Source organism: Caulobacter sp. 17J80-11 (genome assembly GCF_014349105.1).
Taxonomy (GTDB): Bacteria; Pseudomonadota; Alphaproteobacteria; order Caulobacterales; family Caulobacteraceae; genus 17J80-11.
Genome location: NZ_JACSJI010000006.1, coordinates 57,672 through 115,342 on the forward strand (window position 1 = coordinate 57,672; position 57,671 = coordinate 115,342).

At 71.1% G+C, this 57,671-nt stretch carries 42 protein-coding genes, 1 tRNA gene and 1 riboswitch (2 of these 44 cut by a window edge); of the genes, 24 read left to right on the forward strand and 19 right to left on the reverse strand.

Annotation, left to right across the window (positions count from 1 at the left end; all coding sequences use genetic code 11):
* Both H8B08_RS08070 and H8B08_RS08075 read left to right on the forward strand, forming a co-directional pair.
* A protein-coding gene (locus H8B08_RS08070; protein WP_187449705.1) for a M10 family metallopeptidase crosses the window boundary here: on the forward strand, positions 1–1,802 show its end. It extends 2,014 nt beyond the left edge of the window; the window shows 1,802 of its 3,816 coding nt (coding positions 2,015–3,816); its start codon lies beyond the left edge, outside the window; it ends in the stop codon at positions 1,800–1,802.
* 115 nt (positions 1,803–1,917) lie between these two features.
* Positions 1,918–9,321: a hypothetical protein gene (locus tag H8B08_RS08075; protein WP_187449706.1), complete on the forward strand. Its 7,404-nt coding sequence runs from the start codon at positions 1,918–1,920 to the stop codon at positions 9,319–9,321.
* Positions 9,322–9,345: 24 nt separating this feature from the next.
* Here the strand turns inward: H8B08_RS08075 and H8B08_RS08080 are convergent, their stop codons facing one another.
* Positions 9,346–9,687, reverse strand: a complete 342-nt coding sequence (locus H8B08_RS08080; protein WP_187449707.1) for a hypothetical protein — start codon at positions 9,685–9,687, stop codon at positions 9,346–9,348.
* Positions 9,688–9,840: 153 nt separating this feature from the next.
* Between H8B08_RS08080 and H8B08_RS19460 the strand changes: the two genes are divergently transcribed.
* Both H8B08_RS19460 and H8B08_RS08150 read left to right on the forward strand, forming a co-directional pair.
* Positions 9,841–16,914 carry a pre-peptidase C-terminal domain-containing protein gene (locus tag H8B08_RS19460; protein WP_304516282.1) on the forward strand — a complete coding sequence of 2,358 codons (7,074 nt, stop codon included), beginning with the start codon at positions 9,841–9,843 and terminating at the stop codon, positions 16,912–16,914.
* A gap of 157 nt (positions 16,915–17,071) precedes the next feature.
* Positions 17,072–20,158: a M10 family metallopeptidase C-terminal domain-containing protein gene (locus tag H8B08_RS08150; protein ID WP_187449708.1), complete on the forward strand. Its 3,087-nt coding sequence runs from the start codon at positions 17,072–17,074 to the stop codon at positions 20,156–20,158.
* A gap of 126 nt (positions 20,159–20,284) precedes the next feature.
* Here the strand turns inward: H8B08_RS08150 and H8B08_RS08155 are convergent, their stop codons facing one another.
* Positions 20,285–21,391, reverse strand: coding sequence for a 2OG-Fe(II) oxygenase (locus H8B08_RS08155; protein WP_255500734.1), 1,107 nt, complete (start codon positions 21,389–21,391; stop codon positions 20,285–20,287).
* Positions 21,392–21,863: 472 nt separating this feature from the next.
* Positions 21,864–23,024: a PHB depolymerase family esterase gene (locus H8B08_RS08160; RefSeq protein WP_187449710.1), complete on the reverse strand. Its 1,161-nt coding sequence runs from the start codon at positions 23,022–23,024 to the stop codon at positions 21,864–21,866.
* Between the two features lie 210 nt (positions 23,025–23,234).
* On the opposite strand from H8B08_RS08160, the gene H8B08_RS08165 reads away from it, so the two are divergent.
* The 3 genes from H8B08_RS08165 (at position 23,235) to H8B08_RS08175 (ending at position 27,328) form a co-directional block, all read left to right on the forward strand.
* A complete protein-coding gene (locus H8B08_RS08165; RefSeq protein ID WP_187449711.1) occupies positions 23,235–23,780 on the forward strand; it encodes a hemerythrin domain-containing protein in 546 nt (181 codons plus the stop codon).
* Between the two features lie 171 nt (positions 23,781–23,951).
* Positions 23,952–26,105: a catalase gene (locus H8B08_RS08170; protein WP_187449712.1), complete on the forward strand. Its 2,154-nt coding sequence runs from the start codon at positions 23,952–23,954 to the stop codon at positions 26,103–26,105.
* Between the two features lie 335 nt (positions 26,106–26,440).
* Positions 26,441–27,328, forward strand: a complete 888-nt coding sequence (locus H8B08_RS08175) for an SIMPL domain-containing protein (protein ID WP_255500735.1) — start codon at positions 26,441–26,443, stop codon at positions 27,326–27,328.
* Positions 27,329–27,335: 7 nt separating this feature from the next.
* On the opposite strand, the gene metB is transcribed toward H8B08_RS08175, so the two are convergent.
* Positions 27,336–29,522: a cystathionine gamma-synthase gene (gene metB / locus H8B08_RS19185; RefSeq protein WP_187449713.1), complete on the reverse strand. Its 2,187-nt coding sequence runs from the start codon at positions 29,520–29,522 to the stop codon at positions 27,336–27,338.
* An 86-nt stretch (positions 29,523–29,608) separates the two neighbouring features.
* A riboswitch (SAM riboswitch) is annotated at positions 29,609–29,715 on the reverse strand.
* A gap of 253 nt (positions 29,716–29,968) precedes the next feature.
* Here metB and H8B08_RS08185 point away from each other — a divergent pair.
* Positions 29,969–31,681 carry a homoserine dehydrogenase gene (locus H8B08_RS08185; protein WP_187449714.1) on the forward strand — a complete coding sequence of 571 codons (1,713 nt, stop codon included), beginning with the start codon at positions 29,969–29,971 and terminating at the stop codon, positions 31,679–31,681.
* Here H8B08_RS08185 and H8B08_RS08190 read toward each other — a convergent pair.
* Together H8B08_RS08190 and H8B08_RS08195 are read right to left on the reverse strand one after the other, a co-directional pair.
* Complete coding sequence (locus H8B08_RS08190) at positions 31,641–32,843, reverse strand: Xaa-Pro peptidase family protein (RefSeq protein WP_187449715.1); 1,203 nt, start codon at positions 32,841–32,843, stop codon at positions 31,641–31,643. The genes H8B08_RS08185 and H8B08_RS08190 overlap by 41 nt on opposite strands.
* Positions 32,844–32,883: 40 nt before the next feature.
* Positions 32,884–34,599 (reverse strand): GMC oxidoreductase, encoded by a 1,716-nt coding sequence (locus tag H8B08_RS08195; protein WP_187449716.1) that lies wholly within the window; start codon positions 34,597–34,599, stop codon positions 32,884–32,886.
* Between the two features lie 125 nt (positions 34,600–34,724).
* Between H8B08_RS08195 and H8B08_RS08200 the strand changes: the two genes are divergently transcribed.
* A complete protein-coding gene (locus tag H8B08_RS08200) occupies positions 34,725–35,162 on the forward strand; it encodes a DUF1353 domain-containing protein (protein ID WP_187449717.1) in 438 nt (145 codons plus the stop codon).
* Here H8B08_RS08200 and H8B08_RS08205 read toward each other — a convergent pair.
* The 4 genes from H8B08_RS08205 to H8B08_RS08220 all read right to left on the reverse strand — a co-directional run bounded on the left by H8B08_RS08205 (position 35,159) and on the right by H8B08_RS08220 (position 37,437).
* Positions 35,159–35,476 carry a hypothetical protein gene (locus tag H8B08_RS08205; protein WP_187449718.1) on the reverse strand — a complete coding sequence of 106 codons (318 nt, stop codon included), beginning with the start codon at positions 35,474–35,476 and terminating at the stop codon, positions 35,159–35,161. The two genes, H8B08_RS08200 and H8B08_RS08205, sit on opposite strands and share 4 nt — an antisense overlap.
* Before the next feature lie 70 nt (positions 35,477–35,546).
* Complete coding sequence (locus H8B08_RS08210; RefSeq protein WP_187449719.1) at positions 35,547–36,605, reverse strand: S1C family serine protease; 1,059 nt, start codon at positions 36,603–36,605, stop codon at positions 35,547–35,549.
* A 71-nt stretch (positions 36,606–36,676) separates the two neighbouring features.
* Positions 36,677–37,150 carry a hypothetical protein gene (locus H8B08_RS08215; protein ID WP_187449720.1) on the reverse strand — a complete coding sequence of 158 codons (474 nt, stop codon included), beginning with the start codon at positions 37,148–37,150 and terminating at the stop codon, positions 36,677–36,679.
* Between the two features lie 83 nt (positions 37,151–37,233).
* Positions 37,234–37,437 carry a hypothetical protein gene (locus tag H8B08_RS08220; RefSeq protein WP_187449721.1) on the reverse strand — a complete coding sequence of 68 codons (204 nt, stop codon included), beginning with the start codon at positions 37,435–37,437 and terminating at the stop codon, positions 37,234–37,236.
* Positions 37,438–37,622: 185 nt separating this feature from the next.
* Between H8B08_RS08220 and H8B08_RS08225 the strand changes: the two genes are divergently transcribed.
* From H8B08_RS08225 to H8B08_RS08235, 3 genes are read left to right on the forward strand one after another with little or no spacing between them, the layout of a single operon-like run.
* A complete protein-coding gene (locus tag H8B08_RS08225; protein WP_163259919.1) occupies positions 37,623–37,817 on the forward strand; it encodes a hypothetical protein in 195 nt (64 codons plus the stop codon).
* A 9-nt stretch (positions 37,818–37,826) separates the two neighbouring features.
* On the forward strand, positions 37,827–38,261 hold the full coding sequence (locus H8B08_RS08230; protein ID WP_187449722.1) for an META domain-containing protein: 435 nt from the start codon (positions 37,827–37,829) through the stop codon (positions 38,259–38,261).
* A gap of 24 nt (positions 38,262–38,285) precedes the next feature.
* Positions 38,286–38,735 carry a pyridoxamine 5'-phosphate oxidase family protein gene (locus H8B08_RS08235; protein WP_187449723.1) on the forward strand — a complete coding sequence of 150 codons (450 nt, stop codon included), beginning with the start codon at positions 38,286–38,288 and terminating at the stop codon, positions 38,733–38,735.
* A gap of 58 nt (positions 38,736–38,793) precedes the next feature.
* Here the strand turns inward: H8B08_RS08235 and H8B08_RS08240 are convergent.
* Positions 38,794–38,868: transfer RNA gene (locus tag H8B08_RS08240), tRNA-Val, on the reverse strand.
* 57 nt (positions 38,869–38,925) lie between these two features.
* Positions 38,926–39,609: a phosphoglycolate phosphatase gene (gene gph, locus H8B08_RS08245; RefSeq protein ID WP_187449724.1), complete on the reverse strand. Its 684-nt coding sequence runs from the start codon at positions 39,607–39,609 to the stop codon at positions 38,926–38,928.
* 73 nt (positions 39,610–39,682) lie between these two features.
* On the opposite strand from gph, the gene glmU reads away from it, so the two are divergent.
* The 8 genes from glmU (at position 39,683) to H8B08_RS08285 (ending at position 48,947) form a co-directional block, all read left to right on the forward strand.
* Positions 39,683–41,029 carry a bifunctional UDP-N-acetylglucosamine diphosphorylase/glucosamine-1-phosphate N-acetyltransferase GlmU gene (glmU, locus tag H8B08_RS08250; RefSeq protein WP_187449725.1) on the forward strand — a complete coding sequence of 449 codons (1,347 nt, stop codon included), beginning with the start codon at positions 39,683–39,685 and terminating at the stop codon, positions 41,027–41,029.
* Positions 41,026–41,718: a ribose-5-phosphate isomerase RpiA gene (gene rpiA, locus H8B08_RS08255; protein ID WP_187449726.1), complete on the forward strand. Its 693-nt coding sequence runs from the start codon at positions 41,026–41,028 to the stop codon at positions 41,716–41,718. Before glmU ends, rpiA begins: the two co-directional genes overlap by 4 nt.
* Positions 41,719–41,761: 43 nt before the next feature.
* Positions 41,762–43,150 carry a glutathione-disulfide reductase gene (gene gor / locus H8B08_RS08260; protein ID WP_187449727.1) on the forward strand — a complete coding sequence of 463 codons (1,389 nt, stop codon included), beginning with the start codon at positions 41,762–41,764 and terminating at the stop codon, positions 43,148–43,150.
* Positions 43,151–43,200: 50 nt separating this feature from the next.
* Positions 43,201–44,406, forward strand: coding sequence for an O-antigen ligase family protein (locus H8B08_RS08265; protein ID WP_187449728.1), 1,206 nt, complete (start codon positions 43,201–43,203; stop codon positions 44,404–44,406).
* A gap of 59 nt (positions 44,407–44,465) precedes the next feature.
* A complete protein-coding gene (locus H8B08_RS08270) occupies positions 44,466–45,839 on the forward strand; it encodes a class II 3-deoxy-7-phosphoheptulonate synthase (protein WP_187449729.1) in 1,374 nt (457 codons plus the stop codon).
* Positions 45,836–46,399 carry a prephenate dehydratase domain-containing protein gene (locus H8B08_RS08275; protein ID WP_187449730.1) on the forward strand — a complete coding sequence of 188 codons (564 nt, stop codon included), beginning with the start codon at positions 45,836–45,838 and terminating at the stop codon, positions 46,397–46,399. Before H8B08_RS08270 ends, H8B08_RS08275 begins: the two co-directional genes overlap by 4 nt.
* Positions 46,400–46,731: 332 nt before the next feature.
* Positions 46,732–47,520: a chorismate mutase gene (locus tag H8B08_RS08280; protein WP_187449731.1), complete on the forward strand. Its 789-nt coding sequence runs from the start codon at positions 46,732–46,734 to the stop codon at positions 47,518–47,520.
* 98 nt (positions 47,521–47,618) lie between these two features.
* Entirely contained in the window at positions 47,619–48,947 is a 1,329-nt protein-coding gene (locus H8B08_RS08285) for an MATE family efflux transporter (protein WP_255500736.1), read from the forward strand.
* 33 nt (positions 48,948–48,980) lie between these two features.
* Here the strand turns inward: H8B08_RS08285 and H8B08_RS08290 are convergent, their stop codons facing one another.
* Positions 48,981–49,886, reverse strand: coding sequence for a cobalamin biosynthesis protein CbiG (locus H8B08_RS08290; RefSeq protein WP_187449833.1), 906 nt, complete (start codon positions 49,884–49,886; stop codon positions 48,981–48,983).
* 168 nt (positions 49,887–50,054) lie between these two features.
* On the opposite strand from H8B08_RS08290, the gene H8B08_RS08295 reads away from it, so the two are divergent.
* Positions 50,055–50,975 (forward strand): Gfo/Idh/MocA family protein, encoded by a 921-nt coding sequence (locus H8B08_RS08295; RefSeq protein WP_187449733.1) that lies wholly within the window; start codon positions 50,055–50,057, stop codon positions 50,973–50,975.
* A 20-nt stretch (positions 50,976–50,995) separates the two neighbouring features.
* Positions 50,996–52,129: a DegT/DnrJ/EryC1/StrS aminotransferase family protein gene (locus H8B08_RS08300; protein ID WP_187449734.1), complete on the forward strand. Its 1,134-nt coding sequence runs from the start codon at positions 50,996–50,998 to the stop codon at positions 52,127–52,129.
* 3 nt (positions 52,130–52,132) lie between these two features.
* Here the strand turns inward: H8B08_RS08300 and H8B08_RS08305 are convergent, their stop codons facing one another.
* From H8B08_RS08305 to H8B08_RS08320, 4 genes are all read right to left on the reverse strand, one after another.
* Positions 52,133–53,029, reverse strand: coding sequence for a bile acid:sodium symporter family protein (locus H8B08_RS08305; RefSeq protein WP_187449735.1), 897 nt, complete (start codon positions 53,027–53,029; stop codon positions 52,133–52,135).
* Positions 53,030–53,100: 71 nt separating this feature from the next.
* Entirely contained in the window at positions 53,101–53,280 is a 180-nt protein-coding gene (locus tag H8B08_RS08310) for a hypothetical protein (RefSeq protein ID WP_187449736.1), read from the reverse strand.
* A gap of 70 nt (positions 53,281–53,350) precedes the next feature.
* Positions 53,351–53,983: a hypothetical protein gene (locus H8B08_RS08315; RefSeq protein WP_187449737.1), complete on the reverse strand. Its 633-nt coding sequence runs from the start codon at positions 53,981–53,983 to the stop codon at positions 53,351–53,353.
* A 1-nt stretch (position 53,984) separates the two neighbouring features.
* Positions 53,985–54,764 carry an exodeoxyribonuclease III gene (locus H8B08_RS08320; protein WP_187449738.1) on the reverse strand — a complete coding sequence of 260 codons (780 nt, stop codon included), beginning with the start codon at positions 54,762–54,764 and terminating at the stop codon, positions 53,985–53,987.
* Positions 54,765–54,832: 68 nt separating this feature from the next.
* Between H8B08_RS08320 and H8B08_RS08325 the strand changes: the two genes are divergently transcribed.
* Positions 54,833–55,135 (forward strand): hypothetical protein, encoded by a 303-nt coding sequence (locus H8B08_RS08325; protein ID WP_187449739.1) that lies wholly within the window; start codon positions 54,833–54,835, stop codon positions 55,133–55,135.
* On the opposite strand, the gene H8B08_RS08330 is transcribed toward H8B08_RS08325, so the two are convergent.
* Together H8B08_RS08330 and erpA are read right to left on the reverse strand one after the other, a co-directional pair.
* The gene (locus H8B08_RS08330) at positions 55,119–56,081 is read right to left on the reverse strand and encodes an alpha/beta hydrolase (RefSeq protein ID WP_187449740.1); all 963 of its coding nucleotides are present in this window, start codon (positions 56,079–56,081) and stop codon (positions 55,119–55,121) included. The two genes, H8B08_RS08325 and H8B08_RS08330, sit on opposite strands and share 17 nt — an antisense overlap.
* Before the next feature lie 108 nt (positions 56,082–56,189).
* Entirely contained in the window at positions 56,190–56,522 is a 333-nt protein-coding gene (erpA, locus tag H8B08_RS08335; protein ID WP_163259879.1) for an iron-sulfur cluster insertion protein ErpA, read from the reverse strand.
* 46 nt (positions 56,523–56,568) lie between these two features.
* Here erpA and H8B08_RS08340 point away from each other — a divergent pair, with 46 nt between their 5' ends.
* A protein-coding gene (locus H8B08_RS08340; protein ID WP_187449741.1) for a deoxyguanosinetriphosphate triphosphohydrolase crosses the window boundary here: on the forward strand, positions 56,569–57,671 show its 5' portion. It continues 88 nt past the right edge of the window; only the first 1,103 of its 1,191 coding nucleotides appear in the window; its start codon is at positions 56,569–56,571; its stop codon lies beyond the right edge, outside the window.

Here is a 57,671-nt window from a genome sequence, read left to right on the forward strand (position 1 = left end):
TGTGGGGCGGCGCCGGCGACGACCGTCTGAACGGCGGGGACGGGGCCGACGTGCTGGAAGGCGGGGCCGGCTCGGACGTCCTCGACGGAGGGGCGGGGAGCGACACGGCCGCCTACGCGGCGGCGAGCACCGGTGTCACGGTGAGCCTGGCCAGGACGGCGGCCCAGGCCACGGGCGGCGCCGGGACCGACACCCTGGTCTCGATCGAAAACCTCACCGGATCGGCCTTCGCCGACGTGCTGCGCGGCGACGGCGGGGCGAACGCGCTCGCCGGCGGCGGCGGCGACGACGTGCTGGAGGGCGGCGACGGCGACGACCGTCTGAACGGCGGCGCCGGGCTCGACACCGCGTCCTACGCCGGGGCCGGGGCGGGCGTCAGCGCGGACCTCGCCCGCACGGACTTCCAGAACACCGTCGGGGCGGGTGCCGACATCCTGTCGGGGATCGAGAACCTGACCGGATCGGCCTATCAGGACCGGCTGAGCGGCGACGCCGGCGCCAACGTCCTGACCGGCGGGGCGGGCGCGGACGTGCTGGACGGCCGCGCCGGCGACGACCGCCTGGACGGCGGGACCGGGATCGACACCGCCGACTATTCCACCGCCGAGGCGGGGGTGACGGTCAACCTCAACGACATGGGCCAGGCGGTCGACACCGGCGGGGCCGGGATCGACACCCTGCGCTCGATCGAGAACGTCACCGGCTCGGCCTTCAACGACAGCCTGCGCGGCAGCGCCGCCAGCAACGTGCTGAACGGGGGCGCCGGCGACGACGTGCTGGACGGCGGCGGCGGCCACGACAAGCTGTACGGCGGGGCTGGGATCGACACCGCCTCGTACGCCAGTTCGACCGCGGCGGTGACCGTGCGCCTGACCACGACCGAGGCCCAGGTCACCGGCGGGGCCGGGTCGGACACCCTGGTCGGCATCGAAAACCTGACCGGTTCGCGCTACGCCGACCGGCTCACCGGCGACGCCGGGAACAACGTGCTGAGCGGCGGTTCCGGCGATGACATGCTGGACGGCGGGGCCGGGCGGGACGTGCTGGACGGCGGCCTGAACGTCGACACCGCGACCTACGCCGGCGCGACCGCCGGGGTGACGGTCAATCTGACCCTGTCCGTCGCCCAGAACACTGGCGGCGCGGGCGTCGACACCCTGATCTCGATCGAGAACCTGATCGGCTCGACCTTCAACGACAGCCTGCGGGGCAATACCGGGGCCAATACTCTGGTCGGCGGCGCCGGCGACGACGTGCTGGAAGGCGGCGGCGGCGAGGACCGCCTCGACGGCGGGACCGGCGTCGACACGGCGTCCTACGCGCATTCGGCGGCGGCGGTGACCATCAACCTGAACGCCGGCGGGACGCAGGCCACGGGCGGGGCGGGAACGGACACTCTGGTGTCGATCGAGAACGTCACCGGCTCGGCCTTCGCCGACACGATCCGCGGCAATGCCGTCGCCAACGTGCTGGACGGCGGGGCGGGGCACGACGTGCTGCTCGGCGGCGGCGGGAACGACACCCTGATCGGCGGGGCCGGGAACGACGTGATGACCGGCGGCGCGGGCGACGACCTTTTCGTGTTCGGGACGGGATTCGGCCAGGACCGGATCGACGACTTCGTCGCGGGCGGGGCCGAGGACCGGCTGGACTTCTCCGCCTTCGCAGGGACGGGCGTGACCTGGACGCTGACCCAGGTCGGCGACGACGCGGTGTTCAGCTTCTCGGACGGCTCCAGCCTGGTCCTCGCCCACGTGCAGGCGACCAGCCTGACGCAGACCGGGACGTGGGGTTGGGGCTAGGCTGGCGGCGTTCGGCGGCCATGACGGTCGCCGGACGCCAGACCGCTGAAACTAGCATTTTACAAGCTCTGCCGTGTGGCTATGTTCGCCTCCAGATTGCATCTGTAGGCGGACGATGGCTTCGATTGTGGGGACGCCGAACGGCGACACGCTGCAGGGCACGAGCGGCGCTGACGTCATCGACGCGGGCGGCGGCGCGGACCGGGTCACCGGAGAGGCCGGCGACGACCAACTGATGGGCGGCGCTGGAGACGACGTCCTGGAGGGCGGAACCGGTTCCGACGTCGTTTATGGTCAAGACGGCGACGACGTCGTGGGCGACTGGGGCCAAGGCGACGACCAACTGTTCGGGGGTGCCGGGAACGACACCGTTCAGGTCGGCCGTGATGACTATCGGCTGACCAGCGAGAGCACGGCCTACCTCGACGGTGGCGAGGGCGATGACCTGCTCACCGCGAGCGGCGCCTACGCCTACCCCGCGGCCAACATTCAAGCGCAGCACGTCAATGCGACCCTCGTCGGCGAGGGCGGAGCCGACAAATTCATCGTGGGCGCAAACGTCGACGCGGTGATCTACGGCGGCGACGGCGACGACCTGATCACCGTGGCGGACGCCGTTTCGGTCACGGTCACCCTGGGGGCGGGGACCGACGTGATCCGCGTCTTCGACTTCAAGGGAACCGTCCAGGTGACGGATTTCCAGCCGGGCGACCAGGGCGACGTCGTCGAGATGATCGATTTCCTGCAGTCCCGCCTCACGCGATGGGATCAGAGCAATCCCTTCGCGACCGGCCATCTCCGGCTGGTGCAGGCCGGCGCCGACACGATCGTGCAGATCGACGCGAACGGCGGGGGCGATTCCTGGGCCGACGTCTTGCGTCTTCAAGGCGTCCAGGCCTCGGCTTTGACCGCCTTCAACTTCGAGGGCTTTCCGCCGGACGGTTCCGACCCGGCCGGCCGGACGATCGTCGGTACGGACGCGGGAGAATATCTCGAGGGCAGCTTCGGCGGCGACCTGATCCAGGGAGCCGGGGGCGACGACATCGTCAATGGCGGCGGCGGCGACGACCAAATCCAGGGCGGCGACGGCGACGACATCCTGACGGGGGGATCGGGCACGGATGTGATGTTCGGCGGCGACGGCGACGACACGGTCTCGGCGGGGCCGGCCGACGTCGCTTATGGCGAGGCCGGGGACGACGAGCTCTCTGCCGGTTTCTATCCGGACGGCACGGGCCACATACTACTCGACGGGGGAGAGGGGGACGATCTCTTCCGACTGTCGTTTAATAACCCGGGGCAGCAGGCCATCACCGCGCGTGGCGGCGATGGCGACGACGTGTTTCTGGTCACGGGAGCGGGCGCAGCCGACGCGAGCCACGGCGCGACCCTGACGCTCGGGGAAGGGCGGGACGTCGTGACCCTCGCGGCGCAGCAGGCCGAGCGTCCGACGATCGTCATCACCGACTTCCAGGGCGGCCCGGGCGGCGATCGCGTGGACCTGCTGCCCTATCTCGACGCGGCCCTGACCGGCTGGGACCATGAAACCAACCCGTTCAGCGCCGGGCTCCTGCGCCTGACCGCGTCCGAGGGATCGACGCTGGTCCAGGCCATGATCGGCGGCGCCTGGACCACGCTCGTCGTGTTCGAAGGCGTCGCGCCCGACGAACTGTGGGCCGAGAATCTCGGCGGCTACGGCCCGGACGGGACGCGGTTCGACGAGGTCATTGTCGCGGAAGAGTGGGCCGACGCCGACTACGAAGGCGTGCCGCTGACCGGCGGTGCGGGGGCCGATCAGATCTTCGGCGGTTCGAGCGTGGACGAGCTTCGGGGCGATCGCGGCGACGATCTGCTCCTGGGCGGCGAGGGCTCCGACCGGCTGTTCGGCGGAAGCGGCGACGACGTGCTCGTCGGTGGCGGGTCTTACGACCGGCTGTCGGGCGGCGCGGGGCACGACAGCTTCGTCTTCGTGCGCGGCGACGGCCAGGACGCGGTGTTGGACTTCGATCCGACCCAGGACCGGCTGGACGTCTACGACTACTCCGGCGTGGTGGAGATCCGCCAGGTCGGCCTCGACACGGTCGTCACCCTGAGCCCCACCGAGTCCATCCACCTCTACAACGTCCAGGCTTCGCAGCTGACCACCGCCAACCTGGTCTTTCATCCGGCCGCGGCGCTACCGCGTCCGCCGGCGATCGTCCCGCCCGGCGCGGCCGGGCACACGCTGGTGGTCACCGGCTCCTACACCCACGCCCAGGGCGCGGCGCTCTACACGCGCGACGACCTGGGTCTGACGGCGGACAACGCGTCCGGCGTCATCACCAACGCGGGACGGGTCATCGTCGCCGCGGAGTCCGGCTATCGGGCCCGCGGCGTGTACGGAAGCAACATGGAACTCCGAAACCTCGCCGGCGGCGAGGTGCGGGTTTCGGCGCCCAACGCTCTCGACACGTGGGGCGTCAGCGTGGGCCAGGTGGTCAACGCCGGCCTGATCGCTGTCGACGGCGCCGATCGCGTGACCGGGGTCCTGGCCCATACGTTCGAGAACTCCGGGACCGTGCGGGCCTGGGCGACCGGCGCCGTCTACGCCGTGCAGGCGTTCGACTTCACCAACTCGGGCGTGATCGAGGCGTTCGGCCTGGACGCGGTGGCCGTCGCGGTCAACCAGGGGCCCTTCTACAATTCCGGAACGATCCGGGCCCAGGACAGCGCCGCCCTCTCCCGCGAGAGCATCGCGGTTCAGATCATCGCGCAGAGTTCGGACGCCACCGCCACCTATGTAAACAACGGCCTGATTGAGGGCGACTACGCGATCCGCGTGTGGAACCCCTTCATCACCTCGAAATTGGTCACGTCGGAGGTCGTGCAGAACGACGGCGTGATCCGCGGGATCGTCGATCTCGATCTCGGCGACGACCGGGTGATCAACACCGGCGAGATCGTCGGCCGCATCGAGCTCGGCGCCGGCGCCGACGTCTACGACGGGACCGGCGGGACCCAGACCGGCGGCGTCCACGGCGGCTTTGGGGCCGACCGGCTGACCGGCGGCGACGGGACCGAGGTCTTCTTCGGCGAGAGCGGCGCGGACGTCATCTCGGGCGGCGCCGGCGACGACCTGATCGACGGCGGTCTGGGCTCCGACCAGCTCGACGGCGGGGCCGGCTACGACACGCTGTCCTTCGAGACCGCGATCACGACCGTCACGGTGGATCTGGCGGCTGGGACCGCGTCGTCCACGGGGACCGACGCCGTGACCGGCTTCGAGCACGTGATCGGCGGGCGCTACGACGACACCCTCGCAGGGGCGTCCGGCGCCGAGCGGCTGGACGGCGGCGAGGGGAACGACGTCCTCGACGGCCGCGCCGGCGCCGACCAGCTGGCGGGCGGCCGCGGGGAGGACGTGCTGACCGGCGGGGCCGGCGACGACGCCTTCGTGTTCGTGGCGGGCGACGGCCGCGACGTGGTCGCCGACTTCACCGCCGGCGGCGGCGAGGACCGGCTGGTCGTCTACGGCTACTCGGGCTACCGCGAACTGCGCCAGGTCGGGGCTGACACCCTGGTGGTGCTGTCGCCCTTCGACTCGGTCCTGCTGAAGAACGTGCAGGCGTCGTCGCTGACAGCCGCGGACTTCAGCTTCAATCCGCAAGCGCCGGCTCAGACGCCCTCGGCGCCCCGGCCGGCCGGCGGGGGCGAGCCGACGGTCGACTACGCGGACGACCTGTGGGTGGCGTCGGGCGAGACCGTTCGGATCACCGGTTCGATCCGCGGCTTCACGGCCATGGGCGGCGCGGATCTCGTCAACGAAGGGATCGTCACCGTCGAGACCGAGCTGATCGGCACGGGCGGCATCCTCGACGCAGGGGGCGGCGTTTTCGACAACCGCACCGGCGCCGTCTTCCACGTCGAGGGGCCGCACGCGACCGGCGTCGCCTCGTACTCCGGTGGAATGCAGATCAAGAACGCAGGATTGTTCGAGATTCTGACGACCGGCTTCGCGACTGGATACTACTCCGCATTCGGCGTCCTGCAGAACTTAGGTACCTTCCGCGTCGTAGGGGACGACGCTACGGGCGTGTACTCCATCAACGATCTGAGCTTCTCGAATACAGGCCTGATCGAGGTGGTCGGCGAGACGCGGGCGGTCGGTATCGAGATCGAGATGCCCGATCATTGGTCGTCTTTCGCCAACTACGGCGAGATCCGCGTGGCCGCCGGATCGGCGGGCGAGAGCGTCGGCGTGCTGTTCGGCGAAGCTCGTTCGACCCCGAACATGCCGAAGGTGTTCGAAAACTACGGGCTGATCGAGGCCGAGTGGGCGTTCATGGCCTCCGCCTGGTCCAGCACGCCGGGCGGGCCGATCTCGATCGTCAACGCCGGCGTCATCCACGGCCGCATCTCGCTGCTCGCCGAGCAGGACCAGATCCTCAACACCGGTGAGATCGTCGGCCGCATCGACCTGTACGGCGGGAACGATGTCTACGACGGGGCCGCGGGCCTGCAGTCCGGCGGCGGGATCTACGCCGGCGACGGCAATGACGTCGTACGCGCCGGCGCCGGCGCGCAGGAGCTGTTCGGCGGGGCGGGGGACGACCTGCTCGCCGGCGGCGCGGGGGACGACCTGCTCGACGGCGGCGCCGGCTTCGACATCGCCGACTACACCGCTGCGGACGGGAACCTGACCATCAGCCTGGCGATCGAGAGCCAGGACGTGGGGGCCGACCTCGGGACCGACCGGCTGGTGGGGATCGAGGGCCTGTTCGGCGGGCGCGGCGCCGACCGGCTCACCGGCTCCGGCGGCGCGGACCTGCTGGCCGGCGGTCTGGGCGACGACGTGCTGACCGGCGGCGCCGGCGCCGACCGTTTCATGTTCAAGCTGGACGGCGGGAACGATGTCGTCACCGACTTCCAGGTCGGCGTGGACGTGATCGACCTGTCGGGCCAATATGGATTCCTGCGCTATGTCGAACTGCGTCAGGTCGGCGCCGACACCCTGGTGGTGCTCTCGAATTCCCAGAGCGTCCTGCTGAAGAACGTGACGGCGTCGTCGCTCACCAACGCGTCCTTCCGCTTCGTCAGCGAAACCGATCCACGTGACATCACCGGAACGGCGGCGGCGGACGTCCTCACCGGCGCGTCCGGCGACGACACTCTGACCGGCTTGGAGGGCGACGACGTTCTCTACGGGCGCGCGGGCCGGGACGTGCTGTCGGGCGGCGCCGGCAACGACTTCCTGCATGGTGGCACGGGCAACGACCGGCTCGACGGCGGCGACGGCGACGACACGGTCGACTACTCCGACGCCGGCACCCAGGTGCTCGTCTGGTTGGGGAGCAACAACACCGCCAGCAATACAGAGGGCAGCGATGTTCTCGTCTCCATCGAGAACGCGATCGGCTCCTACACTGACGACTTACTCTCCGGCAACGACGCCGCCAACCGGCTGTCGGGCCTCGCGGGGCCTGACAGGCTCTATGGGTTCGGCGGCGACGACCTGCTGACAGGCGGCGCGGGCGATGACAGGCTCGACGGCGGCGATGGCGTGGACACGGCCAGCTATTCGGACGCCACGTCCGGCGTGACGGTGAGCCTCGCCCTGCCGGGCGTGGCGCAGGTCACCGGCGGGGCCGGGACCGACACCGTGACCGCGATCGAGAACCTGATCGGCTCGGCCTACGCAGACACCCTCACCGGTACGGACGGCGTCAACGTCCTGACCGGCGGGGGCGGGAACGACGTGTTGACCGCCCTGGGTGGCGACGACGTGCTGAACGGCGGGGCCGGGGCGGACGTGCTGGACGGCGGGGCCGGGGTCGACACCGCCACTTACGCCGACGCGACCGCCGGGGTCACAATCAGCCTGACCAAGACCGGGGCCCAGGTCACCGTCGGGTCCGGCTCCGACACCCTGATCTCGATCGAGAACCTGACCGGCTCGGCCTTCGCCGACAACCTGCGCGGCAATTCCGGCGCGAACGTGCTGATCGGCGGCGCCGGCGACGACGTGATCGAGGGCGGCGGCGGGGCCGACCGGCTGGACGGCGGCGTGGGCGCGGACACCGCGACCTACGCCAACACCGCCGGCGGAGTCGGCGTGAACGTCAACCTGCGGCTCACCGGCCAGCAGAACACCGTCGGGGCCGGCATGGACGTGCTGATCGGGTTCGAGAACCTGACCGGCTCGCGCTACGACGACCGGCTGACGGGCGACGCCGGGGCGAACGTGCTGGTCGGCGGCTCGGGCGCGGACGTGCTGTGGGGCGGGGCCGGGAACGACCGGCTGGACGGCGGCATCGGGGCGGACACCGCGGTCTATTCGGACGCGGCCTACGGCGTGAACGTCAACCTGAACATCCTGGACACGGCCCAGGACACCGGCGGGGCGGGGATCGACACCCTGCTGTCGATCGACAACGTGGTCGGCTCGGTCTTCGCCGACAGCCTGCGCGGCAATTCGGGCGCCAACACCCTGGAGGGCGGCGCCGGAAACGACGTGCTTGAGGGCGGCGGCGGCTCGGACCGGCTGATCGGCGGGGAGGGGATCGACACCGCCTCCTACGCCAATTCGGCCGCGGCGGTGACGGTGCGTCTGACCAACCCGAACGCGCAGGTCACCGGCGGGGCGGGTTCCGACACCCTGAGCGGGATCGAGAACCTGACCGGTTCGCGCTACGCCGACCGGCTGACCGGCGACGACGGGAACAACGTGCTGACCGGCGGGTCGGGCGACGACCTGCTGGACGGCGGGGCCGGCAACGACACCCTCGACGGCGGCCTGAACTTCGACACGGCCACCTACGCCGGCGCGAGCGGCGGCGTGACGGTGAACCTGACTCTGTCCGGCGCGCAGAACACTGGCGGCGCGGGCGTCGACACCCTGATCTCGATCGAGAACGTCACCGGTTCGGCCTTCAACGACTCCCTGCGCGGCAACACCGGGGCCAACACCCTGATCGGCGGTGCCGGCGACGATATCCTCGAAGGCGGCGGCGGCGAGGACCGGCTGGACGGGGGGGGCGGGATCGACACCGCCTCCTATGCGCACTCTGCGGCGGCGGTGACCATCAACCTCAACGCCGGCGGCACGCAGCCCACCGGCGGCGCGGGGACCGACACCCTGATCTCGATCGAGAACGTCACCGGCTCGGCCTTCGCCGACACCCTGCGCGGCAACGCCGTGACCAACGTGCTGGACGGCGGCGCCGGCGCCGACGTGCTGCTCGGCGGGGGCGGGAACGACGTGCTGATCGGCGGGGCCGGCGACGACGTGACGAGCGGCGGGACCGGCGACGACCTGTTCGTGTTCGGGCCGGGCTTCGGCCAGGACCGGATCGACGACTTCGTCGCCGGCGGCGTGGAGGACCGGCTGGACTTCTCCGCCTACACCGGCACGGGCGTGACCTGGACGCTCACCCAGGTCGGCGACGACGCGGTGTTCAGCTTCTCGGACGGGTCGACCCTGACCCTGGCGCACGTGCAGGCGACCAGCCTGGCGCAGACCGGGGCCTGGGGCTGGGGGTGAGGGCGGCGGCGACCGCCGCCGGCGTCACTCCCGGAAGCCGTACTTCTCCACCAGTTCGCGGCGGGTGAACCGCGCGGGCGGTTGGCCGCGGGGGCGGCGGCCGCTCACCCGTTCGTACACGCCCGGCTCCACCTCGCGATACCAGGGGATGTCGTAGGCCCCCAGGGCCTCGAGGTGGGCGAGGTAGGCGTCGAGGGTCGGGAAGGTCTTGCCGCGCGCGAAGGGCAGGTCGGCGACCGGTTGAGCTGACACGCTGTGCTCCTGTGCGGGGACGCCGGCCTTGGCGGGCGCGTCCGGGGCCTTCGCTGCGCACGGGCCGGCGGCCAGGGCGAACAGGCTCGCCGTCACCACAAAAGACCTGCTCACCGCCGCCGTCCTTCCGCCGAACCGGCCGCAGCCTAGGCGCGACGGGCGCGCGGGCGCAAACGGAAGCTTGGCTCTAGGCGAAACCCATGTTTTCCTCCCTGCAACTTGGGGGAGGATTGCGTGCGTATTTCCCGTGTTGAGCGAGCTTTTGCCTTGACGACCGGCGATACGGCCGCTCCGGCCGAATCCGCCCCCGCCGAGACCGCCCGGGTCGTCTCCACCGCCGTCGCGCCGTCGTATGCGGAACCCGCCGGGTTCGACCGGGTCGGAGCCTCGACCTCGAGCGCCCAGCAACTGTTCAACGCGGGCGCGCCGGCCAGTGCGACCGGCTTCGTCAACACGTCCGGCGACAAGGACTGGTACGCGGTCACCCTCACCGCCGGCCAGACCTATCAGTTCTCCCTGGACGGGACCTCGGGCCTCGACGCCTATCTGGAGCTGCGCAATTCGAGCGGCGTTCTGCTGGCGTCCAACGACGACGGCGGCAGCGGAACCGACTCGACGCTGTCCTACACCGCCGTCGGGGGCGGCACCTTCTACGTCTCCGCGGGCGGCTTCGGCTCGAGCACCGGCGCCTACACCCTCGACGTCGCGCCGATCGACGTGGTGGACACCATCGACTGGGGCACGAAGATCGCCGACGCCGCGGTGATCAACGTCTACTTCGCCCCGGCCGGGCAGCAGTTCGACGGCGAGACCTCGCTCGGCTGGAATTCCTATGAAATCCAGCAGGTGATGAACGTTCTCCAGCAGTACGAGAACGTCTGCGCGATCGACTTCGTGATCACCACCGACCCGGCGGTCGCGGACCTCAAGCTGCTGATCGCCGCCACCTCCGACGAGGCGCTGGGCTACTTCAACCCACCCGGCGAGCCGGATGCCGGCTGGGGCGTGTTCTATCGCGCGGGAACGGGCTGGGACGAGGCCGGCGGCGGCGGCCTGCAGCAGGGCGGGTACGGCTACGTCACCCTGCTGCATGAGCTCGGCCACGGTCTGGGCATGGCCCACCCGCATGACAACGGCGGCGGCTCGCCGATCATGCCCGGGGTCACGGACTCGTTCGATTCCTACGGCGTGAACAACCTGAACCAGGGCGTGTTCACGGTCATGACCTACAACGACGGCTGGGCGCTGTCGCCGACGCCGCTGCCGTCGTACATCGTCGGCTACGGCTACGAGGGCACCCCGATGGCCCTCGACATCGCCCTGCTGCAGCAGAAGTACGGCGCCAACACCACCTACAACAGCGGCGACAACACCTACGTCCTGCCGTCCGGCGACAAGGCCGGCACGTACTATTCGTGCATCTGGGACACCGGCGGGATCGACACCATCGTCGCCCAGGGCTCGAACCGCGCGGTCATCGACCTGCGGGCGGCCACCATCGACTTCAGCGCCACCGGCGGCGGCGTTGTGTCCTACATGTTCGGGACCCACGGCGGCTTCACCATCGCCCAGGGCGTGGTGATCGAGAACGCCACCGGCGGCGACGGCTACGACTCCATCACCGGCAACGACGCGGATAACATCCTGCGCGGCGGCGGCGGCGACGACACCCTGACTGGCGGCCTGGGCGCGGACCTGCTGGACGGCGGCGCCGGCGACGACACCCTGACCGGCGGCGAGGGCGACGACACTTATCTGGTGGACGGTCTCGGCGACCGCCTCACCGAGACCGGCGCAGGCGTGGACACCGTTCGCGCCTCCGTCTCCTGGACGCTGGCCGCCGGCTTCGAGAACCTGGTGCTGACCGGCTCGGCGCTGAACGGGACGGGCAACTTCCTCGCCAACACCATCACCGGCAACGACGGCGCCAACACGCTGGACGGCGGCCTGGGCGACGACGTGCTGAGCGGAGGCCTCGGAAGCGACCTGCTCGACGGCGGCTACGGCGACGACGTGCTGGACGGGGGCCTGGGCGACGACACCTACGTGATCGACGTCGGCTCCGACCGGATCGCGGCCGACGCCGGGGGCGTCGACACGGTTCGCTCGGCCGCGGCCGCCTGGACGCTGGGCGCCGGTCTGGAGAACCTGATCCTGACCGGCTCCGGGTCGATCAACGGCACGGGCAACGCCCTGGCCAACACCATCACCGGCAACGACGGCGACAATCTGCTGGACGGCGGCGCGGGCGACGACGTGCTGCAGGGCGGCCTGGGCAACGACACTTACGTGGTGGACAGCCTGGGCGACGTGATCAGCGACACCGGCGGCGTCGACACGATCCGGACCAGCTTCGCCTGGACGCTGGGCGCGGACTTCGAGAACCTGGTGCTGACCGGTACGGCGGCGCTGAACGGGACCGGCAACGAGCTGGCCAACCTCATGACCGGCAACGCCGGCGCCAACCGTCTCGAGGGCGGGCTGGGCGCGGACCAGCTCTTCGGCGCGGACGGGGCGGACCAGCTGATCGGCGGCGACGGCGACGACGTGCTGGACGGCGGCGTCCTGGCGGACCTTATCGACGGCGGGGCGGGCAAGGACACCGCCAGCTACGGCTCGGCCGCGGCCGGCGTCACGGTCAACCTCAACAAGACCACCGCCCAGGCCACGCTCGGCGCCGGCTCCGACACCCTGGTCTCGATCGAGAACCTGGCCGGCTCGGCCTTCAACGACAACCTGCGCGGCAACGCCGGGGCCAACCGGCTGATCGGCGGCGCGGGCGACGACGTGATCGAGGGCGGCGGCGGGGCCGACGTGCTGGACGGCGGGGCCGGGATCGACACTGTCAGTTACGTCAACACCGCCGGCTCGGGCGTGGTCGTGAACCTGCTCACCGGCGCGACCGGCGGGGCCGGAACCGACGTGCTGAACGACTTCGAGAATGCGACCGGTTCGCGCTACGACGACCAACTGACCGGTCACGACGGCGCCAACGTCCTGTCGGGGCTCGGCGGCGCCGACGTGCTCGTCGGCGGCCTCGGCGACGACACCCTCGACGGCGGCACCGGCGCGGACACGGTCTCCTACGCCGGGGCCACGGGCGCCGTGACGCTCAGCCTCAACAGCCTCGGCGTCGGCCAGCAAACAGGCGCCGCGGGCGTCGACACCCTGCTGTCGATCGAGAACGTCATCGGTTCGGCCTTCAACGACAGCCTGCGCGGCAACTCCGGCAGCAACGCGCTGACCGGCGGGGCGGGCGACGACGTGCTGGAGGGCGGCGGCGGGCACGACAAGATTGACGGCGGCGCCGGGATCGACACCGCCAGCTACGCCAACACCGCCGGCGGCGTCGGCGTCACGGTCGACCTCACCAAGACCGGCGCCCAGGTCACCGGCGGGGCGGGCTCGGACACCCTGTCCGCAATCGAGAACCTGACCGGCTCGCGTTACGCCGACGTGCTGCGCGGAGACGCGGGCGCCAACGTGCTGATCGGCGGCTCGGGCGACGACGTGCTGGAGGGCGGCGCGGGGAACGACACCCTGGACGGCGGGCTGAACGTCGACACCGCCTCCTACGCCGGCGCGAGCGCCGGGGTGAGCGTGAACCTCGGCCAGGCGGGCGCGCAGAACACCGGCGGGGCCGGCGTCGACACCCTGACCTCGATCGAGAACCTGACCGGCTCGGCCTTCGCCGACTCGCTGCGGGGGACCAGCGGCGCCAACGTGCTGATCGGCGGCTGGGGCGACGACGTGCTGGAAGGCGGCGGCGGCGACGACCGGCTGGAGGGCGGGACCGGAACCGACACCGCCAGCTACGCCAGCGCCGGCGCCGCGGTGACGGTGAACCTGAACGCCGCCGGCGGCGTCCAGGCCACCGGCGGGGCGGGCACGGACACCTTCGTGTCGATCGAGAATGTGACCGGCTCCGCCTTCAACGACAGCCTGCGGGGCAACTCCGGGGCGAACGTGCTGGTCGGCGGGGCCGGAGACGACGTGCTGGAGGGCGGGGGCGGGGACGACCGGCTGGACGGCGGGGCTGGGGCGGACACGGCCTCCTACGCCGCCGCGGGCGCCGCGGTCAGCGTCGACCTGAGCCTGACCGGGGCGCAGGCCACCGGCGGGGCGGGCGCCGACACCCTGGTCTCGATCGAGAACCTGACCGGCTCGGCCTACGCCGACACCCTGCGCGGCGACGCAAACGCCAACACCCTGACGGGCGGCGCCGGCGCGGACGTGCTGATCGGCGGCGGCGGCGGCGACATCTTCGTCGGCGGGCTCGGCGCCGACACCATGACCGCCGGCGCGGGGGCCGACATTTTCCGCTTCGCGGCCGGCGACGGCCAGGACGTGATCGAAGGCTTCGATCCGGACACCGATCAGCTCGTCGTCACCGGTTACGCGACCTGGACGGAGATCCGACAGGTCGGCGCCGACGTGCTCGTGGTGTTCTCCGCGACCGACAGCATTCTCGTCCGGAACGCTTCGGCGGCGGCGTTCGCGCCGGTGATCCTCGGCACCGCGGCGGCCGACACGCTCGCGGGCGGGAGCGCCATGGACGTCATTCGCGGCCAGGGCGGCGACGACGCGCTGTCGGGCGGCGGCGGGGACGACGTGCTGGAGGGCGGCGACGGCAACGACCGGCTTTCGGGCGGCGCCGGCGACGACATGATCGACGGCGGCGCGGGCAGCGCCTCGGTCGACGCCGCGGGCGCCTGGCCGGGGGACACGGCCGAATACGCGGCGGCTGTGGCCGGCGTGAGCGTCGACCTCGCGATTTCGGGCGCGCAAGACACGGTCGGCGACGGCGTCGACACCCTGCGCGGGATCGAGAGCCTGCTCGGCTCTGACTTCGCCGACAGCCTGAGCGGCGACGCCGGCGTGAACCGGCTGAGCGGCGGCGGCGGCGACGACGTCCTGCAGGGCCGGGACGGCGACGACGCCCTGGTCGGCGGGGCGGGGGACGATCTGCTGGACGGCGAGGCCGGGAACGACACTGCGATCTTCCTGGACGCGGCCGCGGGCGTGACCGTGGACCTGTCGGTCAGCGGGGCGCAGGCCACCGGCGCGGGGCTCGACACCCTGGTCTCGATCGAGAACCTGATCGGCGGCCACGGCAACGACACTCTGCGCGGCGACGCCGGCGCCAACATCATTCGCGGCCACGACGGCAACGACGTGATCGAAGGCGGCGCGGGCGACGACACCCTGATCGGCGGTGGAAATATCCTCGACGGCGGTTCCGGGAACGACGTCCTGCGCGGCCAGGACGGGGACGACACCCTCATGGGCGGGCGGGGGAACGACACCCTCGACGGCGGCGTCGGCATCGACACGGTGAGCTACGGGCGCGACGCCGCCACCGCCGGCGTCACGGTGAACCTGTCGCTGAGCGGGGTGCAGAACACCGGCGGCGCCGGGAAAGACACCCTGATCGGGATCGAGAACCTGGTGGGAAGCGCCTGGGCCGACACCCTGACCGGCGACGCGGGCGCCAACCGCCTCGACGGCGGCGCCGGCGGCGACACCCTGATCGGCGGGCTGGGCGACGACATCTACGTGGTCGACATGTTCTCGGACAACGTGGTCGAGCTGACCAACGAAGGGACGGACACCGTCCTGACCAGCATGTTCAGCTACGCCCTGGGCGCCGGCGTCGAGGTGCTGACCGGCACGTCCGCGACCGGCCAGCAACTGACCGGCAACAGCCTCGCCAACACCATAAACGGAGGGGCGGGCGACGACGACCTGCGCGGGGGCGGCGGCAACGACCTGCTGATCGGCGGAGCCGGGAACGACGTCCTGGGCAGCGGCCTCCAAAATGACGTGCTGGCGGGCGGCGACGGCGTCGATACCGCCGACTACTTCGCCGCCTCGGCGGGCGTGACGGCCGACCTGTCGGTCGGGACCGCCCAGAACACCCGCGGGGCCGGGTTCGACACCCTGACCGGGATCGAGAACCTGCTCGGTTCGGCCTATGGAGACACCCTCCGCGGCGACGCCGGCGTCAACGTCCTGAACGGGCTCGCCGGCGCCGACGTGCTGCGGGGCAAGGCTGGCGACGACGTCCTGACCGGCGGGGTCGGCGACGACACATTCGTGTTCGCGGCCGGCGACGGCCAGGACACGATCACCGACTTCACCTTCGGCTCCTTGGAGGACCGCATCCAGGTGATCGGCTACAGCGGCTATCAGGAACTGCGCCAGATCGGCTCGGACACCCTGGTCGTGTTCTCGGCGACCGACAGCATCCTGCTCAAGGGGGTGCTGCCGGGATCGCTGACCGCGGCCGACTTCGTCTTCAACACCGCCACGATCACCGGAACGTCGGCCGGCGAAGCCCTAGCCAGCGGCGCGGATGCCGACGTCATCCAGGCGCTCGGTGGGGACGACTTGATCACCGGCGGCGCCGGCAACGACCTCATCTTCGGCGGCGACGGCAACGACCAGATCGGAGACGTGGGCGGCGACGACACGTTCGACGGCGGGAATGGGTCCGACTGGTTGAGCTACGAAGGGGCGGCCGGTGGCGTGACGGTCAACCTGACGCTGACCGGCGCCCAGAACACCGGGGGCGCCGGGGTCGACACCCTAGTGAGCATCGAGACCCTGTTCGGCACGGCGTTCAACGACGTCCTGACCGGCAGCGCCGCGAGCAACGCGCTCTTCGGACGCGACGGCGACGACATCCTGAGCGCCGGAGCGGGTTCGGACGCGCTGGTCGGCGGCGACGGGGACGACCAGCTGTTCGGCGGCGACGACAGCGACTCGTTCGACGGGGGGAACGGCGACGATTTCATCGACGGGGGGGCGGGCGTCGACACGCTCACCTACGCGACCGCCTCTGCAGGCGTCACCGTGAGCCTCTCGGTGACCGGCCCCCAGAACACGGGCGGAGCGGGCGTCGACACACTGACGAGGATCGAAAGCGTCTACGGATCCAATTACGCGGACGTCCTGACGGGCGACTGGCTCAACAACGACCTGCTGGGGAACGACGGCGCGGACGTCCTGATCGGCGGGGGCGGCATGGACAACCTCTACGGCGCGGCGGGCGACGACCGGATCGAAGGACAGGGCGGTTCGGATACGCTGAGCGGCGGGACGGGCAACGACCTGTTCGTGTTCGCGGCCGGTTCAAACCAGGACCGCATCGCCGATTTCGTCGCCGGCGGAACCGAGGACACGCTCGACTTCTCCGCCTACGAGGGGTCGGGCTACACCTACTCAGTCGCCCAGAACGGCGCGGACACGGTGTTCACCTTCACCAACGGCGACGTCGTGATCCTGACCGGTGTGACCGCCACCGACCTGGTCCAGATCGACGCTTGGCACTGGGGCTGAGCCGGCGGCGCGGCGGGCGACCGCCGCGCCCTGGCGCGTTGAGCGTGCCCCAAAGGGCATAGTCGGCGGCAATCCGAACGCGGATACGCACGCCGCGGCTGTCAAGCTTGGCTGTTCGGCCTAGGCTCCCCCAAACACGTCTCTGGGGGGCGCCGGCATGGGCCAGTTCGACAGCATCGCGTGGGCTGAATCCGCGGCCGCGGCCGCCGGCGCCGCGCCCGGTGAAAAGCCGGTCTTCAACCTGAACCAGGTGATCGCCAATTTCGAGCGCTGGGGGATCTCCTGGGGGCCGGGGGCGGTGGTGCCTTACGCCTTCCTGACCGCCGTGCCGTCCGCCCTGGGCGGCGATCCGGACTACGCCGGCTTCCAGGCCCTGAGCGACATTGAGCAGGGCTTCGTGCGTATGGCGTTCCAGATGATCGCCGACGTCGCCAACATCAGCTTCGTCGAGGTGCCGGACAACGGCTCTTTCTTCGGCCGCCTCACCTTCGGCAGTTCGTCGACCATGCCGGACTTCGTGTGGGGATGGGCCGACGTGCGCGACGCCGGGACCAGCGTCCTCGCTTCCAGCATCTGGCTGAACACCGAGACGGTGGGCACGCGCAGCTGGGTCGTCGGCGGCTATAACTTCATGGCCACCATGCACGAGATCATGCACGGTCTCGGCTTCCCGCATCCGGGCGAATACAACGCCGACGGCTCGGACATCACCTACGCCGCCGACGCTGAGTATTTCCAGGACAGCCGTCAGTACACGGTGATGTCCTACTTCGCGGCCGCCGAGACCGGCGCCTTCCACATGCGGTCGGGGCTCACCTATTCCGGCGCCACCCTGCTGCTGCACGACATCGCCGCCATCCAGGCGGTCTACGGCGCCAATACGACCACCCGCACGGGCGACACGGTCTACGGCTATCACTCGACCGCGGGGCTGGTGTCCTACGACTTCAGCGCCAATACCAACCCGATCGTCTGCATCTGGGACGCCGGCGGGATCGACACCATCGACCTCTCCGGCTCGGCCACCGCGATCAATTTGGACCTCAACGAAGGCGCCTTCAGCGACGTCTGCGGCTTCACCGACAACCTGTCCATCGCCTACGGGGCTCAGGTCGAGAACGGAATCGGATCGGCCCTGGCCGACTTCATTCTCGGCAACGCCCTGAACAACCAGCTGTCCGGCGGGGCCGGCGACGACCAGCTGACCGGCGGCGCCGGCGACGACGTGCTGATCGGCGGAACCGGTGCGGACACCATGCTCGGCGGCGCCGGCGACGATCTCTACGAGGTCGAGAACTTCGGGGACGTCGCCGTCGAACAGGCGGGCGGCGGCGTGGATACGGTTCGCGCCTCGCTCACCCATGTCCTGGGCGCGAACGTGGAGAACCTGGTGCTGATCGGGACCGCCCTCAACGGAACCGGCAACGGCTTGAGCAACGCGCTGACGGGCAACGCTCTGAACAACAGCCTGGACGGCGCGACCGGCGACGACGTGCTCGAAGGCGGCCTGGGCGACGACGTCCTGGTCGGCGGGACGGGGACGGACACGGCCTCCTACGCCGGGGCGTCGGGCGCGGTCACCGCCAGCCTCACGGCTGGCACGGCCAGCGGCGCGGCGGGGACCGACACCTTCAGCTCGATCGAGAACCTGACCGGGTCCGGCTTCGCCGATTCCCTTCGCGGCGACGCCAACGCCAACGTGCTGAACGGCGGCGGCGGCAACGACCTGCTGGACGGCGGGGCGGGCAACGACACCCTGGTCGGCGGGAGCGGGAACGATACGGCGACCTACGCCAACACCACGGGCGGGGTCGGGGTGAGCGTCGACTTGAGCCTGGCGGGCGCCCAGGCCACCATCGCCGCCGGGCTGGACGCGTTGGCGGAGATCGAAAATCTGATCGGCTCGTCCTACGCCGACACCCTCAAGGGGGACGCGGGGGCCAACATCCTGACCGGCGGCGCGGGCGCGGACGTGCTGGACGGACGCGGCGGCGACGACAAGTTGGACGGCGGGACCGGCGTCGACACCGCCGACTATTCGTCGGCGACGGCCGGGGTGACGCTCAACCTCAACGACATGGGCCAAGCCCAAAACACGGGCGCGGCCGGGATCGACACGCCAAAGTCGATCGAGAACATCAACGGCTCGGCCTTCAACGACAACCTGCGCGGCCACGCCGGCACCAACTACCTGTACGGCGGGGGCGGGGACGACGTGCTGGAGGGCGGCGGCGGCCACGACCACCTGATCGGCGGCGCCGGGATCGACACCGCTTCCTACGTCAACTCGGCCGCGGCGGTGACGGTGCGTCTGACCACCACCGACGCCCAGGTCACCGGCGGGGCGGGCTCCGACACCCTCACCGAGATCGAGAACCTGACCGGTTCGCGCTACGACGACCGCCTGACCGGGGACGCGGGCGACAACGTACTCTCGGGCCTCGGCGGCGACGACCTGCTGGACGGCGGGGCCGGCAACGACACCCTGGACGGCGGCCTTAACTTCGACACCGCCACCTACGCCGGCGCCGCGTCGGGCGTGACGGTGAACCTGACCGTCTCGGGCGCCCAGAACACTGTCGGGGCCGGGATCGACACCCTGATCTCGATCGAGAACGTCACCGGCTCTGCCTTCAACGACAGTCTGCGCGGTAACACCGGGGCCAACACCCTGGTCGGCGGCGCTGGCGACGACGTGCTGGAAGGCGGCGGCGGCGAGGACCGGCTGGACGGCGGGACCGGGAACGACACGGCGACCTACGCCCATGCGGCGGCGGCGGTGAGCGTCAACCTGAACGCCGGCGGCACGCAGCCCACCGGCGGGGCCGGCACCGACACCCTGGTGTCGATCGAGAACGTCACCGGTTCAGCCTTCAATGACTCGCTGCGCGGCAATTCTGTCGCCAACGTGCTGGATGGCGGGGCCGGGAACGACGTGATCCTCGGTGGCGGCGGCGCCGACATCATCGTGGGCGGCGGAGGCGACGACGCCCTGACCGGAGGGACCGGCGACGACCTGTTCATATTCGCCGCCGGCTTCGGTCACGACGCCGTCGCCGACTTCGTGGCCGGCGGCGCTGAGGATCGGCTGGACTTTTCCGCCTACGCCGGCTCAGGCGTGACCTACAACCTGGCCCAGGTCGGGGCGGACGCGGTGTTCACCTTCTCTGACGGCTCGACCGTGACCCTGACCGGGGTCACCGCGGCGAACCTGCATCAGATCGACCCGTGGGGCTGGGGCTGATCCCGCCCCTGCTTGAGCGCGTGTCGGCACAGGCGTCCGGAGCGAGTTCGAACACGTCCGGTCGCGTCCGGCCCCCCGGCGCGCGGCCGTCCGAGGGCCGAGGCCGCTCGGGTCGCTCGGTCCCGCCTACCCCCCGCCGGGGAGCTCCCCGAGGAACGCCCGATTAGCTTCGCGTAGCTGCGCGGCCGCCTCGTCGTAGAGGAACGGCAGGAAGGCGTAGCGCCGCCCCCGGGTGACCGGCGTCACCGTGTGCAGCAGCGAGCAGGAGAACACCACCGCGCCCCCGACCGGCGGCTTGAAGGTGCGCGGGCCGTATTCCGGAAAGCCGATCTCGCCGCCGTCGAAGTCGGCGTTCAGGTTGATGGACACGGCGAAGCGGCGGTGGGCTGTGCCCTTGGTGGTGTTGTCGCGATGCGGCCGGAAGTGGCCGCTGTCTTCGGCGCTGTAGCAGGCCACCAGGTAGCGCTCCATGCGCGTGACCTCGAACTGGTAGGCGCGCCGGATCTCCGGCACGAGCCGCCGCAGGACGCGCTGCTGCGCCTCGCGGATGAGGCTCTCGTCGGTCAGGGTGTGGTCGGCGCGGCGCTTGTGGCGGGGGTCGTGGACCACGACTGTCTTGCCGCCCACATCGCGCATGAACCCCGACGTCTCGCCGCCGTGCGCGGCGTAGGCGTCGGTGAGCTGCCGACAGAACTCCGCTTCGAACACGCCGGGCAAGTAAAGGACGGGCGCCTGGATCTCGGGGCCGGCGTATCGCGCGACCGGCGGCAGTGCCTCGAGGAAGGCGGACAACTCGGCGCGGTCGGCTCCGTCGTCGGCGAACGGCGCGACCTTGAGCACCCTGAGCGCCGGGTCGAGCACGATCCACAGACGACGGGCCCGAACGCTCGACTCGTCGCCGGCCTCGGGCGCTGCGCCGTAGAGTCGGCTGACCTTGGCGTCGAGATCCCAGAAGTAGCGAACGCCGGGCAGGCTGTCGGTGAGCCGGTCACGGTCGTGGGGATCGAGGCTGACCCCGAAGAACGAGAAGCGCTCGTCATCGAACAGCTGGCGGTGCTCGTCGATCAGAGACAGCGCCGATCGCCCCGCCGCGTCTCCTGCCGTCGCGAAGAAGCAGAGCACGATGTACCGGCCGGCCGTGGTGTCGAAGACGTACCGGGGATTTCCCGTGGCCTGCGCGGTGAACCACGGCGCGGGGTCGCCCGGCTGCAACAGGCGATAGCGCTGATCCAAGGGAGACGTCACAATTTCAGGAACGCCATTCATCAAGCCAACTCTCGCCATTTGCGCAAGGGGGGCTGATGCAACGCCCCCCCCTCGGCGGGGCATTCCATCGCCTTCTCGCCAATGGCAATTCGGTATTGCTGCGACTCACGGCTGGCGCAGAGCGCCCGCAGAAACTCCGGGTGAACCATCGCGGATCGCCGTAGGCTTCCGCGAGAGCCCACGGCTCAGGTGGGGTTCAGCCCGGCTGAGGTACAGAGCGAACGCGCCCAGAGCAAGGCCTGCAGGTGTCCACCACTGGTGCGAGCAAGACTTCCGGCCGTAGCGAAGGGGCTACAATGGGTCCCCCGTTCGAGCCGGGGAGGCGGTACCACTCCCCAACGGCCGTGCTGCGCGGGGGAAATGCGAGTGCGCTGAGCCAGCGCCCTCGGCCTCATTCTCACTTTTGACGCGCCCCCGCATTCGGTTCGCAGACGGGCGCTCACATCAGTCGGGCCGTGCGCAGCGCGCTCGCGATCACTCCCTGGACGTCGCCGGGCACGTGCTTTTCGAGCGCCGCCATCACCTGGTCTCCGAGCGAGGCGGGGACCGGATGCCGGCGTCCAAGCTCGGGCGCGTCCGCAAGGGCCGGTCTCGGCGTGGCCGCTTCGCTGGCGGCGACAGGGGACGCGGTCTCGGGGAGGTCCCAGAAGCGGGCGATCTCCCGCGAAGAAGACACCCCCGCTTCCAGCATGAACGCCCCGGCCGCGCCCACGCCCTCAGGCGCGCCCGTCGCCAGCGGCGTACCGTGCCCGAGGCCCTGGATCAGGTTGAGCTCGATCAGCACCTCGTCGCTCCCGGGGCCGCGCCAGACCGCGCGGGTGCGGCCGGACAGGGCGTGGGTCTCGTCGGGCTCGGACGCCAGGCCGTGCGCGGCCGCCCACTGCCGGGCCGTGTCCGTGGCGGCGCGGGGCTTGACCGTGGTGTCGGCGCTCCCGTGCCACACCGACAGGCGCGGAAGCGGTGAGCCGGCCGGCGCGGCGCGGCGCACCCGGGCGCCCAAGTCTGCGGCGGCGTGGGCGCGGCCGCCGTGCATCGCGGCCAGCGCCTCCTGTACGTTGGCGGCCACGCCATAGGGCAGCCCCGCGACGACGGCCCCGGCGGCGAACACCTCGGGATAGGTGGCGAGCATCACGGAGGTCATGGCCCCGCCGGCCGACAGGCCGGTGACGAACACGCGTCTAGAGTCGAGCCCGTGCGTGCGAATGGCGTGAGCGACCATGGCGCGGATCGAGGCCGCCTCGCCCCGGCCGCGCGTCGCGTCCTCGGGCTGGAACCAGTTGAAGCAACGGTTGGGATTGTTGGCCTGCGTCTGTTCCGGCGCGACCACGGCGAAGCCGCAGCGGTCGGCCAGGGTCAGCCAGCCCGCGGCGTGCGCGTGCGCCTCGGCCCGCTGGGTGCAACCGTGCAGGACCACCACCAGCGGCGCGCTCGGCGCGAGCCCCTCGGGAACGTAGGTGAGCATGCGTAGCGCGCCGGGGTTGTCGCCGAAGTCGAGCGTCTCCTTGAGCCGGGTTTCGCCTGCATACGGGGTGGCGGGGCCGTTTTGCGCCCGCCGTCGCAGGCGCGCCAACAGCTCGGTGCTCTCTCCCAGGCTCGGCATGATCGATCACTCCGTCTCGGGGCAAGGGGTGGACTGTTGCGATGCAGCATTCCGCTCGCAAGGGAGGGATATAAATGCTGCAGTGCGGCGTAAAACCCCGAGGGGCGAAAAACCGCCCGCTCGGGCGCCCTTCGCTCAGGCGAGAATTCGTCGACGGAACCGCGCCGGACGCGCGGCGTTCACCGGGGTTCCCTATGGAGTACACGCGTCATGGCGGAACCGACGAAGCTGAACGCCCTGCAACTGCTCAGCGCTGATCACCGCAAGGTGGAGGCCCTGTTCGAAACCTTCGAAAAGGCCCGCGGGGCCGAGCGCAAGCACGCTCTGGCGCAACAAATCTGCACCGAGCTAAGGGTGCACGCCCTCATCGAGGAAGAGATTTTCTATCCGTCGCTGCGCGGCGAGGTCGATGAGGACATGTTGAACGAGGCTTATGTCGAGCACGACGCGGCTAAGGTGCTGATCAACCAGATCGAGGCGGCTACGCCGGACGACGACTACTTCGAGGCCAAGGTGACGGTCCTGCAGGAGGAAATCGCGCACCACGTCAGCGAGGAGGAGCGTCGTCACGGAAGCCTGTTCGCCCAGGCGCGTAAAGCGGGTCTCGACCTCGAGGCTCTGGGGGAGCGGATGAATGCGCGAAAGCTCGAGTTGACGGCCCTGGCCAAGCGCGGCGAGTTGCCCCCGGCACGGCCGACCACCTTTGGCGCGTCATCCCTGACGGGTGACGCCATGGCGGACGCGCGACGTCGTTAATCAGCCTCGACGAGCCGCCCGCCACCTTCTCCGCCTCGCTGGAGCCGGGTGCCCCCTACCGGGCGGCTCGACCGCCTCGAGCGTCTGACCGAAATTTCGCCCCGCCTGGACCTAACCCTCCGCTCACAGGTTCGCCGTCCCGCAGTCCTTGTAAGCGCGTGGGAGCGAAATATGCCGAGCCATACTGGAAAGACGCCCGGCTCCAGACGGGGTGAAACGGCGAAGGCTGGCGCGAGGATTTCCACCAGCTACGGCGAGCTCCAGGGCGGCGGCGGCGAAACCCATCAGACCGTCGCAGAAGGCGCGGAACGCCTGACCACCTCGCAAGGCGCGCCGGTCGCCGACGACCAGAACACCCTACGGCAGGGCGACCGCGGTCCCGCCCTCATGGAAGACTTCCACTTCCGGGAGAAAGTCTTCCACTTCGATCATGAGCGAATTCCCGAACGGGTGGTCCACGCGCGGGGTTACGGGGCGCACGGCTACTTCGAACTGACCGACTCCCTCGCCGACGTCACCCGCGCGGACGTGTTCCAGCGGGTCGGCGAGCGCACGCCCGTCTTTGTGCGCTTCTCGACGGTGGCCGGCAGCAAGGGGTCTTTCGACCTGGCGCGCGACGTGCGCGGGTTCGCCGTCAAGCTCTACACCCGGGAAGGCAACTGGGACCTCGTCGGCAACAACATCCCGGTGTTCTTCATCCAGGACGCCATCAAGTTCCCCGACCTCATCCACTCGGTGAAGCCGGAGCCGGATCGCGAATTCCCCCAGGCGCAGTCGGCGCACGACAACTTCTGGGACTTCATCTCGCTTACGCCCGAAAGCCTGCACATGATCATGTGGGTCATGTCCGACCGGGCGATCCCGCGCTCCTTCCGGTTCATGGAGGGCTTCGGCGTCCACACTTTCCGCCTGCTCGACGCCCAGGACCGCTCGACCTTCGTCAAGTTCCACTGGAAGCCGAAGCTCGGCCTGCAGTCGGTCGCGTGGAACGAAGCGGTGAAGATCAACGGCGCCGATCCGGACTTCCACCGGCGCGACCTGTGGGACGCCATCGGTAGCGGCGACTTCCCGGAGTGGGAGCTGGGCGTGCAGCTCTTCGACGACGCGTTCGCCGAAAGCTTCGCCTTCGACGTGCTCGACCCGACAAAGATCATTCCGGAAGAGGAGATCCCGGTCCGCGTCGTCGGCCGCCTGGTGCTGGATCGGCGGGTCGACAACTTCTTCGCCGAGACCGAACAGGTGGCCTTCTGCACCCAGAACGTTCCGCCGGGCATCGACTTTTCGGACGACCCGCTCCTGCAGGGGCGCAACTTCTCCTACCTCGACACCCAGCTGAAGCGCCTCGGCGGGCCCAATTTCACGCACCTGCCGATCAACGCGCCCAAGTGTCCCTTCGCCCATTTCCAGCAGGACGGGCACATGGCGATGCGCAATCCGGTCGGCCGCGCCAACTACGAGCCCAACAGCTGGGGCGAGCAGGGCGGACCGCGCGAAGATCCCGAGCGCGGCTTCCACAGCTTCGCCGCTGAGGAACGCGGGCCCAAGACGCGCCGGCGGCCTGAAAGCTTCGCCGATCACTACAGCCAGGCGCGACAGTTCTTCGTCAGCCAGACGCCGATCGAGCGGAAGCATATCGGGGACGCGCTGACCTTCGAACTGAGCAAGGTCGAGCGCCCCGACATCCGCTCGCGCGTGGTGTCGCACCTCCTGCATGTCGACCGGACCCTCGCCCGCACGGTGGCGGACGGGCTCGGCCTGGATATGCCGGAGCCGGCCAAGGCCGCGCGACCGGTCGTCGACGATCTGCCGCCGTCCGACGCGCTCAGCATCGTCAAGCGCGGCCCGCAGCGGTTCGAGGGCCGCAAGCTCGGAATCCTCCTCACCGAAGGAGCCGACGCCGGCCTTTTCAACGCCCTGGTGGCCGCCGTGGAGGCTGAGAAGGCGGTTTACGAAGTTATCGCCCCGAAGATAGGCGGCGTGGTCCTTTCCGACGGCGCTAAGGTTCCAGCCGACCAAAAGATCGATGGCGGCCCGTCCGTGCTTTACGACGCCGTCGCAATCGTCGCCTCGCCTGCAGGGGCGACGCTTCTGGCAGGCGACTCCGCCGCCAAGGACTTCGCAACCGACGCCTTCGCGCACTGCAAGTTTATCGCCTACTCCGCGGAGGTGATGGTCCTCTTCGAGAAGGCGGGGCTGGCCGACGACATCGACGCGGGCTGCATCGCCCTGGGCGGACCAAAGGACGCGGCCGCCTTCCTGAAGGCGTGCGCGCCCCTGCGCTTCTGGGACCGCGAGCCCAAGGTCGACCTGGACGCCAAGGCGTGAGGGCGCCTCCGTCAAGGGGGGCGCCGTACTCGCGGTGCGCGCCGGTCCGGCCGGCCTCGCAAGCTTCCCGGCGCTAGGCCGATGGTTCTAAGCCCCTGAGTTCACTGAGTGTCCCCTGGATTGGCGGTCTAGAGGTCCCCGTTCGAGCCGGGGAGGCGGCGCCATCGCAGGGTCGCCCCTGACCTGAGGCCCGCGGCTGACGGCCCCGGTGGCTGTCTCCCTTCCGCTACAGCCGTCGGCTGTCCGGCCGGCTTGGTCGCAGGGCGCGCCCGCGCAGCTTTACGGCGAAGCTTCGCCACGCCAGACTTTTTCCGCAAAAGCAGGGGAGGGGCGCCATGTCCCGCGGAATGTTGAGGGCCGCGCTCGCGGTCGGCGTGACGACGAGTGTGCTTGCGGCCTGGTCGATCGCCGCGGCCCAGACGCCGCCGGCCCAGATGGGCGCGCGTTACGTCCCGGCGCCGTGGTGGATGCAGGAGCCGGTGATCGCCTCGATCGGCCTGGTGCGCACCGAGCTTCCGGCCAACCGGGCGTCCTTCTCGGCCCAGTTCCAGGCGGTCGAGCGCACGTCCGCCGCGGCCCAGCAGGCGGCCGCCGCCAAGGTCCGCGAGATCGACGCGGCGCTGCGGTCTTACGGCGCCGACAAGGTGCGGATCGAGACCACCCTGTCGACGCGGCCGCTCTACGAGCAGTATCGCGACAAGGACGGCAACATTCTGGAGAACCAGCGGGCCGACAAGATCGACCGCTTTGAGGTCTCCGCCAGCCTGCGCATCGACGTCCGCGACATGGCGGTGCTGGAGCGGGCGTACGCGGCCGTGCAGGCCGCCCAGCCGACCAGCGTCGGCCCCGTCGGCTTCCGGCTGGAGCCGGACAACGAGGTCAGGACCTGGCTGTCCAAGGAGGCGGTCAAGGACGCCGCTCGCCGGGCCACGCTGGCGGCCGACGCGGCCGGGTCCAAGCTGGGACGTGTGAAGGTGATCGATCCGACCGGCCGGGCCTGCCAGACCGACGTGCTGGCCGGCTGGCCCAGCTACGGCTCCGGCGGCGCGCCGGTCGACGTCGCCTACGACGGGCCCGCCATGGCCTCGCCGCCGCCGCCGCCTCCGCCGCCGCCTGCGCCCATGTCGGCGCGCGGCGGCCAGGCCGAGCCCATGCAGTTCACCCTGCAGCCGCCGCGTCAGTGGCTGCAGGAGGAAGCCTGCGTGGTTTACGGGCTGATGTGAGGACGCCTCAGGCCGCGGGCGACAGTTCCGCGGCCTGGGCCTGCTCCACGAGCGCGTCCAGGGCCCCGATCAGGTCGCGGACCAGATCGTCCTCGTGCTCCAGCCCGACCGAGACGCGAAGCAAGGAGTCGCCGATGCCGGCGCGGCGACGCGCGTCCGGATCCATGGCCGCATGGGTCATGGTGGCCGGGTGGGCGATCAGGCTCTCCACCCCGCCCAGCGACTCCGCCAGGGTGAAGACGCTGACGCCTTCGACGAGACGGCGCACGTCGTCGACGCCGCCGGCCAGCTCGAAGCTCAGCATGGCCCCGAAGCCGGACTGCTGGCGCTTGGCGATCTCGTGGCCCGGATGGCCGGGCAGGCCGGGATAGTGCACCGCGCGCACGGCCGGATGGACGGCCAGGGCCTCGGCCAGCTTCTGGGCGGTGACCTGCTGGCGCTCGACCCGCGCGAACAGGGTGCGCACGCCGCGGAGCGTCAGGTAAGCGTCGAACGGCGAGCCGGTCACGCCCAGGCAGTTGGCCCACCAGGTCAGGCGCTGGACGTCGTCCGGATCGGCCGCCACGACCGCGCCGCCGACCACGTCGGAGTGACCGTTCACGTACTTGGTGGTGGAGTGGATCACGAGGTCCGCGCCCAGCCGGATCGGCTGCTGCAGGGCCGGCGACAGGAAGGTGTTGTCGACCGCGACCTTGGCTCCGACCGCCTTGGCCTTGCGGCAGACCTCGGCGATGTCGACCAGGCGCATCAGCGGGTTGGACGGGCTTTCGATCAGCACCAGTTTCGGCCGTAGCGCCAGGGCGGCGTCCAGGGCCGCCGCGTCGGTCTGGTCGACGAACTCGACCTGGAAATGGCCCTTGCGCTGGCGGGCGCAGAGCAGGCGGTGGGTGCCGCCGTAGCAGTCATGCGGGGCCAGCAGCAGGTCGCCGGGCTCCAACTCGTGCAGCGCCAGGTCGACGGCGGCCATGCCGGTGGCGACCACCACCGCGCCGGCGCCGCCCTCGAGCTCCGCCAGGGTCTCGCCCAGCAGGTCGCGGGTGGGGTTGCCCGAGCGGGTGTAGTCGTAGCGCCGCTTCTGGTCGAAGCCGGCGAAGCTGTAATTGCTGGACAGGTGCAGCGGCGGCATCACCGAGCCGAACGCCGGATCGCGATCGACGCCGGAGCGCGCCGCGGCGGTACAGGGGTGGATCGGCTGGGACACGGCGGACTCCTGGGAGGCGGGAATGACGGCGGGGGAGGGCGCTGCGCCCTCGGCGAAGAAGCGGCGGAGGACGGAGGCGACCGCGTCGTCCTCCTTCAGGAAGGCGTCGTGGCCGTAGAGCGAGGGGCGCACGACCAGATCGGTCAGGGCGGGCAGGCGCCGCGCCAGGTCCTGCATGTCGGCCAGCGGCACCAGCCGGTCGGTGTCGAAGGCCAGCAGGGTGGTGGGCGCGACGACCGCCTCGGGGCGCACCCGGTGGCGGTCCATGCTGTCGGACAGGGCGATCCAGCGCGCCTCGGCCATCAGCTCGGGATAGGCCCGGCCCCGCGCGATCAGGTAGTCGCAGACCGGGTAGGCGCCGCCGGCCTCGGCCGGGGCCTCGCCGGCGAAGCGCTGCGCGAACTCGTCTGGCGTGCGGTAGGTGGTCATGGCCAGCTCGCGGGCCAGGGCGATGCCGTCGGCCGGGCGGCCGACTTCGCGGGCGAAGGCCAGGATGCGGCGCTGAATGCCGCGCCAGGCAGTGGCCATCGGGTGGGCCCGGTGGGCGGCGGAGATCACCAGCAGCCGTTCCAGCCGTTCGGGAAACCGCTCGGCGAAGGCCAGGCCGACCATGCCGCCGTAGGATGCGCCGACCCAGGCCGCCGCGCGTTCAACGCCGGCGGCGTCCAAGGCCAGGGCCAGCAGGCGGGCCTGGTCGCCGGTCGTCAGCGTCGGCGGCGTGCTCGCGCCTTCCGGGACGAAGTCGAAGCCCAGCACCTGCAGGCGCTCGAGATCGACCGGGCCGCCGGGGCGCACCACCTGCGGCCACCAGTCGGCCGCGTCGCGGCCGCTGGACACGCCGCCGGCGACGACCACGACGGGGGCGCCCGCCCGACCCTGCAGCCGGGCGCGGATATGCGTCTGCTCCAGCCGGCCGCCGGCCTCCAGCCGGAAGCTGTCGGGGATGGCGACTTCGAAGTCGCGTGCGCCGGTTTGTTCGTTCGCCGAAGTCATCGGCCTTCTTCCGCCTCCCACTCAGGAGAGCTCCGGCGGAAACGAAAGACCGTGAAGCGCGCACGGCCCTTGGGCGGCATGCGCTCCACTCATCTGTCGCGGACCTGAGGTCCCCGCAGGAGTTGGCACCTTGCGCGAAGCGCAGGTTGCCCCGGCGTCAAAGGGCCTGTCCCTCAGCCGGTCTCGATGAGTGAGTTCATGCTGCGGCGCGGCGACCGACTTCGTCAAGCGGGAAAAATTTTGCGCCGAGGGCCTTGACGATCGGATCGGCTTGCGTCGTTCCTAGAGACGCGCCGATTTGATCATCAGCTTGCGGGCGCGGTAGAAATGCAGCTAAAGCGGGATGTGCGGCGCGTGAAATCGCGCCTGCACTCTGGCTCGACAGCTATTTCTCCGTCATCGCAGTTGGATTTGTTTGCGGCGCGCCGGCCTGTTGGAGCGCTGTCGTGACCAAACCTGTGATCGTCCTGAAATTCGGCGGATCTGTTCTTCGTGGCGAAGAATCCGTCGCGTCGGCCGTTTCCGAAATCTACCGCTACGTCCGCCAGGGCAGCGCCGTCGTGGCCGTGGTGTCGGCCTTCCACGGTGAGACGGATCGGCTGCTGCGCCACGCGGCGACCTACGGCGCCGCACAACGCGGCCGGGCCACGCCCTACCTGGTGGCGCTTGGCGAGACGCGGTCGGCGGCGCTGCTTGCGCTGGCGGCCGAGCGCGTCGGCCTGCAGACCCGCCTGCGGCCCCCGCACGAGATCGGCCTGCGGGCCGGCGGCGACCGGCATGACGCCTCGCCGGTCGACGTGGACACGGATCGCCTGCGCCGCGACCTCGACGAGGCCGACGTGGTCGTGGTCCCGGGCTTCGTCGCGGTCGGCGAGCACGGCGAGACGGTGCTGCTGGGGCGCGGCGGCACCGACCTCAGCGCCGTGTTCCTGGCCGCGCGGCTGGGGGCGCGGGTGCGCCTGCTGAAGGACGTGGACGGGGTCTACGACCGCGACCCGGCGCTGAACCGGGCCGGGGCGCGCCCGTTCGCCCGCATCACCTGGGCCGAGGCCGAGCGGCTGGCCCATCCCCTAGTGCAGGACAAGGCGGTGCGCCTGGCTGCGGCCGTCGAGTTGCCGATCGAGGTGGCGGCGCTTGGAGCGGCCTACGAGACGGTGATCGGGCCCGACACCGCCGTGCGCATCGCCGCCCCGCCGGCGGGCGAGGCCTTGCGGGTGGCGCTGCTGGGCTGCGGGGTGGTCGGCGGCGGCGTGCTGGAGCGGCTGCTGGACGATCCGGAGCGGTTCGAGCCGGTGGCCGTGCTGGTCCGAGACGTCGGGCGGCGCGCCTGGCACCGGGCCGGCGGCCTGTTCACCGACGAGGTGGAGGAACTGGCGAGCGCCGACGCCGACGTGCTGGTCGACACCGGCTGCGGGCTGGAGCCGAGCTCGGACCTGATCGAGGCGTACCTCGCCCGCGGCGGCGCCGTCGTCAGCGCCAACAAACAGGCGGTCAACGCCGCACGGACCCGTTTCGCCGCAGCCATAGGGGCCGGCGGCGGACGGCTGCTGCACTCGGCGGCCGTCGGCGGCGGCGCGCCCTTCCTCGAGGCCGCCGCGCGATGTCGTCCCGACGGCGTCGTCGGGATTGAGGGCGTGGTCAACGGCACCTGCAACTTCGTGCTGGAGCGCCTGGCCGAGGGCCTGACGCTGGACGCGGCCGTGCACGCCGCCACCCGCGCGGGCTTCGCTGAGGCCGATCCGTCGGCCGACCTGGAAGGGCGTGACGCGGCCGCGAAGCTGGAGCTGCTGGCCCGCGCCGCGGCGCCTGACGCGCCGTTCGTGTTCAAGGGCGCCGACGTGCTCGACGCCAGCGTCACGACGCCGGCGCAGGGGCGCCTGAAACAGGTCGCCCGCGCCGTGCTCGGGCCGCACGGCTGGACCGGCGAGGTTCGCCTGGTCGCCTTGCTCGATAGCGATTTCCTGGCCGGAGCGGAGGCGGAGGAGAACCGCCTGCGCCTGACCCTGGCCGACGGCCGGCAGGTGCACACGGCCGGCAAGGGCGCCGGCCGCTGGCCTACGGTTGAGGCGGTGATGGCCGACCTCTACGACCTGCGCCGCGAGGGCCGCGCCGCCGCCGTCAGCCGAACGGCGCCTCGAGCGAAGGCGACGGCTGGGTGAACCAGGCCGCCCCGTCCTCGGTGACGTGGAAGTGGTCTTCCAGGCGCACGCCGAACTGGCCCGGCACCACGATCATCGGCTCGTTGGAGAAGCACATGCCGGGCGCGAGCGGGGTCTTGTCGCCGCGCACCAGATAGGCCGGCTCGTGGATGCTGAGGCCGATGCCGTGGCCGGTGCGGTGCGGCAGGCCCGGCAGCTTGTAGTCGGGGCCGAAGCCGTTCGCCTCCAGCACCCTGCGGGCGGCGTCGTCGACCGCCTCGCAGGCCACGCCCGGGCGCACGGCGTCGAACGCCGCCAGCTGGGCCTCGCGCTTGATCCGCCAGACCCGGGCCAGCGCCTCGGTCGGTTCGCCGAACACGTAGGTGCGGGTGATGTCGGAGTTGTAGCCGTCGACCTGGCAGCCGGTGTCGATCAGCACCAGGTCGCCTTCCTTCAGCACCTGCTCGCCCGGCACGCCGTGCGGATAGCTGGTCGCCTCGGCGAATTGCACGGCGCAGAAGGTGTTGCCGCCGTCCGCGCCCATGGCCCGGTGGGCGGCGTCGATGAAGCGGCGCACGTCGCCGGTGGTGACGCCCGGCGCCAGCATCAGGGCCGCGCGGCGCTGGGCCTCCAGGGTCATGGCCTTGGCCTGAGACAGCAGGGCCAGCTCGGCCGGCGACTTGATCATCCGGCAGCCGTCGATCACCGGCGCGCCGTCCACCAGCTCGACGCCGGCCGCCGCCTTGCGCAGGCCGTCGAAGGCGAAGAAGGGCAGGGCGGGGTCGATCGCCAGCGTGCGCGCGCCCTTGTCGGCCAGGGTCTGGGCGACCAGGCGATAGGGGCTCTCGTGCTCCTCCCAGGTGCGGATCTCGGCCGAGATCCCGAGCGAGGCCTCCAGCGAGCCCAGTTCGAAGGTCGGGCAGATCATCACCGGGTCGCCGTGGCGCGGCAGGACCATCGCCACCAGCCGCTCGGTCGCGCCCCAGGCCATGCCGGCGAAATAGCGCAGGCTGGCCCCGGCGTTGACGATCAGGGCGTCGGCGCCGATCGTCGTCATCAGCGCGCGGGCGCGCTCCATCCGCCGCTCGCGCTCGGCCGCATCGATGCGCGGGGCCGGCGCGGCCCAGCGGCCCAGTCCAGCCAGTTCACGCTCCGCCGTTGAGCCGCCGACGCCTTTGGTCATGGTACGCCTTCCCGATCGAGGTCGGCGCTATCGGGCCTGTTCAGGAGGCGTCGTCAAGCTGGTTCGTGGACGCCCCGGCCGGCGCGCGGGTGAGCTCCCGGGCGCGGGCGACCAGTTCCTCGACCGAGGGCGTGGGTTCGGCCGGCTCGGCGCGCAGGCCCTCGAAGGCGTCGGCCTCGGCGCAGGCGGTGGCGATGCGGTGGGCGTTGGCCATGATGGTCAGGGTGACGGTCGGCGCCGGCACGGTCGGGAAGACGCTTGAATCCACGCAGTGCACGCGCTCGAAGCCCGTCGGCCGGCCCAGCAGATCGGTCTCCAGGACGCCTGGCTCGGCGCGCATGGGGAAGCTGCCGCCGACGTGCACGCCGCTGCCGGGGAGGCCGATCCGGGTCCCGAAGCCGAGCGGCATGGCTCCGATGCGCGAGGCGTTGCGCTTCAGCGTTCGCGCCGCCGATCGGACCAGGGCGGCCGCGGCCGGATTGGCCCGCGCGCTCAGCTCCAGGTGCGGGCCGCGCTGGCCGCGCTCGAGCGTGGCCTCGATGGCCGCGGAATCGTCGGAGTGGAGGTAGCCCTTGATCAGCACCAGGCGCTCGAACGCCCGTTCCAGCATCGGCCGCAGCAGGCCGTAGAGTCCGCCCAGCTTCGCCTTGGCCATGCGGCCGTAGAAGTCGTTGTAGCCGTAGACCTGCAGGTGGACCTTGTGCGGCGAGCGCTTGCGGTCGGTCAGCTCCAGGAAGATCTGGCTGAGCGTGTGCTGGCGCTCCTGAGCCGCGCGCGGGGCCGACGCGGTCAGCCACATGGGCATCAGGAAGTGCTCGCTCTGGCGAATGGTCACCGGGCGGCCGTAAACCCCTAGTGATTCCAGCAGGATACGGGTCGAACTGAACACCCCGGCGGCCAGCAGCACGCGAGAGGCCTGGAACACGGCGTTCTCGCCGCCCTCGCGCGAGACGGTGTGGATCTCGACCCGTCCGTCCTTCTCGACCAGCCGGCGCACCACCTGGCCGGGCAGGTAGCGGAAGCCCGGCGCTGTAGCCGTCAGGTCGGCCACCGTCGTGTGCGCCGCGTAGATCTGGTCGTAGGCGCAGCCGTACAGGCACAGGCCGCACAGGCGGCAGCCGTCGGCGGGCGCCTGCGGGCCCTTCACCGCCAGGCGCGCCTTGCCGAACCAGATCCCCTGACCGCGCAGGGCGCGCGCGTGTTTGCGCAGTCGCTCCAGCAGGGCCTGGGCCTGGCCGCTGGCGGGCAGGTCGGCGGTCGGCTCGACGTGCAGCGGAAACAGGACCTCCAGGTCGTCGCGCGTCGCCGACAGCCCGGTCAGGCCCAGAGCGGCGGCGTAGTGCGGGGCCAGGTCGGCGGCGCCCAGCGGCCAGCCGTCCAGGTCTTCGTCGCCGTAGGGCAGGACCGAGGCGCCCCAGAGCCGGCTGAGGCCGCCCAGCGCGAAGCTGCGATAAGCGTCCACCTCGCGGGCGTAGAGCGGTTCGTGCCGCTCGACGTCGCGATAGGGGAAGTCCGAGCCGAACAGCAGCTTCAGCGGCGCGCCTTCGGAATTGAAGCGCAGCGGGCCGCGGACGGCGGCGTGGTCGTCAGCCGACCAGCTTTCAGGCGCTTGCTCCCCCAGCCGCGCCATGCGCTGGCGGACGTCCGGCTCGAGTTCGCCGCCGGCGTCCAGCATCACGACCGGCTGTCCGCGACCGGCCAGTGCGGCCGCGGCGGCCGCGCCGGCCGGGCCCGATCCCACCACGAAGGCGACCATGCGGGCGGTTCCTCCCTGGAGCCGTCCCGTCACGGCTCTCCCCGCAAAGCTCAACTGTCCGCGAACGCTGAAGGTTGCGGTCCGCCGTTAAGGGGCCGGGAAGGCTGCCGCGGGAGACTGGGGCCATGCAGGACGCGCTGCAGACCCTCGCCGCTCCCGTCGCGCCGAACGCGCGGATCACCGACGCCTACGCCGTCGAGGAGCTGCCTGGAGTCACCCGCGACGGGCGCGCGGTGGTGCGCTTGGTGCGGCCGCTGGAATACCGGGTGGGCTCGAAGGATTCCGACGAGGTGATCGTGGTGCCGGTCGGGTTCGAGACCGACTTCGCCTCGGTGCCGTGGGGCTTTCGCGAGCTGTTTCCCCAGCTGGGCCCGTGGGCGCGGCCGGCGATCATCCACGACTGGCTCTACGCCAACCGCGGGCTGGGCCGTTACAGCCGCGCCGACGCCGACCGGATCTTCCTCGAGGCCATGGAGGTGGTGGGCGTGCCGGCCTGGCGGCGCGCGCCGATGTACTTGGCGGTGCGGGCGGGCGGCGCGCGCGGCTGGGGCCGCTCGGGCTAGCGCAAACGGGTCGCCAGGGTGAAGACCACCTGGCCCACGCCCAGCAGCATCAGAACGACGCCGACCACCATCAGCGACCGCAGCGTTCCGGAGAACAGGGCCGCGGCGGCGCCCACGGCCAGACAGCCCAGACCGGGCAGGTAGGCGGCGACCGCCTTTGCCAGGCGCGCCACGATCACCAGGGTCCCGAGGACCATGAGCGCCACCCCGCCGAACTCCATCCACCTGGAGTCGGCTCGCACGCCCAGGAACTCCAGGCCGACGCCGGCCGCCAGGCAGATAAGTCCCAAGGTGTAGGCGAAGCGCGGGCCCATGGCGCCGCATCCTTCTGCAAACGCCGTCCCCGAGGCGGAACGCGGCCTGGAGAGCCGTGTTCCCGTAGCTTTACTGCCGCTGCGGCGTGATCGGCACGGTCCCGGTGCGGCCGTCGCGCACGACCGAGAAGCTTAGGGCCCGACCTTGCGGCGCGCTGGTCACGCGGCGGATCACGTCGGCCGCGCCGGTCACCGCCTGGCCGTCCACCGCGGCGATCTGGTCCCCAGGGCGCAGGCCCGCGCGGGCCGCGGGGCCGCCCGGCACCACGGCGGCCACGACCACTCCCGGCGCGCCGCCAGGCTGGGACGGTGGGACGTCGCCGATGCTGGCGCCGATGAAGCCGCGCTCGACGCGGCCACTGGCGATCAGCTGGCGGGTGACCTCGGCGGCGGTGGCGGCGGGAATGGCGAAACCGATGCCGACCGACCCGCCCGAGGGCGAGAAGATCGCGGTGTTCACGCCGACGACTTCGCCGCGCCTGTTGAAGGTGGGGCCGCCGGAATTGCCCTGGTTGATGGCCGCATCCAGCTGCAGGAAGTTGACGTAGGCCGAGCCGATGTCCCGCCCCAGGGCCGAGACGATGCCGGTGGTGGCGGTGGTCCCCAGGCCGAACGGATTGCCGATGGCGATCACCTCTTCGCCCACGCGCGGCGGGGCTGCAGCGGCGAAGTTCACGAACGGATATCCGCGGCCGTCGACCTTCAGCACCGCCAGGTCGGTGGCCGGATCGCGGCCCACCAGGCGGGCCGGCAGCTGCTTGCCGTCGCGCAGCACGACCGCGACCCGGTCGGCCCCGCCGATCACGTGGTTGTTGGTGACGATCAGGCCGTCGGCGGAGATGAAGAAGCCCGAGCCGGCGGACATTTCGGATTCCGACGGCGGCCCGCGGCGCGCGAAGGGGGAGTCGGACAGGGCCGAGCGCCGCGGCGTGGTCGCGGCCAGGATCGAGACGACGGCCGGCGCGACCCGGTCATAGACGTCCGGGAAGGCCATCTCCGCGCCGGCCGCCGCCGGCGCGGTCGTGACCGGCCGGCCGGGCGCGGGCTGTTGGGCGGGCCGCTCCGACGGCCGGCATGCGGCGACCGCCACAGCCAGGACGGCGCCGAGCGCGTAGACGGCGCGTTTCATGCGGCCTCCATGCCCCTCGCGCAGGGGATCGGCAGGTCAACCGCGCGCCGCCTACTCGCGTTGCGCAGGCTTCAGCGGTTCACGCGGACGTTCTCGCCCTGGCCGGTCACCCGCACGCGGTCGCCGATGCGGAAGTCGTTCGGCGTGCCGGGCTGGACTACGGCGATGGTCGAGCCGTCGTCGAGCTTCACGGTCAACTCCAGGCCGGCGGTGCTCTGCGAGCCCTGCAGGGCGCTGCCGGCCGCCGCGCCGGCCGCCGCGCCGGCCACGCCGCCGGCGACGTTGGCCGCGGTGCCGCCGCCGATCTGGCTGCCGCCGATGGCGCCGAGCGCCCCGCCGGTGATCATGCCCAGATGGGTCTGGCCGGGACGGATGTTCACCGGGCGGACGTTCTCGATCTCGCCCAGCCGCACGGTCTGTTCCGTGCCGACCTCGTTGCGGGCGAAGGAGGAAGGGGTGGGCTGCGGCGTGCAGCCGGCGGCGATCAGGGCGGCGGCGCAGGCCGCGGCCGGAAACGCGAAGGCGGGAACGGAAATCTGACGCATGGGGCACCTCGTTCAGCCCCCAACCCGCGCGTGCCGTCCGTGGGTTCGACGTGGACGAAATTTCATGCGTCGGCGCGGACGGCTCAGTGCGTCGGGCGGTTACGGGCGATGATCTTCAGCACGATCAGGAAGGCGCCCAGCGCCGCGATGGCGAAGCCGATCAGGATGGTCCCGTGGGCCGCGTTGAACACGCCGACCAGCAACACGGCCAAGCCCAGCACCAGGCAGAGCAGGCCGACCAGATACTTGCCGAGGAGGGCGCCCGCCCCCGGTCGTGCAGGGTCCATCGCCTGACTCCCTCACTAGTGTGCGGCCTTGGACGGCCGCGACTTCAACTGAGGAAAACGGCGCCCGCGAATTGGCGGTTCCGCGGCGTGACGGGGGCGGAACCTCGCGCCGGACGGACGGTTTTGCGCTCGCCCCGGCAGAGGCGTGCGACGTGCGGCCGGGCTCCGACAGGAGATCCGCCGCAATGGCGCCTGACCCCAAGACCACGTCCCTCGCCAAATACTTCCTCGGCCTGATCCTGCTGTTCATCGGCCTGGCGCTGGAGGCGGCCGGGCTGCTGAACCACTCGCGCAACGTGATGCTGATCGGCCTGGTGTTCATCGTCGCGGGGGCCGCCCAGATCGCCTGGCGGCTCGCACAGGAAAAGCGGGCTCCATAGGAGGCTCTGATGCGCGTGACGCGGACTTGGGCGCGGACCGGAGCGGTGACGGCGGCGTTGTTCGGGCTCACAGCCTGCGCGTACCAGGCCTGGCATGAGTCCGGCGGCGAGCAACTGACGGGATCGGCGTGGGTGTTGCGCGACGCGACGGGCTTGCCGCCGCTGCGCGGCTCGAGCCTGACCCTGCTGCTTTCGCCGGACGGCCAGGTCTCCGGCAGCGGCGGCTGCAACCGCTTCGTCGGGCGCTGGACCAAGCAGCGCGGCCGCCTGATCATGAGCGGCATGGCCTCGACCATGATGGCCTGCGCCGACAACGCGGTGATGGAGCAGGAGCAGGCCTTTCTGAAGGCGCTGGAGGGCACGAGCCTGGCCACCGCGACGCCCGGCAAGCTGGTTCTGCAGACCCACGACGGTCATGTCTTCACCTTCGCGTCGGCGCCGTGACGCCGCCGGGCTGAGGAGGCGGCGATGGAAATCGACCAAAGGGCGCGAATCCTGGCGATCCTCGAATCCGCCAACGATCTCGCGCTCGCGACCCTGCGCGAGGACGGCTGGCCCCAGGCGACGACGGTCAGCTTCGTCAACGACGGGCTGAACGTCTATTTCGGCACGAACGCGGGGTCGCAGAAGGCCAGCAACATCGCCCGCGACCCGCGCGTGTCCGCCACCCTCACGCTTCCCTACAGGACCTGGGACGACATCAAGGGCCTGTCCCTGGCCGCGCGTGCGGAACGCGTGGGGGATCTCCTGGAGATGCAGGACGTCGCCGCCCTGGTCCTCAAGAAGTTCGCCGATGTCGGGAAATATGTGCGCGACGACCCGCTCGACCAGCTGGCCGTATTTCGCCTTCGGCCGGTGGTCTTCTCGATCCTCGACTACAGCCGCGGGTTCGGCTGGACGGAGCTTGTGACCGTCTGAGCCGCGCACGCGCCAATGCTGGGCGGCCCGTCGGGTTCGATCTGATCTGGGGAAGAGATGGTGGACGCGACAGGGATTGAACCTGTGACCCCCTCGGTGTGAACGAGGTGCTCTCCCGCTGAGCTACGCGTCCGCCCGGGGAGGCGGTCAAATAGCCGGGTCCGTTTCGGACCGCAAGGCCCGATTTGTCTCAGCTCGACAGACGGCGCACGACGGCGGGAAGTTCGGCGAAATCGCCGATCACCACGTCGGCGCCCAGCAAGGCGGCCGGGGTTTCCGTATAGCCGAACGGGACCAGCACGACCGGAACGCCCGCCGCGCGGCCGGTCGCCACGTCCGTGTGCGAATCTCCGACCATCACCGACAGGCACGGATCGCCGCCGGCGTCGGCGACGGCGCGCTGGAAGTGCTGGGGATCGGGCTTGCCGCGCGCGACCGCGTCGGCGCCCACGACCGCGCCGAACCGGGCGCGCAGGCCCAGTTGTTCGAGCAGGGCGTCCGCCAACGCAGTCGGCTTGTTGGTGCAGATCGTCAGGCGCGCGCCCTCGGCCAGCAGCGAATCGAGCGCGGCTTCGACGCCGGGGTAGGGACGGCTCTCCCGCGCCACCCGGGCGCCGTAGACCTCCATGAAGCGGGCGACGCGGTCGGGCGTGTCGCCGGCGAAGGCCGCGCCGGCCTCGGCGAAGCCGCGTTCGAGCAGCCGGCGCACGCCGCCGCCGATCAGCCGCCGGCCGGCCTCGACGGGAGCCGTCGGCAGGCCGGCCTCGGCCAGCAGGACGTTGAGCGCACCGATGATGTCGGGGGCGGTGTCCACCAGGGTGCCGTCGAGGTCGAACACGACCGCGACACCGGACAGGGACGGGACCTGGGACACGAATGCGCTCCGCGACTGTCGCAACCCCCGCCGTTTCGGCTAAATCCCGCGCGGTCGCAACGGAGAGTCGTTCATGAGACAGCGCGCCGCCGTGATCCTGGCCGCCGGTCAGGGCACGCGCATGAAGTCGCCCACGCCCAAGGTCCTGCACAAGGTCGGGGGGCGGACCATGCTGGACCGCGCCATCGACGCGGCTGAGGCGCTGGGCTGCGCGCGCATCGTGGTGGTGGCCGGCGCGCATTCGCCGCAGGTGGCCGAGACCGCCCGAAAGCGCCTGGGCGACGGCGCTGTCGCCATCCAGGACCCGCCGCTGGGCACCGGCCACGCCGTGCGCGCGGCCGAGGCTGCCCTGGCCGGCTTCGACGGCGACGTGATCGTCACCTACGCCGACTGCCCGCTGCTGGACGCCGAGGCCATCGCCCCGCTGTTCGCCCTCCGCGACGCCGGCGCCGACGTGGCGGTGCTGGGCTTCGAGCCGGTCGACGCGGGCGCCTACGGCCGCCTGATCCTGGGCGGGAACGCGGAATTGCTGCGCATCGTCGAGGCCAAGGAAGCGACGCCGGAGGAGCTGGCGGTGCGCGCCAGCAATTCGGGCGTGATGGCCGCCGACGCCAGGACCCTGTTCTCGCTGCTGGCCGAGGTCACCAACGACAACGCCAAGGGCGAGTACTACCTGACCGACGTGGTCGGCCTGGCCCGCGGCCGGGGCCTGTCGGCGCGTGTCGCCTTCGCCTCGGAAGAGGCGGTGATGGGCGTCAATTCCCAGGTCGAGCTGGCCGAGGCCGAAGGCGTGTTCCAGCGCGCCTTCCGTCGGCGGCTGATGGTCGAGGGCGTGACCATGGTCGCCCCCGAGACCGTCTTCCTGTCCTGGGACACCAAGATCGCCGGCGGCGTGACGGTCGAACCCAACGTGGTGTTCGGCCCCGGCGTGACGGTGGAGACCGGCGCGGTGATCCGCGCCTTCAGCCACCTGGAGGGCGCCACCGTGCGCTCCGGCGCCCTGGTCGGCCCGTATGCGCGGCTTCGGCCCGGCGCCGAGATCGGCGCGGAAGCGCACGTCGGCAACTTCGTCGAGGTGAAGAACGGCAAGCTGGGCGCGGGCGCCAAGGCCAACCACCTGGCCTATATCGGCGACGGCGAGGTCGGCGCGAAGGCCAACATCGGCGCCGGCGTGATCTTCTGCAATTACGACGGCTTCGACAAACACCGCACGTCCGTGGGCGAGGGAGCCTTCGTCGGCTCCAACAGTTCGCTGGTGGCGCCGGTCAGCGTCGGCGCCGGCGCCTACGTCGGCTCGGGCTCGGTGGTGACCAAGGACGTCGCCCCCGACGCCCTGGCGTTCGAACGTTCGGCGCAGACCGAGAAACCCGGCTGGGCCGAGCGCTTCCGCGCGGCCAAGCGCGCCCGGAGGGCCAAATGAGCGACACCCAGAAGCGCGCCGCCGGCGAAGCCGCCGCGGCGCTGGTCGAAGACGGCATGATCGTGGGCCTGGGCACGGGCTCGACCGCCGCCTGGTTCGTGAAGGCGCTCGGCGAACGCGTGAAAGGCGGGCTGAAGATCAAGGGCGGCGTGCCGACCTCGGAGGCCACCGCCGCGCTCGCCCGTGAGCTGGGCATTCCGCTGCTGACGCTCGACGAGGCGCGCGAGCTGGACCTGACGGTCGACGGCGCCGACGAGATCGGGCCGGGCCTCAGCCTGATCAAGGGCGGCGGGGCGGCCCTGCTGCGCGAGAAGCTGGTCTGGGAAGCGTCCAAGCGCTGCGTCTGCATCGCCGACGCGGCCAAGAAGGTGCCGGTGCTGGGCAGGTTCGCCCTGCCGATCGAGGTGGTCGCCTTCGGCCACGTCACCACCGCCAACCGCATCGCCGACGTGCTTTCCGAGCACGAGATCGGCGTCGGCCCGCGGCTGCGGATGAAGGACGGCGAGCCTGTCCTCACCGACGGCGGCAACGTCATCTACGACGCCGCCTGCGGGGCCATCCCGAACCCGTCGGCCCTGGCCGCCGACCTGAAGAGCCTGACCGGGGTGGTCGACCACGGCCTCTTCCTGGATCTCTGCGACGAGGCCCTGGTGGCTTCCGATAGCGGGGTGGAGCGCCTAACTCCCTAGCTTGCGGCCGCGGCCGGACCGAAATTCGCGTGAGGAGCCCCTGATGTCCCAGTACGACTACGACCTCTTCGTCATCGGGGCCGGCTCCGGCGGGGTGCGCGCCTCGCGCCTGGTCGCCATGACCGGCGCGCGCGTCGGCGTGGCCGAGGAGCACCGCGTCGGCGGCACCTGCGTGATCCGCGGCTGCGTGCCCAAGAAGTTCATGGTCTACGCCTCGGACTTCTCGCACCAGTTCAAGACCGCCCAGGGCTACGGCTGGACCGTTCCCGAGCCGAGCTTCGACTGGAAGCAGTTCATCACCGCCAAGGACGTCGAGATCGCTCGGCTGTCGGGCATCTATGCCTCCAACCTGGCCAAGGCCGGGGCCGAGCTGGTTCACGCCCGCGCGAAGCTGGTGGACGCCCACACGGTCGAGCTGGTCGGCAAGAACCGCACGGTCACCGCCGACAAGATCCTGATCGCCGTCGGCGGCCGGCCGTGGATGCCCCAGGATCTGCCCGGGATCGAGCACGCCATCACCTCGGAGGAGGCCTTCCACCTTCCCGAGCTGCCCAAGCGCATCCTGATCGCCGGCGGCGGCTACATCGCCGTGGAGTTCGCCGGCATCTTCGCCGGCCTCGGCGTGGAGACCACGCTCGTCTACCGCGGCCCGAACCTGCTGCGCGGCTTCGACGACGACGTGCGCGCGCACCTGGCCGAAGAGCTGAAGAAGCGCGGCATCCGGGTCATCCTGGGGACCCAGCATGAGCGGATCGAGAAGACCGAGACCGGCCTGGTCAACGTGCTGGACGACGGCATCCGCTGCGAGAGCGACGTGGTGCTGTTCGCCACCGGCCGGCGGCCCTACGTCGGCGACCTGGGCCTGGACAAGGCCGGGGTGGAGCTGACCCCGGAAGGCGCGATCAAGGTCGACGAGCTGTCGCGCACCACGGTGGAGAACATCTGGGCGATCGGCGACGTGACCGACCGGATGAACCTGACCCCGGTCGCCATCCGCGAGGCCGTCGCCTTCGCCGAGACCGCCTTCAAGAACAACCCGTGCCACTTCGACTATGTCGACGTGCCCACCGCCGTGTTCTCCCAGCCGCCGGTCGGCGTGGTCGGCCTGAGCGAAGCCGAGGCGCGGCGGCTGTACGGCAAGGTCGATGTCTACCTGACCCGCTTCCGGCCGATGAAGTACGCCTTCATCGGCGGCGACGAACGGGTGCTGATGAAGCTGGTGGTCGAACCGCAGAGCGACCGGGTGGTCGGCGCCCATATCGTCGGCCCCGACGCGCCGGAAATGATCCAAATGGCGGCCATTGCAGTTAAGGCGGGCGTGACCAAGCGTCAGTGGGATTCCACGTGCGCCCTGCATCCTACGGTGGCCGAAGAGATCGTGACGATGCGCGAGAAATTCGTGCCGCCGGATCTGCTGCAAGCGGCCGAATAAGCCTCCGCTTCGCCCCGCCGGCGGTCCAGGCCGCGCCCTGGCGCGGGTGGGTGCTGACCGGCGCGGCGGTGCTGGCGCCGGCCCTCGCCTGGCTGTCGCCGCTGGGCTTCCTGCCGCTGGCCGTGGTCGCGGGCCTGCTCTGCCTTCACCTGTGGCGGAAACCGCCTGCACCGCCGTGGGCCCTGGTCTTGCTGCTGGTCGCGCTCGCGGTCTGGGCCGCTGTGGCCGGTCTGGGCTCGCCCCCGAAAGAGGCCGGCCTGCTGGCCGGCTTCGCCGACCTCGAGCGGCGCAGCCCGCTGAAGCTGCTGCTGGAAGTGGTGGTCTTCATGCCCCTGGTGCTGGCCGCCCGGAGCCTCGACCCGCGCTCGGCCGAACGGGCCGCCCGCGTCCTGACCGTCGGTGCCGTGGCGCTGGGGGTGGTGCTGCTGGTCGAGGGCGTTAGCGGGGCGGCGCTCTACCGCGCCTTCGCCCTGGCCATCGGCGAGGCCGACCGGCCCGACCTGATGCAGCGCCACGCCGCCCAGAGCGGCTACGTACTCGCGCTGATGTACTGGCCGGCGGCGGCCTTCCTGCTGCGCGAACGTCAGAAGCGCATGCTGGTGGTGCTGACGGCCGGCGTCGTCGTTCCGGCGATCCTGCTGCACGCGGCCGCCCCGGTCCTGGCCCTCGTTCTGTCGACCGCGGCCTTCGTCCTGGTGCGATCGACGGGGCGCGCGGGCGCCACGGCGCTGGCGATCGCGGCGGGGCTGTTCGTGGCGGTCGCGCCGCTGCTCGTGCACCTGGCTGACCTGGCGGGTCTGACCGGTTCGGCCAAGGTGGGCGCGCCGGCCTCGTGGGCGGCGCGGCTCGACATCTGGACCTTCGCGGCCGAGCGGGTGTCGGAGCGCCCGTTCCTCGGCTGGGGCCTGGACGCCAGCCGCACCTTCCGCCCGTACCTGATCCTGCATCCGCACGACGCGGCCATTCAGATCTGGCTGGAGCTCGGCGCGGTCGGCGCGGCCCTTGTGTCGCTCCTGTGGGTCTGGATCTTCCGCGCGTCCGGCGACGTGCTGCCGGCCGACCGGACCATGTGCGGCGCGGCCTGCGCCGCGGCGATCGTCTACTTCGTGATCGGCGCGCTCAGCTTCGGCGTCTGGCAGGAATGGTGGGTGGCGCTGGGCGCGCTGACCGCCGCCTGGACCCTCACGGTGGGGCGGGTGAGGGCCGCTCCGTTGCCGCCGCGCTTACGTCAGGAGGTGCTGGAAACTGTGCGCTAAGCGTCGCCGGGCGAAGATGCTCCATTGAGACCAGCCGCTCGCAGGACTAAGTCTGTAGCGTGACCCAGAGATGGACGCCGCAATCCTGGCGGAACCGGCCCGCCACCCAGATCCCGACGGACTACCCTGATCCGGCGGCGCTCGCGCGCGCCGAGGACCGTCTGCGGGCCATGCCGCCGCTCGTGTTCGCGGGCGAAGCGCGGCGCCTCAAGTCGCGCCTGGCCGACGTGGCCGAGGGCCGCGCCTTCCTGCTGCAGGGCGGCGACTGCGCCGAGAGCTTCAAGGAGTTCCACGCCGACAACGTGCGCGACACCTTCCGCCTGATCCTGCAGATGGCGGTGGTGCTGACCTTCGCGGGCGGCAAGCCGGTGGTGAAGGTGGGGCGCATCGCCGGCCAGTTCGCCAAGCCGCGCTCCAGCCAGGTCGAGACCCAGGGCGACGTCACCCTGCCGGCCTATCGCGGCGACATCGTCAACGGCATGGGCTTCACCGCCGAGGAGCGCGTGCCGGATCCGGAACGGCTGCTGCGCGCCTACTCGCAGTCGGCCGCGACGCTGAACCTGCTGCGGGCGCTGGCCGGCGGCGGCTTCGCCGACCTGTACAACGTGCACCGCTGGACGCTGGGCTTCATCGCCGACAGCCCGCAGAGCGCGCGCTACCGCGAGCTAGCCGACAAGATCAGCGAGACCCTGGCCTTCATGGCCGCCATCGGCGTGACCCCGGAGACCCATCCGGACATCCGCCAGGTCGAGCTGTTCACCAGCCACGAGGCGCTGTTGCTGAACTACGAGGAGGCGCTGACCCGCGTCGATACGACCACCGGCGACTGGTACGACACCTCCGCCCACATGGTCTGGATCGGCGAGCGCACCCGTCAGCCCGACGGCGCGCACCTGGAGTTCGTGCGCGGCATCAAGAACCCGATCGGGATGAAGTGCGGCCCGACCATGGAGCCGGTCGAGTTGCTCCGCCTGATCGACCAGATCAACCCGAACAACGAGCCGGGTCGCCTGACCCTGATCGGCCGCTTCGGCGCGGACAAGATCGCCGACCGCCTGCCGCGCCTGATGGCCGCGACCAAGCGCGAAGGCCGTTCGGTCGTGTGGTCGACCGACCCGATGCACGGCAACACGCTGAAGGCCGCCAACGGCTACAAGACCCGGCCCTTCGACCGCGTGCTGTCCGAGGTGAAGACCTTCGTCGAGGTCGCGGGCGGGGAGGGCGTCCACCCCGGCGGCGTGCACCTGGAGATGACCGGCCAGGACGTCACCGAGTGCCTGGGCGGGGCCCAGGCCCTGACCGAGGACGACCTGTCCAGCCGCTACCACACCCACTGCGATCCGCGGCTGAACGCCGACCAGGCGCTGGAGCTGGCCTTCCTGGTCGCCGAGAAGCTGCGCGCCGGGCGCGGCGAGCGGTCGGCCGCCGCATGAGCGAAGGCGGGGGCGTGATCGCCTACCAGGGCGAGCCCGGGGCTTTCAGCCACGAGGCGTGCCTCGCCTTCTTCCCCGACTACGAGCCGCGGGCCTGCGCCACCTTCCAAGCGGCGGTGGACGCGGTCGAGCGGCGCATGGCCGATCTGGCCCTTCTGCCGGTGGAGAACTCCATCGCCGGTCCGGTGCCGGAGATGGAGGCGATCCTGCGCGCCACCCAGCTGAAAGTGCTGGGCGAGCGCACCTGGCCGATCCGTCTGCAGCTGCTGGGCGTGCCGGGCGCGGAGCTTGAGCACGTGCGCGTGGTGCGCAGCCACCCGATGGCCCTGAAGCAGTGCACGCGCCTGCTGGCCGATCTCGGCGCCAAGGCGGAGCCCGTCCACGACACCGCCGGCGCGGCGCGCGCCTTGTCGCAGGCGCCGGACCCGCACGTGGCCGCGGTGGCCTCGGCCAAGGCCGGCCAGCTCTATGGATTGCAGGTGTTGCGCGCCAATATCGAGGACGTCCACTCGAACGCCACGCGCTTCGTGGTGCTCGCCCGCGAGCAGGCCCCCGCTTGACAGCTTCCCGCGGCGCCTGACAGGGTCACGTCGCCGGAATTTCTCGGCGCGCCCACACCCGGGAGCGGACCCATGACCAAGCAGGGGACTGTTTCGACCGACACGCAAGTGCGGACGGGTGAATTCTATTTCTATTTTAGCACCTATTACTTTCGATACGCCGGCGAGGCGGTCGTACGAGGCTAGGCGAGCCTAAGCTCCTCCCTCCGATCCCAGCCGGCGACCGCCTCTGAAGAGCGCGGCCCATCCCCTTTTTTGAGCGCTGAACATCCCTTGCGGACGCCCGCCCTGAACGCGCGCGGACTCCGCCCGAATTCTACGAGTCCATTCCCATGCTGAACGCCGCCCTCGCCGAGCCGATCACGGCCGCCGAACCCGCCTCCGCTACTACTGAAGCCCTCTCCGTCGCCGACCTGCGCGCCGAGATCGACCGCATCGACGACGCCCTCCTCGAACTGGTCGAGCAGCGCCAGGCCCTGGCCCGCCGGGTCGGCACGGCCAAGGGCGGCGACGACGGCCGCCTGCGCCTGAAACCCGACCGCGAAGCCGCGGTGGTCGAGCGGCTGGTCCGCAAGGCCCAACCCTGGTCCAAGCGCCTCGTCGCCGCCCTGTGGCGCGAGCTGATGTCGGCCGGCCTGTCGACCCAGTCGGAAGTCGAAGTGGTGGTCTGGGCCGGCGCCGATCCCGCCCGCCGGCTGGACGCCGCGCGCCGCCGCTTCGGCTCCTCCGCCGACTACCGGCTGGTCGCCACCGCTCAGGAGGCGCTGGACGCGGCCGAGCAGGGCGGAGCGGTGGCCGTGCTGGCGGTCGAGCCCGACGCGCCCTGGTGGACCGACCTGCCCGAGCGCGAGGACCTGTGGATCTTCGACGCCCTGCACGGCCCGCGCGCGGCCGAGCCGACCGCGCTGGCGGTCGGCCGGGTCAGCGAGAACGCCCTGGCCCGCGGCCAGGTGTTCCGGATCTCCACCGGCGGCGACGGCGACGACACCGGGGCGCGTCCCCGGCTGGTGGCCATGGACCAGGGCGTGCGCCTCTACGCGGTGACCGAGACCTCGGCCGCGACGGCCAAGCTCGATCGCGCCCGCGGCTATGTCGGCCGCTGCAGCCGGGCGCTGGCTTAAACGAAAGGTTGGTCGTCGGGGGATTGCGCCGCCTCGGCGGCTCGTACAGGTTCCCCGACCCCATGCTTCAGCAGATCGTCCCGACCAAAACCGCCCGCTTGCGCCTTCCTGACGGCACGGGCGAGTTGCTGCGCCTGGCCTGGCCGGTGGTGCTGGCGCGTCTGGGCATCATGACCATGGGCCTGACCGACGCCATCGTGGTCGGGCGTCATTCGGCCGAGCAACTGGGCTTCCACGCGCTCGGATGGGCTCCGACCTCGGTCATGCTGACCACGGCGGTGGGCGTGTTGCTGGGCGTGCAGGTGATGACCGCGCGACGCATCGGCGAGGGCCGGCGCGACCTGACCGGGGCTGTGCTGCGGCGCGGCCTGGTCTACGGCGCCTGGCTGGGCGTGGCGGCCATGCTGGCCCTGGCCCTGCTGGGGCCCGTGTTCCTGCACCACGCCGGCCTGGGTGAGGCGCTGGCCGACGGGGCGACCGGTCCTCTGCGGGTCTTCTCGCTGTCGCTGTTCCCGTATCTGATCTCGGTGGTCTGCACCTACTTCCTCGAGGCGCTGGGCCGGCCCAAGCCCGGCATGGTGGCCATGTGGGTGGCCAACGGCGTCAACCTGGCCGCCAACCTGTGGCTGGTGCCGGGGACTTCGGGGCTGCCGGTGGAGGGTGCAGTGGCCTCGGCCTGGGCGACCTTCATCGCCCGGGTCGTGCTGGCCGGGTGGCTGCTGGTCTTCATCGCCCGCCTGCCCGAGGCGCGCGATCTCGGCGTTTTCAAGAAGCCGACCGACGGCTCTGAAGTGGCGCGCGAGCAGCGCAAGATCGGCTACGGCGCGGGCGCGTCCTACTTCATCGAGGTCGGCGCCTTCGCCGGCATGACCATCATCGCCGGCCAGTTCGGCGGGGTGGAGGTGGCGGCCTGGAACGTGGTGCTGAACGTCTCGGCGATCATCTTCATGGTCCCGATGGGCCTGGCCGCCGCCACCGGCGTGCTGGTCGGCCGCGCCTACGGCGCCAGGGACCGCCACGGCGTGGTCCGCGCCGGCCTGGTCGGCTTCGGGGTGACCGCGGCGCTGAGCCTGCTGGTCTGCGCCGTCGTCTGGCCCGGCGCCTCGCTGATCGCCGGCGCCTACACCCGCGATCCGGCCCTGCTGGCGGTGGCCGTGCCGGCCCTTGTGCTGGCCTGCCTGTTCTTCCTCGCCGACGGCCTGCAGGTGGTCGCCGCCCAGGCCCTGCGGGCGCGCGCCGACGTCTGGCTGCCGACCGCCTTCCACCTGACCAGCTACGGGCTGGTCATGCTGCCCTTGGGCTGGCTGTTCGCCCACACCCTGGGCTTGGGCGTGAACGGCATCGTCTGGGCGGTGATCGTCGCCAGCCTGGTCTCGGCCGCCCTGCTGTGCGGCCGCTTCCTGCTGCTGGCGCGGCGGGAGCTCTGACGAGGTCCTCCCCTGGGCGGGGGAGGTCCGGCGTTACGCTCCCAGGATCCAGCCTTCCTCACGCTCGACCACCGCCACATCGGCATCGCTGGTCCCGGCCGGCGGGGCGAACAGGGCGCCCAGGCGGTCGGCGTCGTCCAGCTTGGCGAAGGCCTCGGCCGCGCCGCGCACCTGGGTGGCGTCCTTGACCTCGCCGGGCTCCGGCGCGGTCGGCTGCAGCACCGGATAGACCTCGGCCACCACTACCGACAGCGGCTGCACGTCGGCCGGCGTCAGGGCCCGCCAGCCGGTGCCGAACGGCCAGACCGCAGCGGCCGGACCCAGCTCCTCGACCAGCCGGCGCACGGCGGCGATGCCGACCAGGCTCTGGCCGCCGACCGCGCCGGCCCCGTGCATCTGCCAGACGCTCTTGGCCATGGACTTCGCGCCCAGCTTGCGGGTGGCCAGCTCGCAGCGGCGGTATTCCGGGATGTCGCCCAGGCTGTCGGGCTTGGTGGTGGACAGCCAGCGCTGGGCCTGGCGGGCCGGCCCGCCCCAGAACGGCCGCGCCTCGTCGGTCATCAGCCGGTTCATCTTGGCCGCGACCTGGAAACGGTTGTTGGAATTGTCCGGCTTGTCGACGACGTTCTGGCCCAGGAATTTCCAGGTCGCCGTCCACGGCTCGCCCTCCAGGCCCAGCCGTGCGGCCGTGCCTTCCGGCAAGCCCAGGCAGAAGTCGAAGCCCACCAGCACCTTCTCGCCGCGGCGGCGGAAGTCGGCCAGCAGGTTGCGCAGCAGCGCCTCGGCCTCGGCGCGGGTGGCGGGATTGTGCGCCTCGTAGGACAGGCGGAAGCGCACGTCGCGCTTCATCACCCCGATCCACACGGAGTCCGCGCCGGTCTTGCGGCCCTCGGCCGCGCTCCAGTCCACGATCACGTAAGCGTCGAACAGGCGCGGCACGGCGGCGGTCCTCACGAAGGCTTAAAGCGGCTGCGCTTGTATCGCGCGCGGCTCCCGGCAACAAACCGCGACCTAACGTGATCGTTCGCAATCTTGCGCGCGAAGCTTCCGGACGGCAGGTTCCGCCCCGCCTTAGGGGGGCGTCCCTGCAGGCGTCGAAGAGACGAAATGAGCAAGATTCTCAAAGCCGGCGTGGCCGGCGCAGGCGTGTTCGGCGGTCACCATGCGCGCAAGTACGCGCAGAGCGAGGGCGTCGAGCTGGTCGGCGTCTACGACCGCGGCACCGGCCGGGCCCTGGCCTTGGCCGAGCAGATCGGCGCGCGCGGTTTCGAAGCGGACGAGTGGGACGCCTTCGTCGACGGGCTGGACGTGCTGACCGTCGCCGCCCCTGCCGTCGCCCACGCCCAGCTGGCGGTGCGCGCGCTGGAACGCGGCGTCCACGTCTATGTCGAGAAGCCGCTGGCGGCCTCCGTGCAGGAGGCCGAGGCCATTCGCGCCGCCGCCCAGGAAGCCGGCCGCGTGCTGGCCTGCGGCCACCAGGAGCGGATCGTGTTCGGCGAGATGGGCCTGCTGTCCACGCCCGAGCGCCCGATCCGGCTTGAAGCCGTGCGCAAGGGCCCCTGGACCGGCCGCAGCGACGACGTCTCGGTCGTGCTGGACCTGATGATCCACGACCTCGATCTGGCCCTGTCGCTGGCCGGCTCCGAGCCGTCGGCGGTGCGGGCCAAGAGCGACACCATCCACGGGCCGCGTCCCGACCACACGCGCGCCGAGATCGCCTTCGCCGGCGGCATGCAGGCCGTGTTCGAGGCGTCGCGCGCCGCCGAGGCGCGCGAGCGCACCATGCGGGTGGTCTATCCCTCGGGCGAGGTGAACATCGACTTCCTGGCCCGCACCTTCGAGAACACCACCCCGTTCGCGCTGAACGCCGGCTTCGCCGACACGCCGCGCGGCAAGGATCCGCTGGGCGCCAGCGTGGGCGACTTCCTGGCCGCCGTGCGCGGCGAGGCGTCCCGTCCCGCCGTCACCGGCGAAGAAGCCGCCCGCGCCCTGGCGCTGGCCCTGGCCGTCGACGACGCGGCCGCCTGAAATCCAACGAGAGGCCTGAGATGCCCACGCCCCCGTCCCCGATCGCCTACATCGACCTGAAGACCCAGCAGGGCCTGATCCGCAAGCAGGTCGAGCAGCGCTTCACCGCCATCCTCGATCACGGCGCCTACATCAACGGCCCGGAGGTGAAGGAGCTGGAGGACGCGCTGTGCGCCTACACCGGCGCCAAGAAGGCGCTGGCCATCGGCAACGGCACCGACGCCCTGATCGTGCCGATGATGGCCATGGACCTGAAGGCCGACGACGCGGTCTTCATCCCGGCCTTCACCTACAACGCCACCTGCAGCGCCGTGATGATCGCCGGCGCCACCCCGGTGTTCGTCGACGTGCGCGCCCGCGACTTCTCGATGGATCCCGCCGACCTGGAGAAGCAGATCGCGGCGGCCAAGGCCCGCGGCCTGAACCCGCGCCTGATCATCGCCGTCGACCTGTTCGGCATCCCGGCCGACTACGAGGCGATCTTCGCCATCGCCGAGACGCACGGCCTGCAGGTCATGGCCGACGCCGCCCAGTCGTTCGGCTGCCGCTGGAAGGGCAAGTACGCTGGCGCCATCGCGCCGGTCACCGGCACCAGCTTCTTCCCGGCCAAGTCGCTGGGCTGCTACGGCGACGGCGGCGCGATCATGTTCGCCGACGAGAGCCTGTACGAGGCCTGCGAGCAGATCCGCTGGCACGGCACCGACGCCAACCGCAAGGAGAGCGTCCGCGTCGGCTTCAACGGCCGCCTGGACTCCATCCAGTGCGCCATTGTCACCGAAAAGCTGAAGCTGTTCCCGGGCGAGCTGGCCCGCCGGCACGAGATCGCCGCGGTCTACAACGAGAAGCTGGCCGGCGCCTTCGACGCCCAGGACTTCGGCCCGGACCGCGACAGCGGCTGGGGCTACTACACCGTGGCCATCGACGACCGCGACGGCGTGCAGGCCAAGCTGAAGGACGACGGCGTGCCGACGGCGATCTACTATCCGCAGCCGCTGCACACCATGAAGGCGTTCAAGCACCTGGCTCCGGAGGGCGGCTGCCCCGAGGCCGAGCGCCTGACCGCGCGCGTGCTGTCGCTGCCGTTGCACCCCTACATGACCGACGCCCAGGTCGACTACGTGGTCGAGCGCTTCCTGGCCGCGGTCGGCCGCTAACCGTCAGGACGGTGCGCCGGCCTTCAGCCGGCGCTTCACCCAGACTTGGTAGGCCAGCGTCACCAGCGAGCCGATCAGGAAGAACAGCAGCACGGCCGAGACGGCGTGCTCGGTGCGAAGGCCGGCGCTCGACTTGGCGATCAGCAGGGCCAGCCCCGGCTGGCGGGCGGCGGTGGAGATGGCCAGGGCGGAGCTGTGGCTGAGGTCCGGGCCGGCCAGGACGTGGCCGGCCACGAGGCCGCCGATCACCACCAGGGCCATGGCCAGCACCGTGCCGTCGCCGATCAGCTTCAACGTCGCCGGAAGCACGACGAACAGCAAGGGCAGGGCGCCCAGGACCAGCAGGGCGAGGGCCGCCTTCAGCAGCCGCGGCGCGATCCGTTGGGCGAGGGCGGGCCGCCAGTGGTGCACCGCCATGCCGATCGCGAGCGGGATCAGAATGGTGGTGGCGAGCGAGGTCGCCACCTTGCCCATCGGCGCGGCGGCTTCCACCCCGAAGAACCAGGCGGCTAGCGCCACCGTCAGGGGCACCAGCACGATGCTGAGCAGGCTGACGACGGCGAAGAGGCCGTAGACGTACTGTTTGTGGGCGCCGAGCTTCAGCTCCCTGGTCAGCAGGAACGGCCCCACCGGCGCCACGGACATCAGCATGATGCCCAGCGCCGCTTGCGGCGTCAGCGGCATGAGCTTGACCACGATCGTGGCCAGCACCGGCACGACCACGTAGATCGCCAGCACCGAGCGGAGCAGCAACAACGGCCGGCGGACCACGTAGGTGACGTCGCTCCAGCCGGCGCCCAGGCTCATGGCGACGACGGTGAGCGCCAGGCTACCGGCCAGCACAACGGGGAGCAGCTCCTTGAGGAGTTCCACGGCGACCTCGGCGACCAACTGCGCCAAGGTCGCGCGCCCGCCGTCCGCGGCCTATCGGGAAACGCCTGATTTCGGGGGGCGGAATCCCGGATGGGCGGTCAGAGGCCCTTGGCGAACACGCCCAGGGCCAGCACGCCCCAGCCGCCGGTGACCAGCCAGAAGCGGTTGGCGACGACTTCGGGGGGCAGCAGGTCGGGGCGGAACTGGGCCAGCACGCCCGCGCCGGTCAGGGCCAGCGAGACCAGAAACAGAAGCAGGGTCGCCGCGTTCGGCCGCATGGAGGTCCCCCCCGGAACTAACCCTGCGAATTAACCTCGGCGGCGCGGCCAAGACAACGGCGTTCGCGCGTCAGACGGCTTCCGCTTCGTCCTCGTCCTCTTCCCACGGCGGGCGTTCGCGCGGCGGGCGAGCAGGGGCCGTCGCCTGGGCGGACTTCGGTTTCATGGCTAGCGGCCCGCCGGTGCGCTTCAGCACGTTCTCGACGTGCGACAGCCATTTACGGCCGAAGCGGACCGCTTCCTTGGCCGCGCCCGGGGCGGCGGTGCGGGCGATCTCCGGGCTCCAGAAGTCGAGTTCGAACTCCGGCCACTGGGCGTCGGAGAACAGCAGGCGAAGCGTGACGCGCTCGGCGTCCTTGGGGATCGAGTCCATCTGCTTGCGCTGCTCGTCGCGGCGGACGCGGGCGACCACGACTTCGTCGACGATCAGCTCGGCCCCGTCCAGTTCGACGAAATCGTAGACCAGGCCCATGGCGCTCTTGTCCCAGAGCACCGCGACCCGGCCGGTGGCGAAGCGCATGCCGGCCGCGCGGCCCTGGGGCACGGCCATGACCTCGGCGTCGGATGGACCACCCAGCGACTGCTTGAGCGCGCGGCGCAGGCGCCTGCCGGTCTCCATCCACCAGCCGGCCCCCAGGCCGACCGTGGTCAGGACGCCGGCGCCGAGCGCCAGCAGCAGCAGGGTGCGCAGCGCCTCGCCCACCTCAGTCCCGCAGGTCGATCATCACCGGCACGTGGTCGGAGGGCTTGTCGCGCCCGCGCACGTCGCGGTGGATGTCCACGCCCGCCAGCCGGTCGGCGGCCTGGGGAGAGAGCAGCAGGTGGTCGATGCGGATGCCGTTGTTCCGCTGCCAGGCGCCGGCCTGGTAGTCCCAGAAGGTGTAGTTGTGCGGCCGGCCGTCCGCCGCCTCGTAGGCGTCGGTCAGGCCAAGCCACTTCATGGCGCGCCAGGCGGCCCGGCTCTCCGGCTGGAACAGGGCGTCGCCGGCCCAGGCGGCGGGCGAATAGCAGTCCTCGGGCTCGGGGATGACGTTGTAGTCGCCGGCCAGCACCAGGATCTCCTCGTGCGTCAGCAGCTCGGCGGCGTGGGCGCGCAGGCGCTCGAACCAGCGTAGCTTGTAGGCGAACTTGTCGGTGCCGATCGGATTGCCGTTGGGCAGGTAGATCGAGGCCACCCGCACCGGCGTCGGCGCCTCGACCAGGGCTTCGATGTAGCGGGCCTGCTCGTCGTCGTCGGAGCCGGGCAGGGAGCGGCGCACGTCCGACAGCGGGTGCTTCGAGAGGATGGCCACGCCGTTGTAGGTCTTCTGGCCGAAGGTCTCGACGTTGTAGCCGAGCGATTCAAAGGGCTCGCGCGGGAACTTCTCGTCCACGCACTTCAGCTCCTGCAGGCAGGCGACATCCGGCTGGGCTTCGCGGAACCACTCCAGCACGGTCTCGAGCCGGGCGTTGACCGAATTGACGTTCCAGGTGGCGATCCGCATCGACTCTCTTCGCGTGAACTCGCCCAAAGGCTAGGGTTCGAGCGGCGCCGCCTCAAGAGGGAGGGGGGATGAGCCGCACCGTTCATGTCCTGGCCCTGACCGGCGCGACCGTGCTGCACGTCGCGCTGTCCCCGGTCGCCTTCGCGCTGGCGGTGCTGTCGCCGGCCTGGTTCTCGGTCGGCGGGACGGGGGCCGGGTGGACCATGGCCCTGCTGTCGTACAGCTTTCTCGTCGCCGTGATCGCCGCGCCGTTCGCCGCCTGGGCGGCGTTCTTCATGCGTCGGGTGAAGCTGGCCTGGGCCGTCGCGGCCGCGCCGGTCGCCTGGATCGCGGCGTTCGGCGTGGCCTACCTGTTCATCGCCGAGCTTTGACGAAGTCGGCGACCGCCTCGACGACGCCCGGGGCCAGCGGCAGGTTCGGGTCGGCGTAGGTCGCCTGGTTGGCGGCGCGCTCGGCCGAGGCGACCTTCAGGACGTGGTTCACGCCCTCCAGCCTGACCAGCTTGGCGTCGGAGCGGGCCGCGGCCAGCCGCTCGGCGTCGGCCATGCCGATCTGGATGTCGGTGGTGCCCTGCACGATCAGCACCGGGCCGTGGACGGTCTTCACCAGCTCGGCCGGATCCAGCGGCAGCCAGGAGATCAGGTAGGGCTGCACCGACGGGCGGAAGAGGGCGGCCAGGGCCGGCGGCGGGTTCGCGACCGTGCGGCCGGCCTCCAGCTCGGCGAGCGTCTTGAAGGCGTCGGCCTGCATCGCCTGCGGCAGGCCGGCGGTCAGCTGCTCACGCAGCACGTCGGCCGCCTTGCGCCCGGCGCCGGAGATCAGCACCACGCCGCAGACGTCCTTGTTGTCCTGGGCGGCGACCTCGGCGACCAGGGCGCCTTCGCTGTGGCCGACCAGCCAGACGCACTTCGCGCCGGTCTGGCGCTTCAGTTCGGCGGCCCAGGCGCGGGCGTCGTCGGAATAGGTTTGGAAACGGAGGTCCTCTTCCTTGGTGGCGGCGGCCATGCTGGCGGCGATGCCGCGCTTGTCGACCCGCAGGCTGGTGACGCCGCGCTCGGCCAGGCCGTGGGCGAGCAGCCTGTAGGGGGCGGCCTGCACGCCGATCGGGCTGTTGCCGTCGCGGTCGGTCGGCCCGGAGCCGGCCAGGATCAGCACGACTGGGCCCTTGGCGCCCTTCGCCGGGGTGGTCAGCGTGCCCTTCAGGTCGCCAGGCTGGCTCTTCAGATCGAGCCCGCGTTCGGTGAAGGCGTCTCCCGCTGCAGCCGGCGTGACCAGACCCGCGGCCAGGACGCCGGCGAGAACGAGCGATTTCAGCATGTCAGGAGCCTCCCCCGAGAACGCGGGCAAGCTACGCCGTTTCCGGAAGGCGGGCGAATTAAATGCCTGTCAGACGCCAGGGGGCGGCGTCGAGCCAGCCTGAAGCGCTCAGATCGAGAAGCTGACGCCGCAGCCGCAGCTGGACTTGGCGTTCGGGTTCACAACCCGGAACTGGGCGCCGATCAGCTCGTCGACGAAGTCCACGGCAGAGCCGGCCAACAGAGGCAGGGAGATCGGATCGACCAGGGCGGTCGAGCCGGAACGCTCGATCCGCAGGTCGTCGTCCTCGGCCGCGTCCACCAGTTCGAAGCGGTACTGGAAGCCCGAGCAGCCGCCGCCGTCCACCGCCACGCGCAGCATCAGCGGCCGGCCTTCGGCTTCGGCCAGCTCCCGGATCCGCCGCGCGGCCGGTTCGGTGAGGGTTACGGAATCGACGGTCATGACTTGGCGCTATATGAGGGCGGCCGCAGCCGTGGAAAAGACCCTGATGAGCGTGCCCGTCACTTGCTTCCCCCTCGCCACCTTCTCGGAGTCCGCGGAGACCTCCAAGGGGCGTCGTCATCCCGAGGCGGAAAGCCGTACGCGCAACGCCTTCGCCCGTGACCGCGACCGGATCATCCACTCGGCCGCCTTCCGCAAGCTGAAGGAGAAGACCCAGGTCTTCGTGGCGCACGAGGGCGACACCTTCCGCACGCGCCTGACCCACAGCCTGGAAGTCGCCCAGATCGCCCGCTCGCTGGCCCATGCCATGGGCGTGCACGTCGACCTGGCCGAGACCATCGCGCTGGCCCACGACCTGGGCCACCCGCCGTTCGGCCACGCCGGCGAGGACGAGCTGCAGATCCAGATGAAGGAGTTCGGCGGCTTCGACCACAACGTCCAGACCTTCCGGGTCTGCACCAAGCTGGAGCGCCGCTATCCCGCCTTCGACGGCCTGAACCTGACCTGGGAGACGGTCGAGGGCGTCGTGAAGCACAACGGCCCCGTCGACGACCGGCTGGACGAGCCGGCATGGAAGGCGGTGGTGGAATACGCCGCCGGCTGGGACCTGCGGCTGGACACCTTCGCCTCGGTCGAGGCGCAGATCGCCGCCATCTCCGACGACATCGCCTACAACAACCACGACGTGGACGACGGCCTGCAGGCCGGCCTGTTCACCATCGGCGACCTGCTGGAGATCCCGCTGATCGGCCCGCTGCTGGGCGACGTGCGCCGCGACTGGCCGGCCATCGACGACCGCATGCTCCGCCTTGAGGCGGTGCGCCGGATGATCGGCGCCATGATCGACGACGTGCTGGCCGAGACCGCGCGCCGTGCCAAGACCGAGGGCGTCGAGACGGCCGAGGACGTGCGCCGGATGAAGCGGCCGCTGGTCGGCTTCTCGTCCCAGATGGCCGAGGATCTGGCCCGCCTGCGCCAGTTCCTGCACACGCGGATGTACCGGCATTACCGGGTCAACCGCACGCGCAGCCAAGCTCGCCGCATTTTGGCCGAGATGTTCAATCTTTTCATGGCGGAACCGGAGGTTTTGCCCACTGAGCTGTATGAACGGGTGAAGGGCCGCGACCAGGGTGGACGGGCGCGCGTGGT

What these genes read in the sequence shown, in the direction of transcription:
- H8B08_RS08075 (WP_187449706.1), top strand. Translation starts at nt 1,918, where the DNA reads ATGGCTTCGATTGTGGGGACGCCGAACGGCGACACGCTGCAGGGCACG.
- H8B08_RS08150 (WP_187449708.1), top strand. Translation starts at nt 17,072, where the DNA reads ATGGGCCAGTTCGACAGCATCGCGTGGGCTGAATCCGCGGCCGCGGCC.
- H8B08_RS08160 (WP_187449710.1), bottom strand. Translation starts at nt 23,024, where the DNA reads ATGCCGAGCCTGGGAGAGAGCACCGAGCTGTTGGCGCGCCTGCGACGG.
- H8B08_RS08165 (WP_187449711.1), top strand. Translation starts at nt 23,235, where the DNA reads ATGGCGGAACCGACGAAGCTGAACGCCCTGCAACTGCTCAGCGCTGAT.
- H8B08_RS08170 (WP_187449712.1), top strand. Translation starts at nt 23,952, where the DNA reads ATGCCGAGCCATACTGGAAAGACGCCCGGCTCCAGACGGGGTGAAACG.
- H8B08_RS08175 (WP_255500735.1), top strand. Translation starts at nt 26,441, where the DNA reads ATGTCCCGCGGAATGTTGAGGGCCGCGCTCGCGGTCGGCGTGACGACG.
- metB (WP_187449713.1), bottom strand. Translation starts at nt 29,522, where the DNA reads ATGACTTCGGCGAACGAACAAACCGGCGCACGCGACTTCGAAGTCGCC.
- H8B08_RS08190 (WP_187449715.1), bottom strand. Translation starts at nt 32,843, where the DNA reads ATGACCAAAGGCGTCGGCGGCTCAACGGCGGAGCGTGAACTGGCTGGA.
- H8B08_RS08195 (WP_187449716.1), bottom strand. Translation starts at nt 34,599, where the DNA reads ATGGTCGCCTTCGTGGTGGGATCGGGCCCGGCCGGCGCGGCCGCCGCG.
- H8B08_RS08200 (WP_187449717.1), top strand. Translation starts at nt 34,725, where the DNA reads ATGCAGGACGCGCTGCAGACCCTCGCCGCTCCCGTCGCGCCGAACGCG.
- H8B08_RS08205 (WP_187449718.1), bottom strand. Translation starts at nt 35,476, where the DNA reads ATGGGCCCGCGCTTCGCCTACACCTTGGGACTTATCTGCCTGGCGGCC.
- H8B08_RS08210 (WP_187449719.1), bottom strand. Translation starts at nt 36,605, where the DNA reads ATGAAACGCGCCGTCTACGCGCTCGGCGCCGTCCTGGCTGTGGCGGTC.
- H8B08_RS08215 (WP_187449720.1), bottom strand. Translation starts at nt 37,150, where the DNA reads ATGCGTCAGATTTCCGTTCCCGCCTTCGCGTTTCCGGCCGCGGCCTGC.
- H8B08_RS08220 (WP_187449721.1), bottom strand. Translation starts at nt 37,437, where the DNA reads ATGGACCCTGCACGACCGGGGGCGGGCGCCCTCCTCGGCAAGTATCTG.
- H8B08_RS08225 (WP_163259919.1), top strand. Translation starts at nt 37,623, where the DNA reads ATGGCGCCTGACCCCAAGACCACGTCCCTCGCCAAATACTTCCTCGGC.
- H8B08_RS08230 (WP_187449722.1), top strand. Translation starts at nt 37,827, where the DNA reads ATGCGCGTGACGCGGACTTGGGCGCGGACCGGAGCGGTGACGGCGGCG.
- H8B08_RS08235 (WP_187449723.1), top strand. Translation starts at nt 38,286, where the DNA reads ATGGAAATCGACCAAAGGGCGCGAATCCTGGCGATCCTCGAATCCGCC.
- glmU (WP_187449725.1), top strand. Translation starts at nt 39,683, where the DNA reads ATGAGACAGCGCGCCGCCGTGATCCTGGCCGCCGGTCAGGGCACGCGC.
- rpiA (WP_187449726.1), top strand. Translation starts at nt 41,026, where the DNA reads ATGAGCGACACCCAGAAGCGCGCCGCCGGCGAAGCCGCCGCGGCGCTG.
- gor (WP_187449727.1), top strand. Translation starts at nt 41,762, where the DNA reads ATGTCCCAGTACGACTACGACCTCTTCGTCATCGGGGCCGGCTCCGGC.
- H8B08_RS08275 (WP_187449730.1), top strand. Translation starts at nt 45,836, where the DNA reads ATGAGCGAAGGCGGGGGCGTGATCGCCTACCAGGGCGAGCCCGGGGCT.
- H8B08_RS08280 (WP_187449731.1), top strand. Translation starts at nt 46,732, where the DNA reads ATGCTGAACGCCGCCCTCGCCGAGCCGATCACGGCCGCCGAACCCGCC.
- H8B08_RS08295 (WP_187449733.1), top strand. Translation starts at nt 50,055, where the DNA reads ATGAGCAAGATTCTCAAAGCCGGCGTGGCCGGCGCAGGCGTGTTCGGC.
- H8B08_RS08300 (WP_187449734.1), top strand. Translation starts at nt 50,996, where the DNA reads ATGCCCACGCCCCCGTCCCCGATCGCCTACATCGACCTGAAGACCCAG.
- H8B08_RS08310 (WP_187449736.1), bottom strand. Translation starts at nt 53,280, where the DNA reads ATGCGGCCGAACGCGGCGACCCTGCTTCTGTTTCTGGTCTCGCTGGCC.
- H8B08_RS08320 (WP_187449738.1), bottom strand. Translation starts at nt 54,764, where the DNA reads ATGCGGATCGCCACCTGGAACGTCAATTCGGTCAACGCCCGGCTCGAG.
- H8B08_RS08325 (WP_187449739.1), top strand. Translation starts at nt 54,833, where the DNA reads ATGAGCCGCACCGTTCATGTCCTGGCCCTGACCGGCGCGACCGTGCTG.
- H8B08_RS08330 (WP_187449740.1), bottom strand. Translation starts at nt 56,081, where the DNA reads ATGCTGAAATCGCTCGTTCTCGCCGGCGTCCTGGCCGCGGGTCTGGTC.
- erpA (WP_163259879.1), bottom strand. Translation starts at nt 56,522, where the DNA reads ATGACCGTCGATTCCGTAACCCTCACCGAACCGGCCGCGCGGCGGATC.